At 51.2% G+C, this 49131-nt stretch carries 35 protein-coding genes and 4 tRNA genes; 13 read left to right on the plus strand and 26 right to left on the minus strand.

The annotated features are described in order from the left end of the window. Positions 1-244: 244 nt before the first annotated feature. The 4 genes from QZ310_RS10185 (at position 245) to hflX (ending at position 5276) form a co-directional block, all read left to right on the plus strand. Entirely contained in the window at positions 245-964 is a 720-nt protein-coding gene (locus QZ310_RS10185) for a response regulator transcription factor (protein WP_297072408.1), read from the plus strand. Beyond that, complete coding sequence (locus QZ310_RS10190) at positions 942-2417, plus strand: HAMP domain-containing sensor histidine kinase (protein ID WP_297072410.1); 1476 nt, start codon at positions 942-944, stop codon at positions 2415-2417. Before QZ310_RS10185 ends, QZ310_RS10190 begins: the two co-directional genes overlap by 23 nt. Positions 2418-2784: 367 nt before the next feature. Beyond that, the gene (locus QZ310_RS10195; RefSeq protein WP_297072412.1) at positions 2785-3906 is read left to right on the plus strand and encodes an MraY family glycosyltransferase; all 1122 of its coding nucleotides are present in this window, start codon (positions 2785-2787) and stop codon (positions 3904-3906) included. A 149-nt stretch (positions 3907-4055) separates the two neighbouring features. After that, complete coding sequence (gene hflX, locus QZ310_RS10200; RefSeq protein ID WP_297072413.1) at positions 4056-5276, plus strand: GTPase HflX; 1221 nt, start codon at positions 4056-4058, stop codon at positions 5274-5276. A 380-nt stretch (positions 5277-5656) separates the two neighbouring features. On the opposite strand, the gene gldN is transcribed toward hflX, so the two are convergent. The 11 genes from gldN to QZ310_RS10255 all read right to left on the minus strand — a co-directional run bounded on the left by gldN (position 5657) and on the right by QZ310_RS10255 (position 18236). Continuing rightward, a complete protein-coding gene (gene gldN, locus QZ310_RS10205; protein ID WP_297072415.1) occupies positions 5657-6802 on the minus strand; it encodes a gliding motility protein GldN in 1146 nt (381 codons plus the stop codon). A gap of 39 nt (positions 6803-6841) precedes the next feature. Further along, on the minus strand, positions 6842-8407 hold the full coding sequence (gldM, locus tag QZ310_RS10210; protein WP_297072418.1) for a gliding motility protein GldM: 1566 nt from the start codon (positions 8405-8407) through the stop codon (positions 6842-6844). Positions 8408-8474: 67 nt separating this feature from the next. Further along, on the minus strand, positions 8475-9398 hold the full coding sequence (gene gldL, locus QZ310_RS10215; RefSeq protein ID WP_297072420.1) for a gliding motility protein GldL: 924 nt from the start codon (positions 9396-9398) through the stop codon (positions 8475-8477). A 42-nt stretch (positions 9399-9440) separates the two neighbouring features. Then, positions 9441-10880: an SUMF1/EgtB/PvdO family nonheme iron enzyme gene (locus QZ310_RS10220; RefSeq protein ID WP_297072422.1), complete on the minus strand. Its 1440-nt coding sequence runs from the start codon at positions 10878-10880 to the stop codon at positions 9441-9443. 3 nt (positions 10881-10883) lie between these two features. Further along, a complete protein-coding gene (locus QZ310_RS10225) occupies positions 10884-11915 on the minus strand; it encodes a type IX secretion system membrane protein PorP/SprF (protein ID WP_297072425.1) in 1032 nt (343 codons plus the stop codon). Further along, on the minus strand, positions 11912-12649 hold the full coding sequence (locus tag QZ310_RS10230) for a porin family protein (protein WP_297072428.1): 738 nt from the start codon (positions 12647-12649) through the stop codon (positions 11912-11914). Before QZ310_RS10230 ends, QZ310_RS10225 begins: the two co-directional genes overlap by 4 nt. Positions 12650-12789: 140 nt before the next feature. Next, on the minus strand, positions 12790-14085 hold the full coding sequence (tyrS, locus tag QZ310_RS10235) for a tyrosine--tRNA ligase (RefSeq protein ID WP_297072431.1): 1296 nt from the start codon (positions 14083-14085) through the stop codon (positions 12790-12792). 64 nt (positions 14086-14149) lie between these two features. After that, the gene (locus QZ310_RS10240) at positions 14150-15346 is read right to left on the minus strand and encodes a pyridoxal phosphate-dependent aminotransferase (protein WP_297072433.1); all 1197 of its coding nucleotides are present in this window, start codon (positions 15344-15346) and stop codon (positions 14150-14152) included. Between the two features lie 225 nt (positions 15347-15571). Then, complete coding sequence (gene rsxC / locus QZ310_RS10245) at positions 15572-16915, minus strand: electron transport complex subunit RsxC (protein WP_297072435.1); 1344 nt, start codon at positions 16913-16915, stop codon at positions 15572-15574. A gap of 11 nt (positions 16916-16926) precedes the next feature. Next, positions 16927-17778, minus strand: coding sequence for an RnfABCDGE type electron transport complex subunit B (locus QZ310_RS10250; protein WP_297072489.1), 852 nt, complete (start codon positions 17776-17778; stop codon positions 16927-16929). A 23-nt stretch (positions 17779-17801) separates the two neighbouring features. Continuing rightward, complete coding sequence (locus QZ310_RS10255; protein WP_297072437.1) at positions 17802-18236, minus strand: SoxR reducing system RseC family protein; 435 nt, start codon at positions 18234-18236, stop codon at positions 17802-17804. A 234-nt stretch (positions 18237-18470) separates the two neighbouring features. Here QZ310_RS10255 and QZ310_RS10260 point away from each other — a divergent pair, with 234 nt between their 5' ends. From QZ310_RS10260 to QZ310_RS10275, 4 genes are all read left to right on the plus strand, one after another. Then, positions 18471-19676: a glycosyltransferase gene (locus QZ310_RS10260; RefSeq protein WP_297072439.1), complete on the plus strand. Its 1206-nt coding sequence runs from the start codon at positions 18471-18473 to the stop codon at positions 19674-19676. A 36-nt stretch (positions 19677-19712) separates the two neighbouring features. Next, the gene (locus tag QZ310_RS10265; protein WP_297072441.1) at positions 19713-20780 is read left to right on the plus strand and encodes a radical SAM protein; all 1068 of its coding nucleotides are present in this window, start codon (positions 19713-19715) and stop codon (positions 20778-20780) included. Between the two features lie 23 nt (positions 20781-20803). Beyond that, complete coding sequence (locus tag QZ310_RS10270) at positions 20804-21898, plus strand: glycosyltransferase family 4 protein (protein ID WP_297072444.1); 1095 nt, start codon at positions 20804-20806, stop codon at positions 21896-21898. A gap of 269 nt (positions 21899-22167) precedes the next feature. Further along, a complete protein-coding gene (locus QZ310_RS10275) occupies positions 22168-23616 on the plus strand; it encodes a Na+/H+ antiporter NhaC family protein (RefSeq protein ID WP_297072446.1) in 1449 nt (482 codons plus the stop codon). Positions 23617-23817: 201 nt separating this feature from the next. Here the strand turns inward: QZ310_RS10275 and QZ310_RS10280 are convergent, their stop codons facing one another. From QZ310_RS10280 to QZ310_RS10350, 15 genes are all read right to left on the minus strand, one after another. Continuing rightward, complete coding sequence (locus QZ310_RS10280) at positions 23818-24342, minus strand: ferritin (RefSeq protein ID WP_297072448.1); 525 nt, start codon at positions 24340-24342, stop codon at positions 23818-23820. Between the two features lie 104 nt (positions 24343-24446). Continuing rightward, positions 24447-25742 carry an argininosuccinate lyase gene (gene argH / locus QZ310_RS10285; RefSeq protein WP_297072450.1) on the minus strand — a complete coding sequence of 432 codons (1296 nt, stop codon included), beginning with the start codon at positions 25740-25742 and terminating at the stop codon, positions 24447-24449. 90 nt (positions 25743-25832) lie between these two features. After that, on the minus strand, positions 25833-26903 hold the full coding sequence (locus QZ310_RS10290; RefSeq protein ID WP_297072452.1) for a M20 family metallo-hydrolase: 1071 nt from the start codon (positions 26901-26903) through the stop codon (positions 25833-25835). Beyond that, a complete protein-coding gene (gene argB, locus QZ310_RS10295; RefSeq protein ID WP_297072454.1) occupies positions 26900-27682 on the minus strand; it encodes an acetylglutamate kinase in 783 nt (260 codons plus the stop codon). The genes QZ310_RS10290 and argB overlap by 4 nt, the downstream gene beginning before the upstream one ends. A 13-nt stretch (positions 27683-27695) precedes the next feature. Continuing rightward, positions 27696-28649: an acetylornithine carbamoyltransferase gene (locus QZ310_RS10300; protein WP_297072458.1), complete on the minus strand. Its 954-nt coding sequence runs from the start codon at positions 28647-28649 to the stop codon at positions 27696-27698. Positions 28650-28915: 266 nt separating this feature from the next. Further along, on the minus strand, positions 28916-30064 hold the full coding sequence (locus QZ310_RS10305) for an aminotransferase class III-fold pyridoxal phosphate-dependent enzyme (RefSeq protein ID WP_297072460.1): 1149 nt from the start codon (positions 30062-30064) through the stop codon (positions 28916-28918). A 199-nt stretch (positions 30065-30263) separates the two neighbouring features. After that, the gene (argC, locus tag QZ310_RS10310; RefSeq protein WP_297072462.1) at positions 30264-31226 is read right to left on the minus strand and encodes an N-acetyl-gamma-glutamyl-phosphate reductase; all 963 of its coding nucleotides are present in this window, start codon (positions 31224-31226) and stop codon (positions 30264-30266) included. Positions 31227-31429: 203 nt separating this feature from the next. Beyond that, positions 31430-32638 carry an argininosuccinate synthase gene (gene argG, locus QZ310_RS10315; RefSeq protein ID WP_297072466.1) on the minus strand — a complete coding sequence of 403 codons (1209 nt, stop codon included), beginning with the start codon at positions 32636-32638 and terminating at the stop codon, positions 31430-31432. A 180-nt stretch (positions 32639-32818) separates the two neighbouring features. Beyond that, positions 32819-33436 (minus strand): GNAT family N-acetyltransferase, encoded by a 618-nt coding sequence (locus tag QZ310_RS10320; RefSeq protein WP_297072468.1) that lies wholly within the window; start codon positions 33434-33436, stop codon positions 32819-32821. A 330-nt stretch (positions 33437-33766) separates the two neighbouring features. Beyond that, positions 33767-35383, minus strand: a complete 1617-nt coding sequence (locus tag QZ310_RS10325; protein WP_297072470.1) for a RagB/SusD family nutrient uptake outer membrane protein — start codon at positions 35381-35383, stop codon at positions 33767-33769. A gap of 19 nt (positions 35384-35402) precedes the next feature. Next, complete coding sequence (locus QZ310_RS10330; RefSeq protein ID WP_297072473.1) at positions 35403-38735, minus strand: SusC/RagA family TonB-linked outer membrane protein; 3333 nt, start codon at positions 38733-38735, stop codon at positions 35403-35405. Between the two features lie 119 nt (positions 38736-38854). Beyond that, a complete protein-coding gene (locus QZ310_RS10335; RefSeq protein ID WP_297072476.1) occupies positions 38855-40177 on the minus strand; it encodes a histidine-type phosphatase in 1323 nt (440 codons plus the stop codon). Between the two features lie 476 nt (positions 40178-40653). After that, positions 40654-42063 (minus strand): glycoside hydrolase family 28 protein, encoded by a 1410-nt coding sequence (locus QZ310_RS10340; RefSeq protein ID WP_297072478.1) that lies wholly within the window; start codon positions 42061-42063, stop codon positions 40654-40656. Positions 42064-42095: 32 nt separating this feature from the next. Then, positions 42096-43865 (minus strand): TonB-dependent receptor, encoded by a 1770-nt coding sequence (locus tag QZ310_RS10345; RefSeq protein WP_297072481.1) that lies wholly within the window; start codon positions 43863-43865, stop codon positions 42096-42098. A gap of 41 nt (positions 43866-43906) precedes the next feature. Next, on the minus strand, positions 43907-46897 hold the full coding sequence (locus tag QZ310_RS10350; RefSeq protein ID WP_297072483.1) for a tetratricopeptide repeat protein: 2991 nt from the start codon (positions 46895-46897) through the stop codon (positions 43907-43909). 237 nt (positions 46898-47134) lie between these two features. On the opposite strand from QZ310_RS10350, the gene QZ310_RS10355 reads away from it, so the two are divergent. The 5 genes from QZ310_RS10355 (at position 47135) to QZ310_RS10375 (ending at position 49054) form a co-directional block, all read left to right on the plus strand. Next, the gene (locus QZ310_RS10355) at positions 47135-48436 is read left to right on the plus strand and encodes an acetylxylan esterase (protein WP_297072486.1); all 1302 of its coding nucleotides are present in this window, start codon (positions 47135-47137) and stop codon (positions 48434-48436) included. A gap of 242 nt (positions 48437-48678) precedes the next feature. Beyond that, a tRNA-Thr gene (locus tag QZ310_RS10360) sits at positions 48679-48752 on the plus strand. A 46-nt stretch (positions 48753-48798) separates the two neighbouring features. Beyond that, positions 48799-48881, plus strand: a tRNA-Tyr gene (locus tag QZ310_RS10365). A gap of 13 nt (positions 48882-48894) precedes the next feature. Next, a tRNA-Gly gene (locus QZ310_RS10370) sits at positions 48895-48967 on the plus strand. Positions 48968-48979: 12 nt separating this feature from the next. Then, positions 48980-49054 (plus strand) — tRNA-Thr (locus QZ310_RS10375). The last annotated feature ends 77 nt before the right edge of the window (positions 49055-49131 follow it).

The following is a 49131-nucleotide window of genomic DNA, read 5'->3' on the forward strand; positions in this document are numbered from 1 at the left end:
TGTTTTTTAACCTTAAATCTAATACCATGAAAACACAGTGCAAATATAGTAACTTACCTTTATAACCATGCCGGGTGTTAAAAGTTCATGGTATAGATGGATTTAACAAAAGTTAACATAGAAGGTCAAAAAAATACTGTAATTTAGCACTCGAAAACTATTTGGGCGAAAGGGACATTCTGGGCCTCATCCGGTGTGGCCTGAAGATGTCTTGTCGACCCGTTAACCGGTAAAATATATTTAAATGAGTACCCGCCTATTAGTGATTGATGACGAAGAATCAATCTGCGAAATCCTAAAATACAATCTTCAAAAAGAGGGCTATCAAGTGGACACCGCCTACAGTGCGGAAGAAGCCCTCGAGATGGATCTTACGCCCTACGATCTGTTTATCGTTGACATAATGATGGAGCGTCTGAGCGGTTTTGACTTTGCCAAACGCCTGCGCAATTCTTCGGAGATGGAAGATGTGCCCATCATATTCTGTTCGGCGCTTAATGGAGAGGACGATACAGTGATGGGACTCAATATCGGAGCGGACGACTATATCACCAAGCCTTTCAAGATAAGCGAAATGATTGCCCGCGTCAACGCTGTGTTGCGCCGCACACAGATTGCACGTCGCGCCCGCGAGGCCGCTCCCGCCGCTGTCAACGACGGTCTTGAGCCTCAGATCATCTATCAGGGACTACACATCGACCCGAATGACAAGGTTTGTTATCTCGACGGCGAAAAAGTGGCTCTGACCAAGACTGAATTCGAGATTCTGAACTTCTTCCTTACCCACCGCAACCGCATCTATTCGCGAGAGGAGATTATCCGCCATGTGTGGGCCGATGATGTCGTGGTGACCAACCGCACGATTGACACCAATATCACCCGCCTTCGCAAGAAGATTGGTAATTACGGTAACAATATCGAGACACGACTGGGATTCGGCTATGGCTTTAAGGAGAAGGATTAATTACCAGTGGCGACTTTTCCTGCCGATTGCGACAGCGCTCTGCATAGTTTTCGGTCTTATAATCTTCTATCAATACAAACGAGAGGCGGATTACAGGACCAAGGTTTTCAATGCCGAACTTGACATTATTGACAGCCGAATACTTGACGCCTACCGTCAGGATATTAACCTGCGATCGTTTCTTGCCTTTATCCAGCAGTTCTTCCAAGGCTCCATCTTCGATGGTGTAAGGGTGAGTGTCTATCGCGACGGCCGGCTTTACTACTCTCTCGGAACTCCTATTCCGCTTGAGATGGATGAGGTGGACGTCCTGCGTTCCCACATGGTCGGTATGGACGATCCGGAAACACCGACGAGCGAGAGAATTGTGGGTCGTGATGACGACCAGTTGTATTTCTTCTCAAAGGTGCAAAGCGATGATGGCCGTGTTGACATCTGCACGGCAATGCCCTACAGCGAGCATGTCCATGATGCGATTGATATTGACCACACTGTGTGGATAATAATAGTCATCGCGCTTATTGCGACGTTGATAATCGCTTACTTTGCCACCCGTGTGTTGTCAAGGAATGTCGTGTTGCTGCGCGAGTTTGCCTACAATGCCGCATCCGGCGGTAAGGTAAGGGAGGATTATGAATTCCCGCGAAACGAGCTTGGCGACATATCGCGCGAGATACTTAAGTTCTATCATGAACGCAACAAGAGTCTTGAGGCAATCAAACGTGAGCGCCGTATCGCTATCCATGCGATTGAGGAGAAGGCGAAGATGTCGCGTCAGATGACCAACAATATCAACCACGAAATCAAGACCCCTGTCGGAATCATCCGTGGCTACCTTGAATCGATCCTTGCCGATCCCGACATGGATACAGAGACCCGCACACGTTTCCTTGAAAGAATGCTTTCGAATGTGGAGCGTCTGACATCGCTGCTCAACGATGTGTCGACAATGACTCGTCTGGAGAACGGTGCCGACATGATTGCAGTCGACCGTGTCAATATGCATGACCTTGTCTATCAGATTGACTATGACCTCCCTGCCAATAACCTTGCCGGAAATATGGAATTCAGTTTCGATATTCCGCTTGAATGTGAGGTTTCAGGCAATTACAGCCTCCTGCAAGGCATGATATGCGGTCTTATCAGGAATGCGGCCCTTCATTCTGGCGGAACTGAAATCGGCATGAAGCTCATATCGGAAAACGAGCGCTTCTATGTGTTCAGCTTCTATGACAACGGTAACGGTGTAGGCGAAGAGCACATTCCTCACCTCTTCGAACGTTTCTACAGGGTTGATACCGGTCGTTCGCGCAAGATGGGCGGTACAGGTCTGGGTCTTCCTATTGTCAAGAGCACCATTGTGTCGCTCGGCGGCACAATCTCTGTCCATAACCGCTCCAAAGGTGGTCTGGAATACATCTTCACTCTTCCGAAGTGGACCGGCAAGGAATAGCCACCGGCTATTCCTTGCGTTTTTTCGATACTGTAATAGTTTTTGTGTAGAGATTATATTGCTGTAATAGTAGCGATTATGGGTAGATGTCTATGAGATTTGCTGTTTTGTAGACTGCAAAAATGTTTTTTCGTATGCTAAATTTGAATTAAAATACCTATATTTGCAAAAATATCCGATTTCGTATTTTTGTTTTAGATGTTGTATTTTGTTGGTTTTCATCGTTTTTGCAAGATTGAAAATTGGATAATTTAATAAAAATATTAATTGTTACAGTGATTTGTAACTTTTAATTGTTGTAATTATATCTTTTTGTTTGTTTAATTGTTATATCTAAGGTAAAAACATAAAACAGAAACTATTATTTATGGGATATTGGTTTATTAATTCTTTCGTGATTTTCGCATTATGTGCGTTATTGACCGGAGTGCTAATCCCACAGATTTTGCTGATTGCATATCGCAGGAATTTATTTGACGAGGTGAATGAACGAAAAATTCATAAGGGCCTTGTGCCTCGTCTTGGAGGGATTGCTTTTGTTCCGGTTATTCTTGTGTCTATAGCGGTTTTGCTTGAGGCAAATCAAAAATTAGGATTCAATGCTTTTGGCAACGTACTTGCTGAAAGCTATATGCCTCTTCTTTCTGCATTCATAGCTCTTGAACTCCTCTATCTTGTGGGAATTGCTGATGATTTGATTGGTATTAAGTACCGAGCTAAGTTCGTGGTGCAAATATTTTGTGCTATATTTTTAATTGGTGGAGGAGTCTGGTTTTCTACGCTTGGTGGAATTTTAGGTATTGGAGAGGTTTCCCCATGGTTTGGTTATCCATTTACAATTATAATATTGGTCTTTTTGATTAATGCTGTAAATTTAATAGATGGTATTGACGGACTTGCATCAGGTCTAAGTTCGATGGCATGTATGATATACGGGATAAGTTTTATGTTTTTGGGGGAATATGCCTTAGCGATCGTTAGTTTTGCGACATTAGGAGTTTTGGTGCCGTTCTTCTACTATAATGTTTTTGGCGATGTCACCAAACACAGGAAAATTTTCATGGGTGATACCGGTTCATTAACTATTGGTCTAATTCTTGGTGTGCTTGGTACGATTCTTTATGTGCATCCATCAGTAGAACTTGTGGGTGTGAATCCTTCAATTATAGCGTTTTCACCTCTAATTGTCCCATGCTTTGACGTAGTTAGGGTATACTTGTTACGCATACGTCAACACAGGAGTCCATTTTTACCTGATAAAAGTCACATACATCATAAATTGCTTGCATTGGGCATGAAACCTCACATGGCGATGATTAGTATTGTCAGTGTTTCAGCGCTTTTCACTATTGCAAATTTCTTCATGGCTTCTTGCTTTGACATGAATATAAATATAATAGTGATTCTTGATATTGTGGTTTGGTCGGTAGCGAATTGTATGCTATCGTCATCGATAAAACGACATAAAGAGGCTGAATCTGCTGCTTGATGTTATCATAATTGTCTTCGACCATATAACTTTACTGATAAAACTTCCCTGAAAGAGAGCACTCTTTTTCAGGGAAATTTGTTATCTTTGTGACATACTCATCAATTCTATATCAAGAATCCCAATAAAGAAAGAATCCAGAATCAATTATGATTGACCAGATATTAAACGAAGAGGTGACGGAGCGCGCAGTGCTTGTCGGGCTCATCACCGAACAGCAGAATGAGGCGAAAGCTACGGAATACCTTGACGAACTCGCTTTCCTGGCCGATACGGCGGGAGCGGAGACTGTCAAGACCTTCATGCAGAAGCTCCCTTATCCCAATCCGCGTACATTCGTGGGCAAGGGTAAGCTTGAGGAGATTCGTGCCTATATCGAGGACAATGACATAGGTATGGCTATCTTTGATGATGATCTCAGCTCGAAGCAGGTTCTGAATATCGAGCGTGAGCTTAAGGTGAAGATTCTCGACCGTACAAGCCTTATCCTTGATATATTCGCAAAACGCGCCCGCACGGCGAATGCAAAGACGCAGGTGGAGCTGGCGCAATACCAGTATCTGTTGCCTCGACTCACCCGAATGTGGACCCACCTCGAACGTCAGCGAGGCGGTATCGGTATGCGTGGCCCCGGTGAGACTCAGATCGAGACCGACCGCCGTATCATCCTCAACCGCATTTCATGGCTGAAGGAGCAATTGCGTGACATTGACAAACAGAAAGCCGTACAGCGCAAGAACCGTGGCAAGCTCACGCGTGTGGCTCTTGTAGGCTATACCAATGCCGGAAAGTCCACGCTGATGAATGTGTTGAGCAAGAGCGATGTGTTTGCTGAAAACAAGCTGTTTGCAACTCTCGATACGACCGTCCGCAAGGTTATCATTGACAATCTTCCCTTCCTCCTTACGGATACAGTCGGATTTATCCGCAAGCTCCCGACACACCTTGTTGATTCATTCAAATCGACTCTCGACGAGGTGCGCGAGGCCGACCTGCTCGTCCATGTTGTCGACATCTCTCATCCCAATTTCGAGGAGCAGATAGAGGTTGTCGACAAGACTTTGCGTGAGGTCTGCAATGGTGCCGAGAAGCCGATGATAATGGTGTTCAACAAGATTGATGCCTTCACATATACTCCCAAGGATGAGAATGACCTCACTCCCCAGACACGCGAGAATGTCTCCCTGGAGGAACTTGAGCGCATGTGGATGGCCCGTCTGCCACACGATTGCGTGTTCATCTCAGCCAAGAAAGGAACGAATATAGAAGAGCTTAAACACATGCTCTACGAACGCGCTAAGGAGATTCACCTCTCGCGCTTCCCCTACAATGATTTCCTCTTCCAGAAATATGATGAAGTAGAGGAATAAACATCTACCTTTTTGATTCTTATTGAAGGAAGGGTACATAAGGACATAAGAGCAGAAGGAACATAAGTTTTTTGAGTTATGGATGAATTTTCATAACCTTTAAAACTTATATTCCTTCTGCTCTTATGTCCTTTTGTTCCTTTCCTGCATGGGTGGACATGTGCCCTTCCTTCATGGGGGCATGAACATTTCCTTTCCGGGCGGGGAGAGGGTAGGGAGGAAAAAACTCTCCCGCTGGGCGGTGTCATCTGACCTTTAGATAAGCAAGCTGTGAGAAAGGTCTTTGTTTGGAGATGACGGTGTCCGGGCGGGAGAGTAGATCGTCTTTTGATTGACGGACGCTAATATGTGATGAATGAAGAGGGAGGTCAGGGATAGAGTTATCGGCGACGGTTGCGGACAGAGCGCACGGCTGACGATGAACTTGCCTTCGGAGCCTTGGCTTTTTTCACTTTTGCCGGTTTGGCCTTGGGGGTTGATGTGGTCTTTGTGCCGCGTTTTGAACGTGCTGAGCGGACTGTCGGTGCAGGTGTGGCGTTATCAATGGATTCACCCTCTGCTCCGGTGGCTGCAACTTCAGTTCCGGCAGCAGCGAGCTCGGCCTTTTCAGCGGCCTCACGTCGTGCGGTAAGCTCTTCGAGCGATGGAACCCAAAGCTTGTCTTCAAACGTGTCGAGGCGCTTCTGTATGCTGTCCTGCGCGTGTGCAAGCTCGTCCGGATCGGGATGGAGCTGCATCAGCGAACGGTTTTTCAGATTGCGGGTCTTGTAGATGTCACCCTTATAGAGACCGAGCTGGAAGAAGTCGTCGTAGGTGCAGGATGCGAGGTTGTTGTCGTCGTTGGTGAAGATATTCTGAGTGGTGAGATAGGGGCGGAGCTCATCGTACTTCACCCAGAACATGGGGTATTTCACTGCTTCCCCACCGAAATCACCCGAACGATGGAGGACAGGGCAGATGGCCTCGATGCGGGTGCGCATACGGTTCTGACGCTTGTCGAATTCCCAACGTTCGATGATGTAGTAGCTCAACACTTCAGAGGCAGGCACATCGGCTTCCTCGATGACGAAACGCGGATTGCGCTCGGTCGAGCCTTTCGCATCTGTGTAGAGGATGTGGAAGCGGTCAAGGACATCGCGCATGTTGACCTTGTAGTTGTCAGTGAACATCTCACGTCCATCGAGGTATTCATAGCCTCCAAGTTCGTTGTTGGCCATACGTCCGAGGATGATGCGGAAGAGGTTCTCCTGTCCGTCGATAGGTTCGTCTGGGTAGTAGAGGGCTGCATTCTCGTCTTTCATCAGGTCGAGCTGGCGGTACATGACGCGCATCCACTGCAGTTCGGAATCGCTGACGGGTGAGTCTGCATAGTGCGACTGCATTCGTTGGGTCACTCCCGATGTTGTCTTTGATGCGTTGCGGTCGTCGGCGGAACGACGGCGCACGACGCTGCTCGAACTCGATTCCTGCGCGAAGACAGAGGCCGAGATGAACATTGCTATGGCTGTAAGGAGAAACTTCTTCATTGACGGGTGGTTATGGTGTATTTTCGGAGAAAATCCTGATTAGTTTACAATTACTTCGACCGGGCTGAGGACGCGCTCTATGCCGTCGGGTCCCTTGGCGCGGATGCGTGAGATATAGAATCGCTTTCCGCGGGACAGGCGCTTGAACTGGTCCTTCTGACGCTGCGAGAAGGCTGCCCCCTGTGAGACTTCCGGAATGGCGTTGCCCATCTGGTCGAAAAAGACGGTTTCGAAGCCGAGGACCTGGAAGTCGATGTTGAGCATATCGTCGTCGATGGCGGCGTCAATGCCGGGTGCGGAAGTGAGGAGTGTCTTTGAGATGGGACGTCCACCTTTGTAGCGCTCTTTCGCGCCGTTTGTACCGGCGTAGGTGATGAAGGCCACGGGGTCGGGGAGCTTACGGACGCGGAACGTTGTGGTTGCCACTGTCTGCGGACGGCCATCAATGTTGGCGGTGACTGTGAGGGTGGCGTTTTCGCCTACTTTGGCAGGGCGTGCAACCCATGCGTCACCCTTGCGGGTAAGAGTGCCGTTGGTCATGGTCGCGCTCACGGCGTTCATGGGAACTCCGGGGACAGAGATGCTCATGGGGTTGTCGATACCTGCGTAAAGCACGTTCATCATTGTTGCCGATACGGTAGCTGTAGGTTCCATGACGGTGTAGCTTGACGAGAAGGGATGGCGGGTGGATGTGCCGTCGCCGTGGGTGACTTCAAGGTAACCGCTGTAGTCAAACGTACCGGTCGATGATGTGACGAATTCATAGAGACCCTTGTCGTTGCCGAGCTGTTTGCCGCCTACGAAGATTTCAGGACGCGCGGTGGTGTCGACGGCTGCAAGCACAATGTTAGCGCTGTACTTGCCACCACGCATCACCATCCGTGACTGAGGAATGACGAAAGCGTTGATTTCATTGACGCGCACGTCGCCTGCATCGACAGCCGCGAGGAGGTTGGCGAGAGCCTCGCCTTCGGCATAGCGAATGTCGTTCTGGAGTTTGGTGAGGAGGGTCACTGCGGCGACCACAGGCTGATTCTCGAACTTTGCTTCTTCCCAAAGTTGGGGAGTGACAGTGCCTGGGCGCTTGAACGGCGCGGTCGAAAGGGATTCGGATATGCTTGCGCGCTTGATGGTGTCGGGGATGAGCGATGTGATGAAGTCACGGTAGGAATCCATGGCGCTGTGAAGCATCTTGCCACCCTTGGCTCCGGGTGAGAGCATGACAACTGCCGCTGACTCCAGGTCATCGCGACGGTTGATTTCTGCAGGATTGCCTTCCGGACCGTCGGCTTCGACGACGATTGCCAGTTTAAGGGAGTCAACAAGAGCGTAGAGTGAAGCTGCGCGCTTACGGACATCAGTAGCTTTCGAGAGCCAGGGGGCACCCTTTTCGGGGTTCTGCTCAGTGAAGGATTCGAGTTGGGAGTATATGGCATCGTTGCGCTTGCCTACAGTTGCATTCGTGCGCGCGAGGCCATCCTCAACCTGCACAAAGCCGTCGAGCACGTCGCTCGACACGTTGAGCGCAAGCATGGCTGTGAGGACGATATACATGAGGTTTATCATCTTCTGCCTCGGGGAGAGCCTGACTACTGATTCTGCCATTTAGATTTCTTTATTTTAGGGGCGAATAAGACTAATAGGGCCGATAGAACGGATGAGACCTGCCGGATCAGTTGACTGAGCCTGACGACTGAGCGCCGGGAATGTCGCTCATCATCGGACGATACATGTTGATGGTCATGGCGTGGAGCATCTTCTCATAGACCTGGTTGAGCTGCTGCATGTAGCGGGCCATCTTCTCGGTCTCCTCGCAGTAGCGGGCGCTCTGCGATGCGCTCTTCTCATACATGTCGCGTATGTCCTTGATACCACGGTTGACGCGGTCGATGGAGTCGAGCTGTGTAGATACGCTTTTGAGCTGAATCTCATAGATGGTGTTGAGGCCGCCGAGATTGCGGTTGAGGTCACCCATGCGCTCGATGTAGCCACGCGAGTTTTCGGTAATAGAGGCGGAGTTCTCAGTGATGGCGCGGTAGCTGTCAAGCAGGACAGACGAAACGGAGTTGAGGGCTTCAGTTGTCTGACGCAACTGGTCCATCTGAGCTGAGATAGCCGACATCTGGGAGAGATATTCCTGGGTTGCTGTGGTGAGCTCAGCCATTTTTGAAAGCTGTTCGGCAGCGGCCGACATGCGGCGGATGCTGTCGGAAAGCGACAGGCGATCCTCCTCGCTGAGATCGACGGCAGAGGGAAGGCCGACCGACTCACGGGCAGATGAGTCAAGCGCAACACTGTTTCCGGCACCTCCGGCTATGACACGACCATTAGCCTCACGGCCGTCAAGTTCGGGGAACACATCTTCCCAATGATATTCCTTCGGGGGACGGTCAAAGGCGGTGAGGATAAACATAAGGACCTCGGTACCCATACCGATACAGAGGAGGGTATTGCCACCGGGAAGGTGGAGGATTTTGAAGAGGGCACCCCAGATTACGATGGCCGCACCGATGCTGTAGGCGAAGTTGAAGAGGCGCTGTCCCCCTTCCCATGTCATGATGGTGCCTATTTTGTCTTTTATCTTATCTTTGGTCATAAGGCGATTGGATTAAAGGTTAGTTGAGGTAGAGTTGGAGTGCTATTTCTTGGCTTTGGTGCCCTTGGCGAAGCCTATCTGCGAACGTACGCAGCGGAAACCGATGTAGGAGCGCTGCTCATTCTGGTATTCCCACATGCGGATGTCGGAACGGATATTATGGGCAACATCCTTCCACGAACCGCCGCGGACAATCTTGCGCTTCATCTTGTAGGGGTCCTCCTGCGCTGCATCGTAGCGGTATTCGGGATTGAGGTCGCTCGTGAGCTTGCTGACGCTTTCGGTGAAGGCAGTGGAAGTCCATTCGCTGACGTTGCCGGCCATGTCGTAGAGGCCGAAGTCATTGGGCGAATAGGTTCCGACGCGCGAGGTGATGAGCTGGCCATCCTGCACGAAGTTGCCTTCCTGGGGCTTGAAGTTTGCATAGAAACAGCCTTGATCCTCTGTGAGCGGCAGGTCGCCGTCCCAGGGATACATGTTCTCGCTCTTTCCTGCACGGGCCGCGTATTCCCATTCAGCCTCGGTGGGGAGACGGTAAGGTTCCACATACACACCCTCGCGTCCGAGCGAACGGCGGAGGAAGTCGGTGCGCCAGTTGGCGAAGGCAGTAGCCTGCTCCCAGCTTACGCCGACAACGGGATAGTCATTGTAGCCACCGTGTGAGAAGTAGAGGCGGACGTAAGGTTCGTTGTAGGCATTGTCAAAGTCATTAATCCAAGCGGTTGTGTCGGGGTAGACATTGACAATATAGGTGTTCACGAAATCGAAGTCGCCTGTGAGGCCACGGGTGATGGTCTGACGGATGATTTCACCTTCATCGTTGATGTAGGCGGTATCTTTGGAGATGACGGGAATGTCGGTGGGAACTGGCTTATCGGTGTTGTATTCACGACGTGCGGGGTTCATGCGGTGCTTGCGACGGGCAGCCTCAGTGTGGTTGTAGACCTCGTAGCGGTAGTTGAGCTGCTCGGGGTCAAGTTCGCGCACTCCTGTGATGGGGTTGGTGCGGTAGAGGCTCTCGATGGCACGCTGTTCATCCTCGTTGGCGTTGCGCCAGGGAATTGCCTTGGCCCAGTTGAGATGAGGTGTGACAGGGTTGCCTTCGCGGTCCTCTTCAATCTTGAACTCCTCGTTGCCACCGTAGGCGGGATCAGCAAGGCGTTCGCGGATGATTGAATCGCGCACCCAGAAGACAAACTGCTTGTATTTTGAGTTGGTGATTTCAGTCTCGTCCATCCAGAAAGCGTCGACTGACACACCGCGCGGGTCGGCTTCGAGATTCCAGAGCGAGTCGGCCTTGGCAGGGCCCATCTTGACGGAGCCTCTCGACACGAGCACCATCCCGTAGGGGGTGGGTTCGGTCCAGTGCATGGCTCCTACTCCCGTCACTTCGCCACCCATGGCGCTACGGCTTCCGGTAGCGCAGGAGACGGCTGCGGAGAGGATTATGAGAGCGAGAAGTATGTGGAGTAGTTTTTTCATAAGTTACATTATGCGTATGCTCTTGTGTTTGTGGCGATTTTTTTCTGAGAAATCGAGTTTAAGGTTGTAGCCCGCTACGAGTTCATGGCTCCCTGACGAGGCTTTGGCGATGTCGGAAAGGTGATAGTCATAGCTGTAGCCAATGAAGATACCCTTGATTTCCGCACCGAGCATTATGGAGAGGGCATCGTTGTAGCGGTAGCCCAGACCGGCGGTGAAAAGCTTATTGTAGCGGACACGTCCTGTAAGCTGGAAATCAGTGGTGGTGAAATCACTGCGCACCATGAGTGACGGTATCACTTCAAATAACGTATTTTTTATCGGAATATTGCTTCCGGCCATGAAATAAGCTGAGCGTGAGGCTGTGAACTGATAGTTTTTGGCCATTTCCGATGTGGAGCCGTCACCTGTTTCACCGGTGCGCGATGAGGTTTCCGTGTCGCTTGAGAAGGTGACTGTAGGGTTGTTGGCGTGGAGGATGGAGAGTCCTGCCCAGAATTTCTTGTGGACATAGAAGGCTCCGATGCCGATGTCGAAAGCGTTTCCGGCCACATCGCGAGTAGGGATGGCATCATCGGCTGAGTCATGGAAGTTGTCATCATCAGGAATGTAGACTTCCGATCCCTTGAACTGCTGGTTGTAAAGGCCGAGTGAGAGTGCTACCGTCAATTCCCCTTTCAGAACTTTCAGTTTGTAGCCTATCTGAGCGTCGAGGGTGAAGTTGTGGAACAGACCGTAGGATTCCTGCTGGACAACGAGACCGGTTCCGAGACGGCGATTGCCGAGTTTGAACGGCATATCGGCGGCTGCGATGAAGCTGCGCGGAGCGTTGTCGATGCCCATCCATTGGAGGCGGGCGCCGCCACGGATGCGCAGATAGTCAGTGTCGCCCACGGCTCCGGGGTTATAGTAGGTCGGGAGTGCCCAGTACTGCGTAAGCAGTGCATCGCCCTGAGCATTGGCCTTCGGAGTGACGGACAGAAGGAGCAGCACAGCGCAGACGGCTATATATATAATGTGGCTTCTGTGTGTCATTCGAAATAGAAGGTTAGGACGACCATTTTGGAAACGGCCTTTTTGAGAGACTGTGATATGACAAGTTTGTCCGGCTCCTCAGCAATATCGGAACGGTCATGGACAAGGTTGTCGCCAAGGCCGAAGCAGAATTTTATCTCAGGGTTGAATTTGAAGTAGGGGAGGTAGAAATCGCAGCCGAATCCGCAGGTGAGGAAGAAGTCGGAGGTCTTGGTGCGGAGGTAGTCGTTGCCCTGTTTGGCGACATTGAATGTCGGCATGACACCGGCTGTGATATATGGGCGCGAGTTGCGATAGCGCAGACTGGAGAATTTAAGGTCGAAGGGAAGGACTATGAGGGCGGATTTGAGATTTTGACGGCGTTCGGTCCCGGAATTGTATTCACGCATCGTGATGTCGCGGTTGCCGAAATACATGCCCGGAGTGAAACGGAGATTGAAATATGTCCCCAATCTGTAGTCAATCAGACCGTTCACGCAGAATCCGGGCTGAAAAGAGGGTTGGTCGACAAACCACTGCTCACCGGTTTCGCTAACGAAGCCGTTGTGGGTGAATGTGAAATCCTGCGTGTGGATTCCCACAGAGAAGCCGAGGTGCCAGCGGCGCATGTCGGCATACGGACGGTTCATCAGCTTATCGTTCAGATTCTGGCACAAAACTGACCCACAGCTCCCTCCGAGGAGAACCATGAGCAGGATAAACGGACGCAGAAATGTGGAAAAGCAATGATTCATCACTTTTTATAACGCTGTCAAAGTCATGAATATTGTATGTCCGTTCATGTGTTCATATAGTTAAAAAAGGTACATAAATTCATAACCGGTAGAATTGACCGGTCATGAATTTATGTACCTTTCTTTCAGTTGTGCTTCCGTCAGTCAGCGATGTGGAGGAGGAAGTAGTTCTTCTTTCCGCGCTGGACGAGGATATACTTGTCGTTGAGGAGCATGTCGGTTGTCGCAGGTGCGTAGGGGTCAGAGATTTTCTCTTTGTTGATGCTCACGCCACCGCCCTGGACCATCTTGCGCATCTCGCCCTTCGAGGGGAATACGGGAGCGACGTCGGTGAGAAGGTCGGCGAGCTTCGTGCCTTCTTCGATGGCACTGCGGGGCACCTCGAACTGCGGAACGCCTTCCATCACGGCGAGGAGTGTGGCCTCGTCAATCTTGCGGAGGGTTTCGTTGGCGTGGTTGCTGAAAAGAATCTGCGATGCCTCGACGGCAGCCTCATATTCTTCGGCGGAGTGAACCATTGTGGTCACTTCTTTGGCGAGTCGCTTCTGTAAGGGACGTGCGCCGGGGTTCTGTGCCTGTTCCTCGACGAGAGCTTCGACCTCTTCGCGGGTAAGCTCAGTGAAGATTTTGATGTACTTTTCGGCATCAGCGTCCGAAACGTTGAGCCAGAACTGATAGAACTTGTAGGGTGAGGTGTAGCGGGCGTCGAGCCATACGTTGCCGCTCTCAGTCTTGCCGAACTTGCCGCCGTCGGCCTTGGTGATGAGCGGGCAGGTGAGTGCGTAGGCCTCGCCTCCAAGCTTGCGGCGGATAAGCTCGGTGCCGGTGGTGATGTTGCCCCACTGGTCCGAACCGCCGAGCTGAAGCTTGCAGTTCTTATCCTTGTAGAGGGTATAGAAGTCAAATCCCTGGAGGAGCTGATAGGTGAACTCGGTGAAGCTGAGACCGTCGCGGGCCTCGCCGTTGAGGCGCTTCTGCACGGAGTCCTTGGCCATCATGTAGTTGACGGTTATATGCTTGCCGATTTCACGGGCGAAATCGAGGAAGGTGACATCCTTGGTCCAGTCATAGTTGTTGACCATCTCTGCCTTGTTGGGCGCATCGCTGTCGAAGTCGAGGAACTTGGCAAGCTGCTTCTTGATTGCATCCTGATTGTGGCGGAGAGTAGCCTCGTCGAGCAGGTTGCGCTCAGCGCTCTTGCCGGAGGGGTCGCCAATCATGCCGGTAGCGCCGCCGACGAGTGCCAGAGGCTTGTGGCCGCAGCGCTGGAAGTGGCGGAGCATCATCACACCGCAGAGGTGGCCGATATGCAGACTGTCGGCGGTGGGGTCGATGCCGAGGTAGGCAGTTGTCATGCCTTTTTTGAGCTGTTCATCTGTTCCGGGCATGACAGTGTGGATCATGCCACGCCAGGTGAGTTCTTCAATGAAATCCATTGTTCGTTTCTATTTATATTGTCTTTTCAGACACTATTTCTTGTCTGGTTTCTGATTTGGTGGGTTATTTCAGTGAGGCGAGGGTCTCGGCGATGCGGCGCATGGCTTCGCGGAGGTTGTCGTCGGAAGTAGCGTAGCTGAGACGGATGTAGCCTTCCATGCCGAATGCACCGCCGTCGACGGTTGCAACATGGCCTTTCTCAAGAAGATACATGGCGAGGTCGGCGGAGCTTGCAATCTTGTTGCCTTCAGGAGTGGTCTTGCCGACGTAGGCACTCACTTCGGGGAAGAGGTAGAAGGCACCCTGCGGGCGGTTGACTTTCAGTCCGGGAATCTGCGATGCGAGTTCGACCACGAGGTCGCGGCGGCGTTCGAATGCCTTGTTCATCTCTGCGATGCACTCCTGCGGGCCGGTATACGCGGCTTCGGCAGCTTTCTGTGCGATAGAGGATGCATTCGAGGTGTACTGACCCTGAAGCTTGGTCACGGCCTTTGCAAGCCACTGCGGGGCAGCGCAGTAGCCGATACGCCAGCCGGTCATCGCGTAGGCTTTCGATACACCGTTGATGATGATGGTGCGGTCAGCGATTTCGGGGAATGAAGCGAGTGAAGTGAATGAGCCGGTGAAGTTGATGTGCTCATAGATTTCATCGGCGAGGACCATGATGTCGGGGTGTTTTGCGAGAACGTCGACGAGTCCCTGAAGCTCCTCCTTGGAGTAGATGCTGCCTGTCGGGTTGGACGGCGAGCAGAGCAGAATCATGCGGGTCGCCGGGGTGATGGCTGCCTCAAGCTGTGCGGGAGTGATTTTGAAATCCTGATGGATGTCGGCGAGAATCTCTACGGTCTTTCCTCCAGCGAGTTTCACCATCTCGACATAGCTCACCCATGCGGGCATCGGGATGATGACCTCGTCGCCGGGGTTGATTGTGGCGAGGATGACGTTGCAAAGGGCCTGCTTGGCTCCGTTCGACACGACAATCTGCTCAGGTGCGTAAGTGACACCGTTTTCCTTGGCGAGTTTTTCTGACACGGCCTTGCGGAGCGACATATAGCCGGGCACAGGTGTGTAGAAGGTGAAGTTCTCATCAATAGCGCGCTTGGCGGCTTCCTTGATGTGGTGGGGGGTCTCGAAATCGGGCTCTCCGACTGAGAGATTGATGACATCGACACCTTGAGCTTTCAGCTCGTTGCTTTTCTGTGACATTGCGAGGGTGGCTGACGGAGCCAAGGCCTGCACGCGTTCGGAAATGTGGGTCATATATGTTTGTGGTATTGGGTTTTACTTGTTATGTGTTATACGAGTGCAAATATACGGATTTATTTATGATTAAAAAAATAAAGCCGAGGGCGAAAATACAAAAGTCCGGAAGAGATATATCCATTCATTGTTGGAATAGATGTCTCTTCCGGACTTCTGTATTTTCAAGCCTTTTCTGTCAGGCTGTTATGGACGGTGTGGAACTTTTGGAGTTTAGCCGTGGCCTTACGCTTTCTTGGCTGCGGCACGGGCGCGCATTGCGGCCATGACCTTGGCTTTTCCGAGACGGATGTAGTCGACGAGCGGACGGGAGGCTGGGCAGATGTAGCTGCAGGAGCCACACTCTATACAGTTGGCAATCTTCTGCTCCTCGGCGTCATCCCATTCGTGCAGACGCGAGAGTGTGCTGATAAGGAAGGGTTCGAGGCCCATCGGGCAGACTTCCACACACTTTCCACAGCGGATGCAGTTTTCGGCGGGGCGACGGTGGGCATAGCGGCTGTCGAGCAGAATGCCTGATGTGCCCTTAATCATCGGAGTCTGGAGTGTGGATGCGGTGCGTCCCATCATAGGGCCGCCGAGGATGATCTTTTCCGGTTCCTTGCCGTCGACGAGTGTTGCGAGGATTGTGCCGAGCGCCACGCGGAGGTTGCGTCCGGTCTCACCGTCATGGAGGGTGAGCACACGGTCCATGAGGGGTTCGTCGAGGACAACGGCGCGGTAGACAGCGTAGGCGGTGGCGACGTTCTGCACGATGGCTCCCGTAGCGATGGGGAGACCGCCGGAGGGAACTTCCTTGCCGATTACAGCCTCGATGAGCTGCTTCTCACCACCCTGCGGGTATTTCACCTGCATGGTCATCACTTCGAGTCCGGGGACTGACGATGACGCTTCCGTGAGGGCGGCGATGGCTTCGGGCTTGTTGTTTTCAATAGCGATTACGGCGCGGTCCACACCGGCTGCACGCATGAGGAGTTCAACGCCTTTGACAATCTGGCGGGGATTCTCGCGCATGAGCATGTCGTCGCATGAGAGACAAGGCTCACACTCTGCGGCGTTGATGATGACGATTTCTGCCTTTGAGCCGGGAGGAGGCGAGACCTTGACATGGGCAGGGAAGGTGGCACCGCCGAGACCGACGATACCTGCATTCTTGATGATGTCGATGATTGCTTTGCCGTCGAGGGCTGCGATTTCAGCTTCGGTGCGACGCGGGGTCTCGCGGTTGGCCATAGCCTCGGCATCGGCTGCGCGGTCGGCTTCATCGCTCTTGATATAGATTGCCTGCACGGGCATACCTTGCGGTGTGCGTGCGACGTCGATTTTCATGACGGTTCCCGAAATCGGGGTGTGGACGGGTGCTGATACGAAACCGCCTGCATCGGCCACGCGGTCGCCGCGCTTCACCTTGTCGCCCTTCTTGACGATGGGAGTGGCGGGTGCGCCTATGTGCTGAGCCACGGGGAGCACTACTTCCTCGGGCAGAGGGATGTTCTCGATGGGTTTGCCGGCGGCAATTTTGTTTTCGGCGGGATGCACGCCGCCGATTTTAAACGTATGGAGTTTCATGTCTTTTGATTTCAGGCTGTTTCTTCAACTTTTTCTTTTGCTGGAGCCTTCTTTACCGGGAAGTTTACGGCGTGGATGGCATGGGTGGGGCATACGTCGACGCACTTGCGGCAAAGTTTACACTTCTCGTAGTCGATGTATGAGAGGTTGTTGGCGATGGTGATTGCATCGTGTGTACATTCTTTAGCACACTTCGAGCAACCGATACATGCCACCTTGCAAGCCTTCATGGCCACCGCGCCCTTTTCCTTGTTGGAGCAGGCGACGTAGACTCTCATGCCACGCGGACCCTTGTTGCGGAGTTCGATGATAGAGCGGGGACATGCCTTCACACAGGCGCCACAGCCTACGCATTTGTCTTCGATTACTTCTGGAAGGCCGGTTTCGAGGTTCATCTTCATTGCACCGTAGGGACAGGCTTCCACGCAGTCGCCACATCCGAGACAGCCGTTGGGGCAGGCTGATTCACCGGAGCCGAGCGAGGCAAGGACGGCGCAGGTGGGTGCGCCTTCGAAACGGGCGAGACGGGGACGAAGGTCGCAGGTACCGTTACACTTGATTACTGCGATTTTCGGCTTGGTCTCTGCTGCTGTCAGGCCGACGATGTCGCCGATCTGTTTCATGACCGCGCTGCCCGATGCGGGACAGGCAAGGCCGTCGAGGGTGTCGGCACAGACACATGCAGCCGCGAAGTCGCGACATCCGCTGCGTCCGCAACCTCCACAGTTGGCGCCCGGAAGGAGCGCTTCTACTTGGTCGATACGGGGATCTTCATGGACATGGAAGCGCTTGGCCACAATGTAGAGCACGGCAGCGCCTACAATTCCGATAATCCCGAGGACGATGATTGAAGTTACTATAATATTCATGGTAATAATTTAAAACGTCATATTTTTCTGATTTTCCAACTGATTTTCTGGGCCAGGCTCTTGCGGAACCTGTAAAGGAAGAGATCATAGATGCCGAGGGCCACGAAGGCGAGGGCTATCGACCATCCGCCGAGTGTCGGGAAGCCGAGCCGAAGCCCGACAATGGCGCCTCCGAAGATAAGGGTCGGGAGGATGAGGGCCCACCATGTGGCGCGCAGGGTCGAGTCGGAGGTGGCGCTCACCTCCACCCGTTCGCCTCTGGTGTAGTCGCCGGCTGAGGGTGTGTCGATGGTCAGAAGTTCTTTCTTGTCATTCCCTTTGCTGTTGTTGCTGTTGCACAGGGCAGTGATGGCGCAGCCGTCACATTTGCATTCATCCTCTGTGCGGATGACAAGATAACCTCTCTCCACTTTCTCGATGACACCCCGGTGGGTTACGTCTTCTTTACTCATGATAGTAGATAAAAAACACTTAGAGGGAGCAAAGTTAGTGAATTTCTGTAAAAAGTGCAAACCTAAATTTCCATCATGGTATTTTTGGAATCAATGATTGCAAATGTTATCCGTAGGACACAATATTTATTCTTGCCGATAGTTATTATAATAAGTGTTAATCTTAAAATTTATTAATGAGGGTGTGGCATTCTGTGTCATCCCTTGTTCGCGTCCACGCTTGAAAAGGAGACTATGAAACCGAGAATACTCATCGTCAACAAGTTTTATTACCCTCGCGGTGGAGATTGCGTATGCGTTATCAATCTCGAACGTCTGCTCCGTGAGCAGGGGTATGAGACTGCCATATTCTCTATGGATTTTCCCGAGAATATTCCCTCGGATTGGTCGGCCTACTTTGCAAGCGGGATTGATTTCTCTGGGCCTGTCTCCGCAAAGCTTGCCGCTGTCAGGCGTATGCTCGGCGGGGGCGACATAAGGAGGTCTTTTGCCAAGATACTCGATGATTTCAACCCCGATGTGGTTCATCTCCACAACATCCACAGCTATCTTTCCCCGCAGCTTGCCGTAATGGCTCATGAGCGTGGCAAGCGGGTGGTGTGGACTCTCCATGACTATAAACTCATCTGCCCTTCCTACAATTGTCTTGCCTCCGGTGAGGTCTGCGAGAAGTGTGTGGGTGGAAGTGTGGTCAATGTTGCGCGGACGCGCTGCATGAAGGGTTCTCTTTCCGCAAGCGTGATGGCTTGGCTCGAAGCGATGAAGTGGAACCGCCGTGTGCTTCAGCAAAATGTCGATACCTTCATCTGTCCCAGTGATTTCATGAGGCGGATGATGGTCAAGGGTGGTTTTGACGAACGCAAGCTCCTTGTCAACTGCAACTTTATTGACCCGGCCCGTCTGGTGGGAAATGAGAAATCTGAGGCCCCGGTTGACAGTGAGCCGTACTATTGTTTCGTTGGCCGTCTGTCGGAGGAGAAAGGTGTCGGATTGCTTCTGAAAGTTGCATCTGCCCTCCCTTATCGGCTGAAAGTTGCAGGTGGAGGTCCGCTTTTCGAGGAGCTGAAGAGCCGCTATGCAGCCTGTGGTAATATTGAATTTTTAGGACCGCTGCCGGGTGATCGCGTCGGAAGTCTGCTCAAAGGTGCGATGTTCTCCGTGATTCCCTCGGTCTGGTATGAGAATAATCCCCTTAGCGTTATCGAATCGCTGTCGCTGGGAACCCCGGTGGTAGGAGCTTCGATAGGCGGCATACCCGAACTTATTTCAGATGGTCGCGACGGTCTCATATTCAAGGCTGGCGACGAAAGTGACTTGAGCGAAAAATTGATAGAAGCTTGTGAACACACATGGAACCGCGAGGAAATCAAGCGCGATGCTCTCCGCCGGTTCTCATCCGCCTCGCATTTCGACCGGCTTAAAGCCGCCTACGGAGTGTAGCGGATTACCATTAACATATATTGATTGAATTGATAGATGGAAAAACAGATACAACCGACCGATGCGTCGATAATACTTACATACAGATGCCCGATGCGTTGTCAGATGTGCAATATCTGGCAATATCCCACTGATAAGCGTGAGGAACTGAAGGCTTCCGACCTTAAATCGCTTCCCAGACTTAAATTCATAAACCTCACGGGTGGCGAGCCCTTCATCCGCGAGGATCTTCCGGAGATTGTCGAGGAATGTTTCCGTCATACTGACCGCATTGTCATCTCTACATCCGGATGGTATGAGGACCGTGTCATAGCGCTTGCCGAGCGTTTCCCGAACATCGGTATCCGCATCTCCATCGAGGGTCTCAGCCGCAAGAACGACGAACTCCGCGGACGCGAGGGTGGTTTCGACAAGGGTCTCCGCACCCTCCTTAAACTTAAGGATATGGGCGTGAAGGATATTGGTTTCGGATGCACCGTCTCCAACAACAATTCCGAGGATATGCTTGCCCTCTATCAGCTCTCGAAATCACTTGGCCTGGAGTTTGCCACGGCAGCGTTCCATAATTCATACTATTTCCATAAGGATGACAATGTCATCACCAACCGCGAGACCGTATGCAAGAACTTCGAGACCCTTATCGAGTGGCAGCTTGCCGAGAAGCATCCGAAGTCGTGGTTCCGTGCTTTCTTCAACATGGGACTCATCAACTACATCGAGGGCAATCGCCGAATGCTTCCCTGCGAGGCCGGTTCCGCCAATTTCTTCATTGACCCGTGGGGAGAAGTATATCCCTGCAACGGACTGGAGGACAAGGTGTGGAAAGATTCGATGGGCAATATCCACGATGCCGGTTTCATGGAAATCTGGACGAGCGAGCGAGCAGCCAAGGTGCGCGAGAAGGTGAGATGCTGTCCAAAGAACTGCTGGATGGTCGGGACAGCTTCGCCTGTTATGCACAAGTATATCCGCCATCCGCTCGGGTGGGCCGTCAGAAACAAACTTCGCTCCATGCGCGGTCTCAAACCCATCCTCGACAAGAAATGGTATGATGTGGGTCAGGATCCCCGTCAGGGCGTGATGCGTGACATTGAAAAGGAATAACCGACAAAAATCTATTCGGACGTATGAAAATCGTAGTCATCGGGACGAGAGGTATTCCCCGTATCCTCGGGGGAGTTGAGACTCATTGTGAAGAGTTGTATCCGCGCATTGTCGCCCTCGGGCATGAAGTCACGGTCATACGCCGTACGCCATATATCACTGACGACAACCGTGTGAGTGAATACCGTGGTGTGAAACTGATTGATGTCTATGCTCCGCGCAAGAAGAGCCTTGAAGCAATCATCCACACATATCTCGCAGCCATAAAGGCCCGTTCGCTCAACCCCGACATTGTCCATTGTCATGCCGTCGGTCCCTCCATCGTCATGCCTTTCGTCCGTATGCTCGGCCTTAAGACTGTGATGACCAATCATGGTCCCGACTATAACCGTCAGAAATGGGGACGCATGGCAAAGACTGTCATAAAACTTGGCGAAAGGTGGGGCACACGTTTCAGCAACCGGGTGATTGTCATCTCAAAGGTTATAGCCGGTATTCTTGAAAAAGAGTATGGCTACAAGGATTCACGACTGATATTCAATGGTGTCAACCGTCCGGTCAAATCGCAGTCAAAAGATTATCTGGAAACTCTTGGGATAGCCGGGACCCCATATATACTTGCAATCGGACGCTTCGTGAAAGAAAAAGGCTTCCATGATCTGATTGACGCATATTCGAAATCCGGACTTTCCGGAACATACCGTCTCGTCATTGCCGGTGACAGCGATCACGAGGATGACTACTCACAGTCCCTCAAAAAACAGGCCCGCGACCACGGTGTCGTTCTCACAGGATTCATCAAAGGTGAGAAACTCAACCAAATCATGAGCAATGCCTCGCTCTTTGTCATGTCCTCCTACCACGAAGGCCTCCCCATCGCGCTTCTCGAGGCTATGAGCTATGGACTCGATGTCATTGTGAGCGACATCCCCGCCAACAAACTCGACACCCTCTCGCCGACTGATTTCTACCCTGTCGGCAACGTCGATGAACTCGCCCGCGCAATGCAGCGCAAATGCCATACCACACCTCCATCCCGTTCCTACGACCTCACCCCCTACGACTGGGACCAAATCGCCCTCCAGACCATCGAAGTCTACAAAGAAATTATTTGTTGATATGCAATACGGATGGTTATTAATGACCTGCCATTAAATAAATAAGGTAGGTGCTTGATTTTTAACATGTGTTCAGGGCTTTTAGGGTGTTTTGTTTAAGTGGGGGTGGGATATGTGGTGGATTTTGAGTAATTTTGTCGATGGATATGATGGATTTATATAAATGTCATGCTTGGATTGTTGACAAGTTTAATCAGACATACAAGTTTAATCAGACATGTAGCATTATCCGATAAATAATATTTTTCACTCTTAACTTTGGTAGAAGGTTGAATAAAAACAGTGTTTTCGGTTCTCGCAATCTCCCTTCTTTGGGAGTTTCGCTTATTCCTGTCAGTTTTCTTTTCATTACACTTATAAGTGTAATTGTTTTCAGCGGTGCGGATGCCGTTTCGGAGTATGGCCCTTGGATTCTGCTTGCCTCTACGGCAATTGGACTTGGCCTTGCTGTCTGGGGTGGAGTTGCCTCGCGTAGGGGGCTCGCCGTCGGTCTTAAGCGCAGTGCCATGCAGATTCTGCCCGCAATTCCGATTCTGATATGTATAGCTATGGTGGCTACAACGTGGATGCTGTCAGGAGTGGTGCCAACGTTGATTTCTTACGGTCTGCAGATTCTCAGTCCGCGCCTGTTTCTTGTGATAGCCTGCGTGGTTTGCTCGGCTATTTCAGTGATGACAGGTAGTTCGTGGACCACCATTGCCACCCTTGGTGTAGCCTTCATGGGCATAGGTGAGGTGATGGGCTACAGTGACCCGTGGATTGCCGGTGCTATTATCTCTGGTGCTTATTTCGGTGATAAGGTATCTCCGTTGAGCGACACGACTGTGGTCGCTTCATCAACTGCGGGTGTGGATCTTTTCGAGCATATCCGCTATCTGATGTTCACGACCGTTCCTGCAATGGGTATCTCGCTCATAGTGTTTATGATTGTGGGTCTCACCACTGATGTTGACCATAATCCGGATGCAGGGTCAATGCTCGGGGCGTTGAATTCTACTTTCAATCTCAGCCAGTGGACACTTGTGATACCTTTCATCACAATGGTGTTGATTGCGCTCCGTCTGCCCACTTTGATAGTTCTTGCTCTTGCATCGCTAATGGGTGTGGCCGGTATCTTTATATTCCAGAATCATGAAGGCATGGATTTGGCAGGTCTGTTGACAAATCTGTGGAGCGGTTCGGCGCTGTCGACTGGAAGCGAGTCTCTCGACAGTCTCGTTAGCACAGGAGGTATTCTCGGGATGCTCCCGACTGTATTCCTTGTCCTTAGTGCGATGTTCTTCGGCTCAGTGATGATCGGGACAGGTATGCTTGCCAAACTTACCGATGCTTTCACTCGCCGTCTGCGCCGACGCACAAGTATTGTAGGTGCCACCGTATGCAGCGGTCTTGCAATGAACTGCTTCACAGCCGACCAGTATCTTTCGCTCATCATAACCGGCAATATGTATCGTTCACTTTATAAACGAAACGGCCTTGAAGCGCGATTGCTTAGCCGATCAATGGAAGATTCTATCTCCGTGACATCTGTACTCGTTCCCTGGAATTCATGCGGTCTCACACAAGCTACCGTGCTTGGAGTCAGCACTCTTGCTTATTTCCCCTGCTGTCTGTTCAATATACTCACCCCTGTGATGAGTGTCATCGTTGCCCGACTCGGCTTCAAAATACCGGAACCCGCACGTCGTCAGGCTGCTGTTTGTAATCAGGCTGTCTGAGGAAAGCAGGGTACAGAAATTCAGAAATCACAAAAATAACATGTTTGTTTTAAGAGGAAATAATATTGTGTTACCTCAAAAAACAAACATGTTATTTTTGTGATTTCTGAATTTCTGTACCCTCTTCGAGTATTGAATTCATTTCCACTTTCAGCGGGCTAAGGGCATTTAACTCCCTTGAATCCGTGGATTGAAATAGAATTATTCTGCTGAAGAAGCAAGGGGCGAAGGAGTCGAGTAGGTGCGCGATGCAAGTTCCTGATCGAGCATATAGAGACCCATTCCGTTGTCGCCGATGAGCGAGAACTTGTCGATAAGAGTGCGGCAGTTGTCCTCTTCCTCAACCTGCTCGGTTACGAACCAGTTGAGACGGTCGCGGGTTGCATAGTCTTTTTCAGCCTCAGCGAGAGCATAGAGGTCGTTGATGAGTGCAGTCACTTTCTTCTCGTGCTCAAGAGTCTCTTTGAACGCATCGAGGGGAGTTGCCCATGAAGTGGGAACGGCATCAATGGCTTTAAGCTCAACGCGGCCACCGCGCTGGTTGACGTAGTTCATGAAGATTGTGGCATGGTCCTGCTCTTCCTTGAACTGGATTTTGAACCAATTGGCGATACCGGGCTTGCCTTCAGCTTCGAAGTGGAGCGACATTGAAAGATAGAGATATGCACTCCAGAATTCTGCGTTAATCTGGGCGTTGAGAGCGTCCTGAACTTTGTTGTTTAACATACTTAGCGTGTATAATTAGTTGTTGGTTATGATTTCTATTGGCAAAAATACTAACTTTTCACTAATATGTAATATTTAAACCTAAAGTTTTTTCCACATACTTTTCAACAAACGATTTTGTCGTAAAGCTTCTGGAATTTCAGGGCAATCTCGGGTGTGCAGAGGTTGTTGATTGAACCCACATGGGTGTGGTGGACAGAGCGGACGGGGTGATATGTGCCGTTCTGCACTTCAAGTCCGACCTTCTTGTATGCTTCACGGAAAGGCATACCTTCGAGAACAAGACGGTTGACTTCCTCTACGGTGAAGAGATAGTCATAGCGTGTGTCATCTATGATGTCACGTTTCACACGGATGTGTTGCAACATGAAATCGGCCATGTCCAGACATGAAATCATCTCTGTTGTGGCGGGGAAGATGATGTCTTTCAGCAACTGGAGGTCACGGTTGTAGCCGAGAGGAAGGTTGGCTGTCAGAAGGGCTATCTCATTCTGGATGGACTGCAGGCGGTTGCACTTGCCGCGCATGATTTCAAATACGTCGGGGTTCTTCTTGTGAGGCATGATAGACGAGCCTGTGGTAAGTTCGTCGGGGAAGGAAATGAACCCGAAGTTCTGACACATCCACATACACACGTCCATCGCGAGATGTCCGAGTGTGGAAGCAATGGCACTGATGGCCATTGAGGCGGCCCGCTCTGTCTTTCCGCGCGACATCTGCGCGGCCACAACGTTGTAGTGCAGTGTCTCGAAGCCAAGCAGACGTGTGGTCATCTCACGGTCGAGAGGGAATGACGAACCGTAGCCTGCGGCGGAACCGAGAGGATTCTGATTGGCCACATTGTAGGCTGCGACGAGCATCTGCATGTCGTCCACGAGGGATTCTGCGTATGCTCCGAACCAAAGGCCGAACGATGAGGGCATGGCCACCTGAAGATGGGTGTAGCCGGGCATGAGGACATCCTTGTACTCCTCGCTGAGAGATTGCAGACGGTCAAAGAGGCGTTTGACAGCTTCTGCGACTTTGCGCAGCTCGTCGCGCATGAAGAGCTTGAGGTCGACGAGCACCTGATCGTTGCGCGAACGTCCGGAATGGATTTTCTTGCCGACATCGCCGAGTTTGGCGGTGAGCATGAACTCGACCTGCGAGTGGACATCCTCCACTCCGGGTTCGATTGTGAATTCTCCACGCTCAATGACTTCCGCGATTTCGCCGAGAGCCTTGAGGAGTATATCAAGTTCTTCGGAGGTGAGAAGGCCGATGCTTTCAAGCATTCTGATATGGGCCATTGAGCCTTGGACGTCGTAGCGGGCAAGGCGCAGGTCGAGTTCGCGGTCATTGCCGACAGTGAACTCTTCAATCATTTTGTCGGGTTCAAAACCCTTGCTCCAAAGTTTCATTATTGTTGTCGGAATTAATGTTATATGTAAAATTTCTGTAGGGACGCGCTGTAGCGCGTATGCCCGATTAAATTCATAGTGCGTGAGCCATCAGCCCAATTTCAGCGATTCAATCAGACGGCGGTAAAGAACAATCGCCTCCTCGATTTCGCTGATAAGGATGAATTCATCGGCGGAGTGGCTGCGCGACGACTGTCCCGGTCCGATTTTAAGGGAAGGGAAGTCATACATCAGCGACATGTCGCTCGTTGTGGGTGAGACGAATGTCTGACAGCCGAGTGCAAGTGCGCTCTTTACCAATGGGTGACTCTCCGCAATGACCGATGCGCGCACGCGGGTCGAGCGTGGAGTGAGTGTTGTCCATTTCACGGCATCGCGCAGCAGATTGACAGTCTCTTCATTGCTGAAGGCATCCGTTGTGCGTATGTCCACCACCCATTTGCATTCGTCGGGAATGGCGTTGTGTTGCCATCCGGCATTGATTTGGGTGATATTGACGCTCACTGGACCGAGGATTTCCGACTGGCGCGGAAATTTGAAGTCGCGCAGGGACTCGATGTCGGCCATTGCGCGATAGATGGCGTTTATGCCTTCCCCACGGGCCGCATGTCCGGTAACTCCGGGAGTAAGGCAGTCGAGCACCACAAGACCGCGTTCGGCAACAGCCGCCTGCATTCCGGTCGGCTCCCCTACAATGGCGCAGTCAATCTTTATGCCTTCCTCCGCAAGATGTGGCAGGAAGGCCCTCATGCCGTTTTCTCCGCCAACTTCCTCTTCGGCAGTGATGGCAAGGAGGAGGTTGAAGGGGAGTGATGAGGTGCGGAGATCAAGGAAGGTCCGGATAAGGCATACTGCCGATGCTCCTGCATCGTTGCTGCCAAGACCGTAGAGTCGTCCATCCTCAATTGTCGGTGCGAATGGGTCGCGCGTATAGGATGCGGCGGGTTTTACGGTGTCGTGGTGGGAATTCAGCAGTATGGTCGGACGCGAGCTGGCGAAGTTTTCGGAAAGCGCGTAGACATTGTTGCGGAACCGTCGGGGCGCGGCTCCGGCTTCTGACAGGTAGTCAAAGATGAGTTGCGCCGTTCCCTCTTCCTGACGGGAGAGGGAAGGCGTGGCTATCATCTTTGAGAGCAGTCCGATGACTTCCGGCGGGTTCATTGCTGATTGCATATAACGGTTCCACGGTCGGTCGACAGTGCGTCGGAGTGCTTGATGGTGACACTCTTCACACCTGCGTCGATGGCTTTGAAAGCATTGTCAATCTTGGGTATCATTCCCTTGTTGACTATTCCGCGTTCGCGGAGATCGGCATAGATGGCAGGAGTGATGAGGGGTATGAGCGAGTCGGGGCGTTCGATGTCCTCCATGACTCCCGGTTGCTCGAAGCAGAATATAAGTTCCGTCGGAGCAACGCGCGAGGCTCCGACAGCAACCGACGAAGCGATGGTGTCGGCGTTGCAGTTGAGGAGCGTTCCGTTGCCGTCATGGGTGATGGCGCAGTAGACGGGAGTGATGCCCGTGTCAAGGAGCGATGCGATGAGTCTTGCGTTAACACCTTCGGGAGCGATGTCACCCACAAAACCGTAGTCAATCGGCTTGGCAGGACGGCGCGTTGCGGTGATGGCATTGGCATCAGCACCTGTAAGACCGATGGCGTTGCATCCGGCTGCCTGAAGCATGGAGACGATGCGCTTGTTGACCAGTCCGGCATAGACCATGGTCACCACGTCGAGCGTTTCGCGGGTGGTGACGCGTCGGCCTTCAATCATTGTTGTCGGGATGTCGAGCTTTGCGCTCATACGGGTTGCTTCCTTGCCTCCGCCGTGGACAAGAATCTTCTTGCCGGGAAGGTTGACAAAGTCATTGATGAAGCGCGCGAGGGCTTCGGGATTGTCGACGACGTTGCCGCCTATCTTGATGACTTTAATAGTATCCATCACTTCAGGCTTTTCAGAGACTTTCAAGCATACGTTTGAGCACCACCTGTGCTGAAATCTCGCGGTTGGCGGCTTCGGGAATCACGATGCTGCGCTCGGACTCGATGACATCATCGGTCACAATCATGTTGCGGCGCACTGGCAGACAGTGCATGAAGAATGCGTTGTCGGTGAGTCCCATCTTCTCGCTGTCGACGGTCCATGCGCGGTCTGTCGAGAGGACTTTACCGTAGTTGGGGTCTGCGAAGGCAGACCAGTTCTTGGCATATACGAAATCGGCACCTTCGAGGGCTTTGCGCTGGTCGTACTCGACACGGGCTTTCCCTACGAATTCGGGCGCGAGTTCATAACCGTGGGGATGGGTGATGACGAAGTCATAGTCCGTGGCGTTCATCCACTCGGCAAATGAGTTGGGGACAGCCTGAGGAAGTGCCTTGGGATGGGGTGCCCATGTCATGACCACCTTTGGACGCTCTTTTGTCTTGAATTCCTCGATTGTGATGAGGTCGGCAAAGCTCTGGAGTGGATGACGGGTGGCAGCCTCCATGCTGAACACGGGACGGCCTGAGTATTTGATGAACTGGTTGATGACGCGCTCCTCATAGTCCTCGGCCTTGTCGGTGAGGCCTGCGAATGAGCGGACACCGATGATGTCGCAGTACGAACCCATGACGGGGATGGCTTCGAGGAGGTGTTCGGCCTTGTCGCCGTCCATAATGACACCGCGCTCGGTTTCAAGTTTCCATGCTCCCTGATTCACGTCAAGGACAATGACATTCATGCCGAGGTTCATCGCAGCCTTCTGAGTGCTGAGGCGCGTGCGGAGGCTGGAGTTGAAGAAGATCATCATCAGGGTCTTGTTCTTGCCGAGATGCTGATATGCAAAGCGGTTTGCTTTGACTTCGAGAGCTTCCTTGACAGCAAGGTCAAGAGAGCCTATGTCTGAAACGTTGGTGAAATTACGCATATTGGAGGTTAAGGTTGGAAAATTTTTAATTGAGGGGGATTTTGGGGGGAGAAGGCTAATAGGTCTAATAAGTCAAATAGGCCCAATAAGCCTAATAAGTCAAATAGGGCTAATAAGAGATTGCTTATTAGGCTTATTGGGCTTATTAGCCCTATTAGGCTTATTAGTCCTATTAGGCTTATTAGTCCTATTAGGCTTATTAGCCCTATTAGACTTATTTGTCCTATTAGCCCTATCGCCTATTAGCGTTATTTTTAGCCTTGCTTTCAATCCTCCTTGCTGTCAAGGACTTCTTTGAAGGCTTCGATGAAGCGCTTGGCGTGGGAGCGTGGGAGGGAGAGGGGCGGAAGGAGGCGCACAGTGTGCTCTCCGGCACCGCCGGTGAAGATGTGTTTGTCGAAGAGGAGGCGTTTGCGGAGTTCGGGTGCCGAACCCTTGATTTCGATACCTATCATGAGACCGCGACCGCGCACTTCAATCACTTCGGGATGTGTGGCGGCAAGGTCGTTGAGCTCTTCAAGAAGATACTCACCCACGGCGGCTGCGTTGGATACCATGTTTTCGGTTTCCATCACGTCAAGCACGGCGATTGCAGCGGCACATGCGAGGTGGCTTCCACCGAAAGTGGTGCCGAGCATACCCTTGACCGGTTTGATTGCCGGAGAGATGATGATGGCTCCCATCGGGAATCCGTTGGCTATACCCTTGGCACAGGTGATGATGTCGGGGCGCACTCCGGCATATTGATGGGCGAAGAAACGACCTGTGCGACCGTAGCCCGACTGGATTTCGTCGAGGATGAGGACTACACCGTATTTCGTGCAGAGTTCGCGGAGCTTGCGGAGGAAGGAGTCGTCGACCATGCGGATTCCTGCCACCCCCTGGATACCCTCTATGATGACGCCTGCGAATTCGCCTGTCGAAAGTTTGGCTTCGACAGCCTCGATGTCGTTGAGAGGTGCGAACTCGACATTTTCAGTAGAGTTGAAAGGTGACTGAATCTTGGGGTTGTCGGTGGCGGCAACTGCGCCCGATGTGCGGCCATGGAAAGCCTTGTCAAATGCGAGTATTTTGCTCTTGCCGGTGTGGAACGAGGCAAGTTTCATCGCATTTTCGTTGGCCTCGGCTCCAGAGTTACAGAGGAAGAGGGCATAGTCATTGTAGCCCGAGAGACGGCCGAGTCGGTCGGCCAGTTTCTGCTGCAATGAGTTCTGCACGGAGTTGGAGTAGAAACCGAGTTTCGACACCTGGTCAGCGATTGCGGTGACATAGGTGTGGTGTGCGTGACCGATTGAGATCACGGCATGACCTCCATAGAGGTCAAGATATTCGGTGCCGTCGGCAGTGTAGACATGGTTGCCGAGTCCACGCACCGGTTCTATATCATATAGGGAGTATACGTCGAAGAGGTTCATCTTTTCTCTAAATAGTTCTATTCAGTATAGAGATTAAAGTATAGAGTATAGATAATAGTCTTCAAGTCTGGAGTATCAACAAGTGGCCAGCGAATGACCGGAACTATTATCTATACTCTATACTTTAATCTCTATACTATAACTTCAATATCTCTATGCTATAGCTTTAATCTCTATACTTTTCTGTTTTTAGAATGGACTAAAAGGCTGACGGCTTGAGGCGGAGGCCGGTGGTCTCGGGATAGCCGCAGATGAGGTTGAAGTTCTGCACGGCCTGTCCGGATGCCCCTTTGAGCAGGTTGTCGATGGCCGAGAGAATCAGGAGCTTGGAGCCATGCTTTTCGAGTGAGATGACTGCCTTGTTGGTGTTGACCACCTGTTTGAGATCAATGGGGCGGTCAGACACATGGGTGAAGGGCGCGTCGGCATAGAAATCCTTGTAGAGCTTAACGGCCTCTTCGATTGAGAGGTCAGTGTCGATATAGCTCATTGCGAAGATGCCGCGGGGGAAGTCGCCGCGCACGGGCACGAAACTGATTTCAGCATCGAATCCGGGCTGCAATTGGCCGAGAGTCTGACGGATTTCTGCAAGGTGCTGATGTGAGAACGCCTTGTAGACCGACAGGTTGTCGTTGCGCCAACTGAAATGGGTGGTCGCTCCGGGTTTCACGCCTGCACCGGTTGAGCCGGTGACTGCTGTCACATGCACCTCGCGGTTGAGTTTCCCTGCTTTCGCGAGAGGCAGGAGGGCAAGTTGGAGGGCGGTTGCGAAGCATCCGGGATTGGCTACCTTGTCGGCTCCGATGATTGCATCGCGCTTGGCTTCGGGGAGACCGTAGACGTAGCCTTCCGACTCGTTGCGGTAGTCTTGAGCGAGGTCGACGATTTTCAGCCCTGCCGGCATCTCGTTTTCCTCCCAGAATTTCTGGCTGAAGCCGTGGCCCTGGCAGAGAAAGAGTACGTCGATGGCAGAAAGATCAAAGTCTTCGGCAAAGCGGAGGTCGGTGTCGCCGATGAGTCCTTCGTGGATTTCGCTGACAGGTTTGCCTGCGTTGCTCGTAGAGTGGACAAACACGATTTCCGCTTGCGGGTGATTTATGAGTAGGCGGAGGAGTTCGCCGGCAGTGTAGCCGGCGCCTCCGATGATTCCGATTTTAGCCATGAAGATTAGTTCTTAATTCTTGATGCATAATGCATAATTCGCTTTGAATAATTCATGATTCTTGATGCATAATGCATGATTGGGCAATTAAGACTGTTGCTTTACAGACAGGCTTGGTAGCCACCATTGTATTAATCAAGCACTATTTATGAATCATGCATTGAAATTAATCATGCATTGAATTATGCATTATGAATCATGCATTATGCATTGTTATTGCGTTTCTGCACGTTATGGAAAATCTTCATCTGGTTGCCGAGAATCTTGGTGAAGCCCTTGACGTCGTCAGCGCTCCAAGCCTTGTTGACCTCGCCATATTCGCCGAAGTCGGTCTTCATGAGGTCGAAGGGTGAATCAACGCCCACGAGGGTATAGGAGTAGGGGCGGAGGATAACTTCAACCGTGCCGGTGACGTTGCTCTGTGAGCTTTCGAGGAAGGCCTCCATGTCGCGCATGACAGGTTCGAGATACTGCGACTCGTGGAGGAACATTCCGTACCATGTTCCTATCTGATCCTTCCAATACTGCTGCCACTTGGTGAGAGTGTGCTTTTCGAGCATCTTGTGGGCGGCGATGATGAGGATGGGGCCTGCGGCCTCGAAACCTACACGGCCCTTGATGCCGATGATGGTGTCGCCGATGTGCATGTCGCGGCCGATTCCGTAGCGCGAACCGAGACGCTCTACCTCGCGGATAGCATCAATCTTGTTGTCGTAGTGCTTGCCGTTGACGCTGTCGATTTCACCCTTGACGAAACCGATGGTGATGTGTTCCTCACCCTTTTCGGTCACCTGGCTGGGATATGCGCTCTCGGGGAGGGTCTGCTCCGAGTGGAGGGTTTCCTTGCCGCCGATGCTTGTGCCCCAGAGACCCTTGTTGATGGAGTATTCCATCTTCTTGAAGTCGGCTTCGATGCCATGCTTCTTAAGATAGTCGATTTCATACTCGCGGGTGAGGGTCATGTCGCGGGTCGGGGTGATGATTTCGATTTCGGGAGCGAGAATCTGGAATGTGAGGTCGAAACGCACCTGGTCGTTTCCTGCGCCGGTCGAGCCGTGGGCCACTGCGTCAGCTCCAATCTTTTTGGCATATTCGATAATGGCGATGGCCTGGAAGATGCGCTCGGAGGATACGGAGATGGGATAAGTGCCGTTGCGGAGGACGTTGCCGGCAATCATGTATTTGATGCTCTTGTCGTAATAGTCGCCGGTCACGTCGAGGGCTGCATGGGAGGCAGCTCCCAGACGGAGGGCTTTCTCTTCGATTGTCTTGAGTTCTTCGGGAGAGAAACCGCCGGTGTTGGCGATGGCGGTGTGTACTTCATATCCGAGGTCTTCGGAAAGATATTTTGCTGCAAACGATGTGTCGAGGCCACCACTGAAGGCGAGGACTACTTTTTTCTTATTTTCCATTATTTAAAAGCTTTGCTTTTAAGTGTAAGTGCTTCGCACAAGTATAAAGGATAAAGTATTAAGTGATAGGCTTGTTCATCTCCTCAGCTATTACTTAATGCTTAGTATTCAATACTTAATACTTAGTACTTGGCACGCAGTGCCATCCACACTTACTACCTAAAAATTTTTGAAAAAAATTTATTTAAGATGGAGGAGTTTTTTGATGCGGTTGTTGAACCACATGAGGTAGGGTGCGCGCTTTGAGGGTCGCTCAAGCTTTGCTTTGGGATCGTAGAGCATACCCGTGCACAGACACATTCGTCGGTTGTTGCGCTGGAGTATGTCGTAGTTAACACATCCTTTGCATCCGGCCCAAAATTCCTCGTCGTCAGTGAGTTCTGAAAATGTCACCGGTTTGTAGCCCATCTGAGAGTTGAGCTTCATGACCGGGAGCGAGGTGGTGATACTGAACAGTTTTGCAAAGGGGAAGCGGAGGCGTGCAAGCTCGAATGTCTTTGCCTTGATTCGTGCTGCAAGCCCCAATCGTCGGAACTCAGGATCGACGATAAGGCCAGATGTGGCCACATAGTCACCATGTTCCCAGCTCTCAATGTAACTGAAGCCGATGAGACGGTCATCACAGAGAGCGACGACAGCCTTTCCCCCGCGGATCTTCGAGGCGATATACTCCGGCGTGCGCCGTGCGATGCCTGTTCCGCGCTGAAGGGCTGATTCATAGATGAGGGTGACAATCTGCTCGGCATACTTCGTATGCTCCTCTTCGGCAAATATCACCTTTATCTGATCATTGTTCATCTAACTGTTGTAAAAAATAATAATATGAATTGAAAATGATAAAATGTCCGCAAAATTACGAAATTAATGTCATAATTATTCGTATTATTGTGGATAAATATGCAAAATGTAATGAAAAATATTGAAAAATATAACAGGTTGGTTGGCGATATGGCGATATTATTTGAATTTCGCCGTGTTTTCATTGCGTTTTGTCGGTAAAAGCAGATGGAAAGATATTGGGTTATTGTAAAAAGACGAGCCGCCTGCCGGCATCTTGAGATGCAGCAGACGGCTGATGTCTGTCGAATGACTTAATCGGGATTATTCAGTCAGGAGTAGGTGTCGGATTTACTGTTGAGGAGAATCCTTTGTCCAGTTTTCAGGCTCGATGTTGTAGTTTATGAGCTTGTTGTAGTCAACCTCTCTGTTTGGAATACAGATACACCAGTTGTTCTTTCCTTTTGTGTCGTATGAGCCACCTGTAACGCCGGAACCTGCAAATTGTGGATGCCAGTTGCCTCCATCGTTCCATCCTTTGCGGACCATATCAACGTTCCAACGTTTCTGGTCGAAGTAGTGGCGTCCTTCACCCCAGAGGTCGAAGCGTTTGTAGAGCTTGACTTCATCAAGAAGGGCCTGGCCTGAAAGATTGCATGTGTAGTTGGGCTGATAGGGCTTGACAGCTTCTTCAAGCAATGAACGAACTTTTGCTTCGTTTCCGCCTTGCATGTATAGGGCCTCAGCCTCGTTGTAAATCATTTCAGCAGCACGCATCAGACAAGTACAACCGATGGAGCGGTCGTCAATTTTCTGATATTTAGTACACATATAGGCATAGATATATGTACTCTTGTCAATACGGTCTGCGTATTCAGATTTTACACGATCATAGAAATCTCCTTTTGTCGCACGACCGGAATCGGAAGTTGACCAACCAGATTCGCCTTCTTTCGGAACCATGAAAAGATCATAGCGGGTATCTTCAGCAGGAATCTGCTCGATAAGGCCTTTGTCGATAGAACCGATGTTTTTGTAGCCTTTTGATGAGCCGGTATTTGCTCCGACGTATGCGAAGAAACCGTATACACCGAGGTTTTCGGTAGCATCTGTATAAGTTTCCCACATCCATTCATCGTTGGGTGTATTAAAACCTTTCCAATATTCGGCAGTTCCCATCAGGTTGTAACCCTTGCGGGCTTCTGCAGCATGGGTAGCGGCAGTGGCCCAGTCTTGCTTGGCAAGAGCAGCGCGAGAGTAGACTCCGTGGGCAATTGAAGCATCTGTTCTCCAAAGTTTATTGCCTCTTGTCAAGGATGATTGTCCGAATAATTCCAATGCTTTGTCAAGGTCTGAATAAATTTGGTCATACACCTCTCCGAGTGAGGCGCACAAAATATCTCCGGTACTGTCATCAAGTCGCAGAGGGACGCCGCGGCTTTCACCATTGCGTGAGTCAACCCAGCGCTTGCTGTATAATGCAACAAGCTGAGTATAGGCATGAGCGCGATAGACGTATGCCTGTCCGATGTAAAAATCTTTTTCATCTTGAGCACCGTCTGCTTCATTTCCGTGCAGAATTATGGCATTGGCATTGGAGATTAGTTTATAGTAATAATACCAGGGGAAGACGGTAGCACCTGTGGTGGCAAGTTCGTGAGCATTGCAATTGACAATATCAACATAACTTGTCGCATTGCTATACTGAGCATCGGAACTTTTATATGTTCCGTACCAAAGCGAGATGGTTGCTTCTCCGTTGTAGCCTTGACGTCCGAATCCACTCGAAGAATAGGTATCAGACATAATCTGACTTAAACCATTGGTAGCGGCATCGAGCAGTTCGGTCGTGGAGAATATGGTTGATGTTGATACATCATCCTCCGGCGCAACGTTCAGATAGTCATCCGAGCATCCTGTAGAGACAAGAGCTCCAAGAGTACAGAGTGATATGATTGTTTTTTTCATTTTTCAGGATTATTAAGTGTTAGAAAGAAACGTTGAGGCCGAATGTATATACTCGAGAAGCAGGCATCATGTTGTAGATATAGCCTGAGAGGTTCTGAGTTGCCGGCATACCTTTGCGTTTTGTGTTCGTAAGGACGTTTTCTGCAGAGAAAAATATTTGCGCAGTATTAAGCGTAAGGGTCCTAAGAACAGATTTTGGCAGACGATATGAGAAATTGATGTTTTTGAGGGCAACATAATTCCTGCTTATGAGGAAGCGATCTGAGGTCGCATTGTTGTATGTCTGTCCCATGTCAATAACCGGATTGATGGAGTTGTTGATTCGGTTGGGAGAGGTTTCAGTCATACCTTCCGGAACTCCGTTCCATGAATTAAGGATGTCAATATGGTAGTTACGCACATAGTTTCCGGATGTAGACATCAAAGACGCGTAGCTTGAGTCCATTATTTTACCTCCTAATGAATATGTCATCATCACTGAAAGATTGAAATTTTTCCATGCGAAATTACCGGTAACAGATCCATAGACTTTCGGTAATGATTGTCCACGGAAGTCTTTTTTTGCATAGGTAGTAGCGTTTACGTAATATTGGCCGTTAATTTCTTTGTATTTCTCGGAAGTAAGCTCCGTTGAAACTAATTCACCATTATCATAGGTGCCACCAATTATATCACCGTTATCAGCCACAATATGATAATCCTCAAGATTCGCATCATACAGGCTCATGCCGTCCATCATATCAACACCTGCCCAATGGTATGTGTACCATGAATAGCGACATCTGCCTTCAACTGCGTTATGAGAACCGGTTTGGTAACCATCTCTCATCTGTGCAGGCATTTTGAGAATTTTATTTGACAGAGTTGTGACATTGGCTGCGATATTGACTGTCCAATCACGATTTGTGAATACATTAAAGTCTGTATTGATTTCAACGCCACGGTTTACTATTGTGCCGAAATTCTGAGTGATGGTGCTGACAGGAGAGGATGTGCTTGTTCCTCCTGCAGAACTTGGGTTCTGTACATTGAACAACAGGTCTTTGTTGCGTTTGTCGTAATATTCAACGCTAAGATTCCATCTGTTGAACAAGCGGGCTTCCAATCCTACGCCCCATGATTCTCCGGTTTCCCATTTAAGTTTTGATGCAGCAAGTTGTGATATTACGTATGACGCGTAGCCACCTTTGATGTCAGATTCATACAAAGCATAATAGGCATATCGACCGGAGCCGGCATCATTACCTACTTGTCCCCAGTTGACACGAAGTTTACCATTTGTGATCCAAGTCAGATCCTTCATGAAGTCTTCGGCTGTGAAAAGCCAGTTTGCACCGACTGAACCGAAATTACCCCAACGTGATTTGGGTGAGAAACGGCTGCTGCCGTCACGACGGAAAGAACCTTCGATATTATAACGATCGTCATAGTTATATTGCACACGGGCAAGATATGATTCCGTGCGGTAACGGTCTCGCATACCGGAAAGGTCTGTAATTGTTGTGAAGTTAGAAAAAGCTTCAATTCCTTCAATGTTTACTCCTGTTTTACGACCGTAGGTCATGTCACGGGACCAAGAATAGTTTTCATGGCCGAGAAGTACATTTATAAAGTGCTTGCCGTATGTCTTGTTCCAGTTGATTTGCTGTTGAAGCGTCCAGGTTTTTGTGTTGTAAACATATTTTGATAGTTTACCGTTGGAACCTTTGGCTGCGCCACCAATAACGGCTGAACCATAGCTTGTTGATTCTTCGTTAGACGTGCTTAGGTTGCCTTTAAGTGTGAAGGTAAAACCGTAGGGCAAAATGAAATCCATATAGGCTGTGGAATTCGATGTGTTGCGTTTGGAACGGTCATGGTTCATTTCTGCCTCCCAGATAGAGTGGTTGGTAGCCAACTGGTCACGGGTAGCAACTTCTTGAGTCTTACCGTTTTCATCCACAATGGTATAGTAGCCCGGATCATATTGTTTATGGCCGGAATTGTCAAGAATATATTCTCCGGTGTTTACGTCATGAAGATGCACAGGGTAAATAGGTGCGATTACTCGATAGAAATAGAATGGATTGGTGGTTGATGACGAGTCATCACCGGTCTGGTCACCGGCCGAATTGTTGGTCTTTTGGTGTGAAGCGTTTACTTGTAAGCCTGCCTTAAACCAACTCTTAGGTCTGATATTGATTGCAGCACGGCCAGTCAGACGTTTAAAGCCTGAGTCTTTGGTGTATCCATCTTCACTGAGATGGTTCACAGAAAAGTAATAATCGCTGAAATCAGTGGCTCCTGAACCGGAAAATGCATATTCCGCACGGTATCCTTTCTTGATACTTTGGTCATACCAATCAAGGTCTTCACCGAAAAGTGGGTTTATTTCAACACCGGGGACGATTTTTCCATTTTCGTCGAACATTTGGGCGATCGGGGTATTGAAAATATTGATTTTTGTACGTTTTTCCTGTAAATCCCTCAAAGTGGATTGACGTACATCGGCGAGGACAGCAGGATTGCTGCGATCCAAACCTCCGGAATTAATTGTATTGTTGAAGAGGTTAGCATATTCGACTTCCATGAACTGATATGGGTCTACGGTGTCATAGTCAGGCATACCACGTTCATACCAACCCTGTGAAGTTTTGAACGTGAAAGTCGGTTTATTTACTTTTGATTTTTTTGACGTGAGAAGAAGCACACCGTTTGATGCGCGATTGCCATAGAGTGCACACGATGCAGCATCCTTAAGGACGGAAATCGATTCAATGTCATCGGGTGAAATGTCCGTTATGTAGCCATCGTAGGGTACACCGTCTAAAACGATAAGGGGGGAATTGTTACCATTGACTGTACCCATGCCTCGAATGGTTACAGATGCCTCGGATCCAGGTTGACCGACAGCTCCTGTCACGGAGATGCCTGACGATGCTCCTTCGAGGGCGGATGTCACGCTTGAAACCGGACGGGATTCAATGTCTTTTGAGTTAATCTGCGAAATTGCGCCAGTGATTGAGGATTTCTTTTGTGTACCGTAGGCGACGACAACGACTTCGTCGAGGGCGCTGACGTCTTCCTTCATTTCAACATCAATCACGGGGTTGTTGCCTACAGTGACCTTGATATTATGATAGCCAATATAAGTGAACTCGAGAGTGGCACCTTTTGAGGCCTTCAATGAGTATTTACCTTCTATGTCGGTCGACACACCTGTCGTCGTGCCTTTGATCATGACGGCGACACCGGGCATGGGGTCTCCAGTCTGGTCAGTTACCGTACCTGTTACTGTGACTGTCTGAGCTGTGGCTGAGATGGTCCAGACTGCGCAGACAAGGAGGAGCAGGAAGCGGGTGAAGGATTTCATCCCCCCCGATTTGTTAATGATTGTTAAGACTCCGTTTGTCATAATGTGAAATGATTGAGGTTAAGGTGGCTCAGAGAGTATCGGTTGATAGGCTCAGAGAGCGCGTATTGATAAAAATGTTATTCCGAGAATTTGGTCGAGAAGCTGTCGAGTTTGTCAGCATAGAGTTTGCGGACATCCGACCACTTATAGTAAGGTCCATCGACGGGGGTGAGGGGGAGGGTTGCTTCCTCTTCGTTGAGGAGGACCTTGACGAGTACTTCGTCGGGGGTGAGGGCTGCTTTCTTCTTGGGACGGTAGAAGATCATCTGGATGTTGCTGCCCATGGGGAAGATTTCGTAGTTGCGCCAGTTGGCTTCGAGATCGTCGAAGTTTGTGGTGTCGAAGGCACTGTTGTTGATTCCCATGAGGATGGTCAGCGGGAGGACGATGGATTCATGTCCGAAGCGGAGATTGGCGCTGAGTCGGGGAGAAACCATTGCGGTGTCGGCCGATTCGATGATGTTGCGGAGCAGGACACGCTGATTGTAGGGGACGCGGTTTTTGGTGAGCGATGTGTTGCCGGCAGTAGTATACCAGTCGGCGTTGCGTCCGAGCCATTCGTTGTGGAGCTCTTCGGGAGTGAAGAGGTCGTAGAGGTCGGGCTGGTCATCGTGGCTCTGGGTGTTGACAGCGATGTCAAATACACCTTTGAATACTTTGTAGGTGTTGAGGCTGTCGGCAACGAACTGCGGGTCGTTGAACACTTTCGAGACGAAGGAGCTCATGTCGCGGTGCTTTTCAGCGTAGGCATCCGAGAGGGGTTCGGCTTCGCGTGAAAGTTTTTTAGCGACGGTGTCGGTGCTGTTGTAGGCAAGGATTTTCTGAGTCGTGCGCGAGGCGTCGCATGTGACGATGAGTTCGGGACAGATTTTCTGAAGCTCGGCAATCTCGTTGGCCATCGAGAGGATGCAACGGATGATGACTGTCGACTTAGCGTCGACATGAGTTCCGGGTACGAAGATTTCAGGGAAGTTTTCGGTCATGCGGCGGGCAATGTCGCGGTGCTGATGGTGGCCCAGAGGGGTGAGCTCGCCGACACGGCCTTTGGAGTCGTCGCGGATTTTCGAGAGCTGCTGCAGGAGTTCTTTGCCGCGAGGAGTGAGCTTGCCATATTTATCGGCTTTCTGTAGATATTCGACGGGACGGTCATACTTGTCGTCGTTGAGAAGCCAGCGACTACCGTGGCGACCGTAGTGCTCGATATGGAAGGGGACGTATCCCTTTGGTGCTTTGGTCAGCTTAGGCAGACCGTAGGCGGGTCGGGGATAGGCGAGGTACTGACTGCCGGCCTGATATGGGTCGACGAGTTTTTGTCCGGATTCAGGAGTGGATGCGGCTGCTGAAAAACATAGCGCGAATCCCATCAAAACTGTGTTTGCGAAACGTGATAAAAATGTCATGGGAGTGATGATGATTGATACACACAAGGATAATTTCCTATTGGATGCAAATATATGAAAAAATATATTAAACAAAGAGATTTTTGAAGAATTTAATGCGAAAATCAGTAAAATTTATTCTTTTTACTGTCATATAGCTATGATTTGTGATAAATTTAACTGATTTTAAAGTATTGTGTTAACGGGGTTTTATGCTGTTTTTTTATCCTTTTATTACAATATGTGATTGGCCTGAACATACAATATCCTCTTATATATATGTACAATATCCAGTTGTTCCTATATGTACAATATTCTATAGTTCCTGTATGTACAATATCCCCCCACGGTTGGTCACGGTCTGTGATGGAATCAGTGTTGAAAATCGATGGATACGAAAATGACATGGGACGCTACGTTTGCCGGAGTCAGAATTCACCGGAATACGTAGTGTCCCATGTCATTTTTATGCCTTTCTGATAAGGCAGGCTATTCGTCTATTTTTTATCCTGAACGAAGTTTACGTCCTTGATTGTAAGGGAGGCTGTCGATGTGTCGATGTCGGTGGCAGCTTTGGTGTAGACGAAGGTGCAATCGGTGACGGTGATGTCGTGGACGCAGTTGAGCCCTTCAAGGCCGGAGGCTTTGATTGCTGTCTGTGTTCCACGGCAGACGACGTCGGAGATGTGGATGTCGGTAAACTCAGGAACCTTGACAAGCTCTTTGGGCACAACAATGTCGGATTCCTTTGAACCGGCAGGACGGTCGGCATAGTTGCACTGGAAGATTATGGCATCCGAGAGGATATCGGTCATGACTATATTACTTATATATATGTCGGCGGTCTTGCCTCCGCGGCCCACTCCGCTTTTGAAACGGAGTCCGGTGTCTGTTCCGGAGAAGGTGCAGTCGCGGACAACGATGCGGGTCATGCCGCAGACATCTTCACTGCCGATGACGAAACCGCCGTGGGCGTGGTAGACGGTGTTGTCCTGAATCAGGATGTCCTCGCAGCCGTTGACGAGTGCTTTCTCCTTGTAGTCGCCACTCTTCATGCAGAGACCGTCGTCGCCGGCATCGACTGTCGAGTTGACGATGAGCACCTGATGGCAGTCGCTGATGTCGATCGCATCGCCGTTCTGGGCGTTCCACGGGCAGCGGACGGTTATGCCGTCGATGATGACGTTGCGCGAGTTGAAGGGATGGACGTGGAATTTGGGAGCATTCTGGAAGGTCACGCCGCTGAGGAGGACGTTCTCGCAGTGGTAGATGCGGAAGAGGTCGTTGCGCTTCTTCTCCTGCTTTTCAGGGGTGGCGGCGACATCGGAGTAGCCGGATTTCAGTTCCCAGGGATACCAGAGGGAGCCTTCCTGACGTTCGACTCCTCCCATTGCTTTATAGCGCTTCCATTCGACGTCGCTGACCTTCATGCGCTTCACCGGTCGCCATTGGGCACCGTTGCCGTCGATTGTTCCCTCGCCGGTGATGGAGATGTTGATGCAGCGCTCCGCACGGATGCAGGCGAAGACGCGTGAGGCTTTGGGCGAGGGGTCGACGTAAAGCTCCTTGTCAGGGGAGAAGAAGAGGACGGCGTTGCGTTCGAGATGGAGGTTGACGTTGCTTTTCATCTCAATCGGACCTGTGAGCCATACTCCCTGCGGGATGACGAGGCGACCACCTCCAAGGCGCGATAGTTCGTCGATGGCGGTCTGGATATAGGTGGTGTTGAGTGTCACGCCGTCACCTTTGGCTCCGAAGTCGCGGAGGTTCTTTGTGAGGGAGGGGAGGGGGAATTCAGTGACCGGTTTGAGCTTTACGGGAAGATTGTTGTAATAGTCGCTGTAGCTACCCTTGGCGTTGAGACCGAGGGTGGCGAGCAGCAGTAGTGCTGTCAGAAGTTTTTTCATGTGGTGAGAGGGGATTGTAGGATTTGAAAAAATTAAAATTTAAGGGTTGCGCCGAGCATGAAGTTAATGCCTTGCGACGGACGGCCGCCGATGTAGTCGAAACGACGATCAAGAAGATTCTCGCAGCGGACAAAGACCGAAAGTGGGTCTGAGACAGTGTAGGTCGCTCCGAGCGAGAGGTTGGAGACGACACCGAGGGAATGTGCGACCGGGGTGTAGATGGTACCGAGGTCTGAGACGGTCTCGGGGAAGAGGCTGTAGGCACGTCGGCCTGCGCGGAATTCCCAACCGAGTGTCACGAGGAGCGGACGGACGGGGCGCACCGACAGTTCGGCGTTGAGGACGTGGCGGGCACGGTCGCGCCATTCGTAGAAGGCGTTGTCGTAGCTATGTGGTGCGGTCTCGTAGCTTACGCGTGCTGAAACGGCGTCGCGGTAGTCATAGCCGACGGCAATACCTCCATGCCATGCGGAGAGGTTGGTCGCGCCGAAGATGCCTTCGCCGGGATAGGATGAGGTGATGACAGGCATGAGCCAGTCGGATGCCTTGGCGTAGCCTCCGAAAGCTTCGATGTATGCACCGAAGAAGGGCCCGAATGTCAGACGGGCATCAAGCGCGAGGGGGATGTGGGATTGAGTGTAGGCCATTGACGGAGCGAGGTAGGGGGTGACATCGTAAAGCTCCGAGAGCGAGTTGAGCCGGGAGCCGCCGTGGGCCTTCACCTCGAAGCCGAGAATCTGGGAGGGTGTCCATGCGAAGGATACTTCAGGGGCGATGTGGAAAGTTTTATCGGTGTTTGATGAGATGTCGATTTGTGCGCCGAGGCCGACCTTGACTGTTCCGGAGGTGAAATCATAGTGCGGGGTGAGGGAGACAAGTCCGCTGGTCGAGGATGCTTTACCACTGATGTCGGTCGGTGCGAGGTAGGGGTAGAGGGGGTGGATGTGGGGTGTGCTGCGGAGGAAGTCGGCATCCACATCAAGTCCGATAGAGGAGCTCTCGCCGAAGGGGAGTGAAATCAGCCCGGAGAATCCGAAGAGGTTCTGGCGTACACCTTTCTCGGGATATGCTTCGGGGATAGCATATCCGGTGCGGGCGAGTGTTGAGTGGTAGAAGCCGAAATGACCGTAGTGGAGGGCGGCGCTGTAGCGGATTCCTTCGCCGTTGGAAGTGAAACCGACCTGACCGTTCACGCGGCTGATATTCTGTCCGAATGTCGAAAACTCGAGAGGATTAGTATGGTAGGCATAGTTGTAGACCAAACCTGCATTGAGAGCGGATGTCTTTCCGACGAGTGTGTGGAAATCAGCTCCGACTGTTGCCGAGTGGTCGCGCCAATAGTTCTTTATTTCCGAGGATGCTCCTTCCATGGCGAGGTGGGGGACGGAGGTCTTCGTGGTGTAGATGTCGCCATTGTATTCACCCCAGAGGCTCAGACGGGTCTTGTCGGAGTCGAGGATGCGGTAGCCTGCCGAGAGGGCAGAGTTGAAGAGGGGAGTGCCGAGACCGAGGGCCACATAGCCGCGATAGGGGGAGATGTAGAGCTTGTCGCCGTAGGCAAGCGGAGCGAGCACCTGAAAATCCTTGGGGATGGATGAGGTGACGACACGGTCGCTGAATGGGAGGCCGTTGTTTCCGATGGAAGGAAGCTGGAGGGTGGGGAGGACGTTGATGCGTGATGCGTCGCGCTTCAACGGGTCGATTTTCTGATCGACGTTTATTTCCTTATGCAGACCTTGTGAGAAAGCCGCGAAGGGAGTGGCGGCGAGAGCCAAGGTGATGAGTGCTATTTTGGTATTCATTTTATAAGCTTATAAGCGTGATGAGGTGGGACGGATGTGGATTAGAGGCGTGATTCAATCATCTGGAAGATGTCGGCCTCGGTGCCGGGATAGTTCGAGCGGAGCGATTTGAGATATTCATCGGCTTCGAACTTGTTGCCCTCCTTGCGGAGAATGTCGCTGTAGAGGATGAAACCACGTGCGAGCCAGTACTGGTGCGGAGTGTCGGAAGAGATGAGCTTATCGGCGGTAGCCTTTGCGTCCTTGACCTTTCCGCGTTCGAGCTGCGAGGCACCGAGATAGTAGGCACTCTTGGCTCCGTAGATGTCGGAGGGATTCGCAGCCAGTTCCTGCCAGTCGGTGTAGGCAAGGTCGTAGTGGCCGAGATTGTTGTTGGCCATGCCGCGCATGAATTTGATTTCGCTTGCGTCGGTCGAGGAGTTCGCGGCTGTGGAGGCAAGGAGTTTGTCGGCGGTAGCTACGACATCGTTGTATTTGCCGAGGTCGTTGGCAGTGCGCATGAGTCCGATGTGCGCTTCGCGGAGCATGTTGGAGCCGGAAGCTCTGCCCTCAAGTTCCTTATATGTCGTATAGGCGATTTCAGTCTTACCAAGTGCTGTCTCGGCTGCGGCCTTGATGAGCATGGCATCCTCGGCCACCTCGGAGTCCGGATGAGAGGTCAGGACTTGAACTGCATAGCCCTGTGCCTCGGCGGTGTTGCCGGAATTCCATGCTGCATCGGCGAGGTAGTAGAGAGCCTGTGCGCGGTCGGCGCCTGTGGGGTAGTCGTTGATATAGGCTGTGAGCTTGGCAGTGGAGCTTGAATTCACATAATCATTCTCGGCAGCCTGGAATGCGAGACGTTCGAGGTCGGAGGCTTCGTAGCGCGGGGCGTTCGGGACGGAGTTGATGAACGAGACGAAGGCTGAGAGGTTGCCGTCGGCTGCGTAGATTTGCTTGAGGTCGTCGGCAGCGATGCGGGCTTCCTCACTGGTGGGGAAGGTGGTGATGACCTTCTTGTAGGTGTCAATACCGTTGGAGCGTTCGCCACGGTTGATATAGGTGATGGCGAGCTGGAGATAGCCGTTGCGGCCGGGGGCAGTGTTGGGATATTGCTGCACGAGCTGACGATAGGTTGCGATGGCCTTGTCGGTCTGGCCCATCGCCGATTGGCTCTCGGCTTTTTCAAGGAGTGCTGAGGGGATGAGGCCCGAAGATGGGAACTTCTGCATCAGTTGGTCGAGGCTTGAAATCTTTCCGGAGTAGTCCTTGCGGAGACCCTTCATCATTGCAAGCTGATAGAGCGCATAGTCACCTGCTGATGGGTTGAGGTCGTAGGACTGCTTGTAGTTTTCAGCGGCGGCGTTGAAATCGGAGAGGTAATACTGGCAATCGGCCATGCGGGCGTAGGAGTCGGAGAGGAGCGAAGAGGGTAGACCTGTGTTGCCGGCTTTCAGAAGCGATATTGCATCGCGGAAGTCGGTAAGGGCGTCGGAATAGCGTTCCTGATTGAAGCGTGTGTAACCGAGGTCGTAGTATGCGAGTGCGCGGTTGCCATAGTCGGTTTTGGGGGTTGCGGCGATGAAATCCTTGTAGCAGGTCGACGCTTCGTCGTAGTTTCCACGGGCGAAGTAGCAGTCACCGAGCCAGAGGTTGCATTGGCGTGAGAGCGTGGGGTTGCCCGAAGAGATTTGTTTGGCCTGTGTGAGATGGGTTATGGCCTGTGAGATTTTTCCGGAGGTGTATTCGCGCGAACCGAGCACGAGCAATACGCGCTGCTTGGCCTGCTGAAGTTCGGCCGACGGATTCGGGATGCGTTCGAGGGCGGCAAGGGCGCTTTCGTAGTCGTTGTCGCTCATGTAGCCGTTGACGATGTAGCGCTGCACGTCGGCACTGTAGCGTGAATTGGGATACTCCTGCAGGAAGTTTTCAAGGAGCGCTACGGAATTGCCGAAAGGCACACGTCCGCCGTCCATGCGGGCAACGGCGTAGTTGTAGAACGCTGTCTCGCGCACGTCGCGGTCATAGTTCATGCGGTAGGCGTTTTCGAAAGCCATCAGCGCTGAGTTGGTATCGCCTCGTTTCAGGTAGGCTTGTCCGAGGAAGAGATATGCGCTCTGGCCCATAGCGGAATCGCTGCCGGCGGACTGCTGCAGAAGTTTGATTGCAGCGTCATAGTCACCGTTGCGGAATTCGTCCATGCCGAGGATGTAGAAGGCCGACGCTTGCGGGGCGGTCGCTTCCGCACAGTATTTCCAGAGATAGGAGTGTGAGCCTTCTTCGTCGCCGAGATTGTAGAGCGACTCACCGGCGATGCGGTTACATTCAGCCGTGAACTGCGGGACGGTTCCGGAAGCGATGAGCTGCTGCGCGAGGGTGAGAGCGCGGTTGTAGTCTCCCTGAGCGAAGAGAATCTGAGCCTCGTAGTAGGGAGCTGCATTTCCGGGTTCGCATGAAGTGTCGACCGAACGGAAATATTGAAGTGCAAGGGGGAAGTCTTTTTCAGCGTATGCAAGATAGCCGAGATAGAAACGGGCGGCGTTGCCGAATTCAACGCTGCTCTGAAGTCCGCGGAACATGCTTGCAGCCGTAGAGTTTTCTCCGAGAAGCATGTAGGAATAGGCCATTCGGTAGGTCATCTCGTCGCAGCGGTCGGAAGTGAGTGCGAGAGGGTCGACTTTGGAATATTCCTGCAGTGCCTGCCCGTAGTTGGCGCGGTGGAAGTAGAAATCACCGATTGACATCATGACATCGGCACGACGCGGAGATACGGGGTAGTCATGGAGGAATTTATTGAAGAGCTGCAGTGCGCGGTCCTCGCCAAGTCCCTGGGATGCCTTGCCGAGATAGAAGAGGGCCTCTTCCGCCTGCTCGGGAGTGGGATGAAGTTCGTTGAGACGGGAGAGTTGGTCGATGCAGCCTCCGTAGTTACGGTCGTCGAACATTAGGATTCCTCTTTCGAGGTAACCGTTGGAGTCCGAACGATTGATCTGGCCGTGCGAGGCTCCGGCAGCCATGCAGCACAATGCGGTGATGATGAGTTGTCGTTTCATATTTGGATATTGCATAATCCCCCTGAGGTTTCGAGAGGATGAAAAATCTTTTCTGAGGTTAATATCACGCAAAATTACGACCTTTTGAGGAAATATCACTCTCCGGAAGTTCGAAAAAAGTGATTTAAGAATATTTAATGGGTATATTCGGGAAGGAATGAGGTGAAAACGTTAAATTTGTAAGAATTTCCAACAGAATCTGAATCGTAACATTATCACAAAATAAATCTTCAAATCATGAGAAAAATCTGTCTTACCACCTTAATTATATTATACGCGCTTGCGTGGACGGTGGCGAGAGGAGAAAATTATCCTTCGCGTAGTGACTGCCTTTGGGTGACTAATCCGGATCATCCCGACTGGCTTTATGAGACCGGCGACAGTGCCGTCATCAGTGTCGAACTTTATCATTACGGTATTCCGGCCGACGGTGTGACCGTGAAATATGCTATCGGTGACGATATGCTTCCTGCCGATAAGGAGGGGACTCTGCTGCTGAAGGATGGTCGTGCAAAGATAAACATCGGCACCATGACTAAGCCCGGTTTCCGCGACCTCCGTCTTGAGGCACGTTTCGGCAACCATCGGTCGCAGCATCATGTGAAGGTCGGTTTCTCGCCTGAGAAACTTGAACCATACGTCAAGGAACCGTCAGATTTTCTTGATTTCTGGAAAAAGGCGGTTAAGGCCGACAAGAAATATCCGCTGACATATACAATAGAGCCTGTCGAGAAGTATACGACTGATAAAATGACATGTCAGTTGGTGAAACTGCAGCTCAATCCTGAAGGAAAAAGTATGTATGGCTATCTCTTCATTCCTAAGGGCGGAGGAAAGTATCCGGCCGTGCTGACACCTCCCGGAGCCGGCGTGAAGACAATCAAGGAGCCGCTTCTCCACCGTTACTACGGAGAGGGTGGTATGATAAGGCTTGAAATTGAGATTCACGGACTGCATCCGGATCTCACGGAAGAGGAATTTGCTGCCGAGCGCAAGGTGAGGGGAAGTTATCTGGACTTCGATCTTGATGACCCGGATAAATATTACATGAAGGATGTGTATCTCGGTTGCCGCCGTTTTCTCGACCTGCTGACCTCGCTGCCCGAATGGGACGGTAAGAACCTTTTCACGCAAGGCGGTTCGCAGGGTGGGGCGCTTGCCATCACTACTGCCATGCTTGACGACAGAGTGACCGGCTGTGCGGCAAATCATCCCGCATTGAGCGACATGACCGGTTATCTTGGAGACAAAACCGGTGGCTATCCACATCATTTCCGTAAAAATCCGGCGGATGCCACCCCGGAGAAGATTCGCACACTCGAATATTACGACGTCGTGAATTTTGCACGCCATCTGAAATGTCCCGTCAGGATGACATGGGGATTCAATGACAATACATGTCCTCCGACGACGAGCTACGAGGTGTTCAATGTCATCACGACTCCCAAAGAGGCATTGCTCACACCAATCAACGAGCATTGGACAACTGAGTCTACCGAGAGGGGGCACTACGACTGGATTAAGGCCCATTGCCGATGATACAGCCTTCGCCGGAGATGCCGATTGCATTTCCGGCGAAGTTTTTTGAAAAATAAATTGTGTTTGTTAAGTGTTTGGGTGGTAGTTTGTTAATGTTGATTTTGTTCGGTTTTTGGCCGAAAACATGAAAATTTCTTTGAAAAAAGTTGTCGAAATATTTGCAGGTTTCAAATATTAGCCCTAATTTTGCATCGCTTTTGAGAGCTAACGCCTCTCCAAAAGCAAGAGAACAATAACTTGTTGCCTCTTTAGCTCAGTTGGCCAGAGCACGTGATTTGTAATCTCGGGGTCGTTGGTTCGAATCCGACAAGAGGCTCAACGAAACTAAAACGAGTGAAGCGTTTCGGCGGTTCACTTCAAAAGGGCGAATACCAGAGTGGCCAAATGGGGCAGACTGTAAATCTGCTGGTTTTTACCTTCGGTGGTTCGAATCCATCTTCGCCCACACTCTAACTAATGCGGAAGTAGCTCAGTTGATAGAGCATCAGCCTTCCAAGCTGAGGGTCGCGAGTTTGAGCCTCGTCTTCCGCTCTACGACATAATGCCAATGTAGCTCAGGGGTAGAGCACTTCCTTGGTAAGGAAGAGGTCGCGGGTTCAAATCCCGCCATCGGCTCCACCAATCAAACAAAGTGACAGCCCCGATAGTGCTTTTACGCTATCGTGGCGTCTTGTTAGAAAAGTCAATCATTAATC

The sequence above is a fragment of the uncultured Duncaniella sp. genome, assembly GCF_910577345.1.
In the GTDB taxonomy this organism is placed as follows: domain Bacteria; phylum Bacteroidota; class Bacteroidia; order Bacteroidales; family Muribaculaceae; genus Duncaniella.

Excerpts from the sequence above, each read along its gene's own strand:
- argC (WP_297072462.1), bottom strand. The coding sequence starts at position 31,226 with ATGGCTAAAATCGGAATCATCGGAGGCGCCGGCTACACTGCCGGCGAA.
- QZ310_RS10185 (WP_297072408.1), top strand. The coding sequence starts at position 245 with ATGAGTACCCGCCTATTAGTGATTGATGACGAAGAATCAATCTGCGAA.
- QZ310_RS10270 (WP_297072444.1), top strand. The coding sequence starts at position 20,804 with ATGAAAATCGTAGTCATCGGGACGAGAGGTATTCCCCGTATCCTCGGG.
- QZ310_RS10255 (WP_297072437.1), bottom strand. The coding sequence starts at position 18,236 with ATGAGTAAAGAAGACGTAACCCACCGGGGTGTCATCGAGAAAGTGGAG.
- QZ310_RS10265 (WP_297072441.1), top strand. The coding sequence starts at position 19,713 with ATGGAAAAACAGATACAACCGACCGATGCGTCGATAATACTTACATAC.
- tyrS (WP_297072431.1), bottom strand. The coding sequence starts at position 14,085 with ATGGATTTCATTGAAGAACTCACCTGGCGTGGCATGATCCACACTGTC.
- QZ310_RS10220 (WP_297072422.1), bottom strand. The coding sequence starts at position 10,880 with ATGAAAAAACTACTCCACATACTTCTCGCTCTCATAATCCTCTCCGCA.
- QZ310_RS10280 (WP_297072448.1), bottom strand. The coding sequence starts at position 24,342 with ATGTTAAACAACAAAGTTCAGGACGCTCTCAACGCCCAGATTAACGCA.
- argH (WP_297072450.1), bottom strand. The coding sequence starts at position 25,742 with ATGAAACTTTGGAGCAAGGGTTTTGAACCCGACAAAATGATTGAAGAG.
- QZ310_RS10300 (WP_297072458.1), bottom strand. The coding sequence starts at position 28,649 with ATGCGTAATTTCACCAACGTTTCAGACATAGGCTCTCTTGACCTTGCT.
- rsxC (WP_297072435.1), bottom strand. The coding sequence starts at position 16,915 with ATGAAACTCCATACGTTTAAAATCGGCGGCGTGCATCCCGCCGAAAAC.
- QZ310_RS10230 (WP_297072428.1), bottom strand. The coding sequence starts at position 12,649 with ATGAATCATTGCTTTTCCACATTTCTGCGTCCGTTTATCCTGCTCATG.
- QZ310_RS10195 (WP_297072412.1), top strand. The coding sequence starts at position 2,785 with ATGGGATATTGGTTTATTAATTCTTTCGTGATTTTCGCATTATGTGCG.
- QZ310_RS10345 (WP_297072481.1), bottom strand. The coding sequence starts at position 43,865 with ATGAATACCAAAATAGCACTCATCACCTTGGCTCTCGCCGCCACTCCC.
- QZ310_RS10320 (WP_297072468.1), bottom strand. The coding sequence starts at position 33,436 with ATGAACAATGATCAGATAAAGGTGATATTTGCCGAAGAGGAGCATACG.
- gldL (WP_297072420.1), bottom strand. The coding sequence starts at position 9,398 with ATGACCAAAGATAAGATAAAAGACAAAATAGGCACCATCATGACATGG.
- gldN (WP_297072415.1), bottom strand. The coding sequence starts at position 6,802 with ATGAAGAAGTTTCTCCTTACAGCCATAGCAATGTTCATCTCGGCCTCT.
- QZ310_RS10290 (WP_297072452.1), bottom strand. The coding sequence starts at position 26,903 with ATGAACCCGCCGGAAGTCATCGGACTGCTCTCAAAGATGATAGCCACG.
- QZ310_RS10260 (WP_297072439.1), top strand. The coding sequence starts at position 18,471 with ATGAAACCGAGAATACTCATCGTCAACAAGTTTTATTACCCTCGCGGT.
- argG (WP_297072466.1), bottom strand. The coding sequence starts at position 32,638 with ATGGAAAATAAGAAAAAAGTAGTCCTCGCCTTCAGTGGTGGCCTCGAC.
- QZ310_RS10240 (WP_297072433.1), bottom strand. The coding sequence starts at position 15,346 with ATGACCCACATTTCCGAACGCGTGCAGGCCTTGGCTCCGTCAGCCACC.
- QZ310_RS10190 (WP_297072410.1), top strand. The coding sequence starts at position 942 with ATGGCTTTAAGGAGAAGGATTAATTACCAGTGGCGACTTTTCCTGCCG.
- QZ310_RS10340 (WP_297072478.1), bottom strand. The coding sequence starts at position 42,063 with ATGAAAAAACTTCTGACAGCACTACTGCTGCTCGCCACCCTCGGTCTC.
- argB (WP_297072454.1), bottom strand. The coding sequence starts at position 27,682 with ATGGATACTATTAAAGTCATCAAGATAGGCGGCAACGTCGTCGACAAT.
- QZ310_RS10350 (WP_297072483.1), bottom strand. The coding sequence starts at position 46,897 with ATGAAACGACAACTCATCATCACCGCATTGTGCTGCATGGCTGCCGGA.
- gldM (WP_297072418.1), bottom strand. The coding sequence starts at position 8,407 with ATGGCAGAATCAGTAGTCAGGCTCTCCCCGAGGCAGAAGATGATAAAC.
- QZ310_RS10330 (WP_297072473.1), bottom strand. The coding sequence starts at position 38,735 with ATGAAATCCTTCACCCGCTTCCTGCTCCTCCTTGTCTGCGCAGTCTGG.
- QZ310_RS10325 (WP_297072470.1), bottom strand. The coding sequence starts at position 35,383 with ATGAAAAAAACAATCATATCACTCTGTACTCTTGGAGCTCTTGTCTCT.
- QZ310_RS10355 (WP_297072486.1), top strand. The coding sequence starts at position 47,135 with ATGAGAAAAATCTGTCTTACCACCTTAATTATATTATACGCGCTTGCG.
- hflX (WP_297072413.1), top strand. The coding sequence starts at position 4,056 with ATGATTGACCAGATATTAAACGAAGAGGTGACGGAGCGCGCAGTGCTT.
- QZ310_RS10335 (WP_297072476.1), bottom strand. The coding sequence starts at position 40,177 with ATGACATTTTTATCACGTTTCGCAAACACAGTTTTGATGGGATTCGCG.
- QZ310_RS10225 (WP_297072425.1), bottom strand. The coding sequence starts at position 11,915 with ATGACACACAGAAGCCACATTATATATATAGCCGTCTGCGCTGTGCTG.
- QZ310_RS10305 (WP_297072460.1), bottom strand. The coding sequence starts at position 30,064 with ATGAACCTCTTCGACGTATACTCCCTATATGATATAGAACCGGTGCGT.